General features: G+C 72.2%; 56 protein-coding genes and 1 tRNA gene (2 of these 57 cut by a window edge). 42 read left to right on the top strand and 15 right to left on the bottom strand.

Annotated features, from left to right (window positions below; translation table 11 throughout):
* Positions 1–1,477, top strand: the 3' portion of a protein-coding gene (locus ACZ52R_RS18465) for a glycoside hydrolase family 18 protein (RefSeq protein ID WP_465753745.1). 92 nt of this gene lie to the left of the window's left edge; 1,477 of the gene's 1,569 nt are visible here — the last part of the coding sequence; its start codon lies off the left edge, out of view; it ends in the stop codon at positions 1,475–1,477.
* A 173-nt stretch (positions 1,478–1,650) separates the two neighbouring features.
* Positions 1,651–3,048, top strand: coding sequence for a glycosyltransferase 87 family protein (locus ACZ52R_RS18460; RefSeq protein ID WP_465753744.1), 1,398 nt, complete (start codon positions 1,651–1,653; stop codon positions 3,046–3,048).
* A 113-nt stretch (positions 3,049–3,161) separates the two neighbouring features.
* Here the strand turns inward: ACZ52R_RS18460 and ACZ52R_RS18455 are convergent, their stop codons facing one another.
* Entirely contained in the window at positions 3,162–3,578 is a 417-nt protein-coding gene (locus tag ACZ52R_RS18455) for an SsgA family sporulation/cell division regulator (RefSeq protein WP_350634093.1), read from the bottom strand.
* Positions 3,579–4,042: 464 nt separating this feature from the next.
* On the opposite strand from ACZ52R_RS18455, the gene ACZ52R_RS18450 reads away from it, so the two are divergent.
* Positions 4,043–5,554 (top strand): RDD family protein, encoded by a 1,512-nt coding sequence (locus tag ACZ52R_RS18450; protein WP_465753743.1) that lies wholly within the window; start codon positions 4,043–4,045, stop codon positions 5,552–5,554.
* Positions 5,555–5,673: 119 nt separating this feature from the next.
* On the top strand, positions 5,674–6,438 hold the full coding sequence (locus tag ACZ52R_RS18445) for an RDD family protein (RefSeq protein WP_465620371.1): 765 nt from the start codon (positions 5,674–5,676) through the stop codon (positions 6,436–6,438).
* Positions 6,439–6,474: 36 nt separating this feature from the next.
* Here ACZ52R_RS18445 and ACZ52R_RS18440 read toward each other — a convergent pair whose 3' ends face one another.
* Complete coding sequence (locus ACZ52R_RS18440) at positions 6,475–6,831, bottom strand: hypothetical protein (protein ID WP_465753742.1); 357 nt, start codon at positions 6,829–6,831, stop codon at positions 6,475–6,477.
* Positions 6,832–7,077: 246 nt separating this feature from the next.
* Here ACZ52R_RS18440 and ACZ52R_RS18435 point away from each other — a divergent pair, with 246 nt between their 5' ends.
* The 4 genes from ACZ52R_RS18435 to mycP all read left to right on the top strand — a co-directional run bounded on the left by ACZ52R_RS18435 (position 7,078) and on the right by mycP (position 11,183).
* Positions 7,078–7,779 (top strand): endonuclease V, encoded by a 702-nt coding sequence (locus ACZ52R_RS18435; protein WP_465620375.1) that lies wholly within the window; start codon positions 7,078–7,080, stop codon positions 7,777–7,779.
* 95 nt (positions 7,780–7,874) lie between these two features.
* Positions 7,875–8,351: a type VII secretion target gene (locus ACZ52R_RS18430; RefSeq protein ID WP_360496845.1), complete on the top strand. Its 477-nt coding sequence runs from the start codon at positions 7,875–7,877 to the stop codon at positions 8,349–8,351.
* Between the two features lie 38 nt (positions 8,352–8,389).
* On the top strand, positions 8,390–9,841 hold the full coding sequence (locus tag ACZ52R_RS18425; RefSeq protein ID WP_465753741.1) for a WXG100 family type VII secretion target: 1,452 nt from the start codon (positions 8,390–8,392) through the stop codon (positions 9,839–9,841).
* 202 nt (positions 9,842–10,043) lie between these two features.
* A complete protein-coding gene (gene mycP, locus ACZ52R_RS18420; protein ID WP_465753740.1) occupies positions 10,044–11,183 on the top strand; it encodes a type VII secretion-associated serine protease mycosin in 1,140 nt (379 codons plus the stop codon).
* Between the two features lie 175 nt (positions 11,184–11,358).
* Here the strand turns inward: mycP and ACZ52R_RS18415 are convergent, their stop codons facing one another.
* The gene (locus ACZ52R_RS18415; RefSeq protein ID WP_465753739.1) at positions 11,359–12,045 is read right to left on the bottom strand and encodes an NAD(P)-dependent oxidoreductase; all 687 of its coding nucleotides are present in this window, start codon (positions 12,043–12,045) and stop codon (positions 11,359–11,361) included.
* Positions 12,046–12,190: 145 nt separating this feature from the next.
* Between ACZ52R_RS18415 and ACZ52R_RS18410 the strand changes: the two genes are divergently transcribed.
* Entirely contained in the window at positions 12,191–12,595 is a 405-nt protein-coding gene (locus ACZ52R_RS18410; RefSeq protein WP_465753738.1) for a winged helix-turn-helix transcriptional regulator, read from the top strand.
* An 89-nt stretch (positions 12,596–12,684) separates the two neighbouring features.
* The gene (locus ACZ52R_RS18405) at positions 12,685–13,290 is read left to right on the top strand and encodes a DinB family protein (protein WP_465753737.1); all 606 of its coding nucleotides are present in this window, start codon (positions 12,685–12,687) and stop codon (positions 13,288–13,290) included.
* Between the two features lie 30 nt (positions 13,291–13,320).
* Here ACZ52R_RS18405 and ACZ52R_RS18400 read toward each other — a convergent pair whose 3' ends face one another.
* Positions 13,321–13,761, bottom strand: a complete 441-nt coding sequence (locus ACZ52R_RS18400; protein WP_360496864.1) for an RNA polymerase sigma factor — start codon at positions 13,759–13,761, stop codon at positions 13,321–13,323.
* A gap of 672 nt (positions 13,762–14,433) precedes the next feature.
* Positions 14,434–15,102 (bottom strand): hypothetical protein, encoded by a 669-nt coding sequence (locus tag ACZ52R_RS18395; RefSeq protein WP_465753736.1) that lies wholly within the window; start codon positions 15,100–15,102, stop codon positions 14,434–14,436.
* Between the two features lie 256 nt (positions 15,103–15,358).
* On the opposite strand from ACZ52R_RS18395, the gene ACZ52R_RS18390 reads away from it, so the two are divergent.
* Entirely contained in the window at positions 15,359–16,363 is a 1,005-nt protein-coding gene (locus ACZ52R_RS18390; protein ID WP_465753735.1) for a hypothetical protein, read from the top strand.
* Between the two features lie 69 nt (positions 16,364–16,432).
* Here ACZ52R_RS18390 and ACZ52R_RS18385 read toward each other — a convergent pair whose 3' ends face one another.
* The gene (locus tag ACZ52R_RS18385; protein WP_465620388.1) at positions 16,433–17,023 is read right to left on the bottom strand and encodes an isochorismatase family protein; all 591 of its coding nucleotides are present in this window, start codon (positions 17,021–17,023) and stop codon (positions 16,433–16,435) included.
* A gap of 309 nt (positions 17,024–17,332) precedes the next feature.
* The gene (locus tag ACZ52R_RS18380) at positions 17,333–18,667 is read right to left on the bottom strand and encodes a nicotinate phosphoribosyltransferase (protein WP_465620390.1); all 1,335 of its coding nucleotides are present in this window, start codon (positions 18,665–18,667) and stop codon (positions 17,333–17,335) included.
* A 217-nt stretch (positions 18,668–18,884) separates the two neighbouring features.
* On the opposite strand from ACZ52R_RS18380, the gene clpS reads away from it, so the two are divergent.
* The 7 genes from clpS (at position 18,885) to ACZ52R_RS18345 (ending at position 23,937) form a co-directional block, all read left to right on the top strand.
* Positions 18,885–19,178 (top strand): ATP-dependent Clp protease adapter ClpS, encoded by a 294-nt coding sequence (gene clpS, locus ACZ52R_RS18375; RefSeq protein WP_360253397.1) that lies wholly within the window; start codon positions 18,885–18,887, stop codon positions 19,176–19,178.
* A gap of 106 nt (positions 19,179–19,284) precedes the next feature.
* Positions 19,285–19,857 carry a DUF2017 domain-containing protein gene (locus tag ACZ52R_RS18370; RefSeq protein ID WP_465663520.1) on the top strand — a complete coding sequence of 191 codons (573 nt, stop codon included), beginning with the start codon at positions 19,285–19,287 and terminating at the stop codon, positions 19,855–19,857.
* A 352-nt stretch (positions 19,858–20,209) separates the two neighbouring features.
* Entirely contained in the window at positions 20,210–21,646 is a 1,437-nt protein-coding gene (locus tag ACZ52R_RS18365; protein WP_465663519.1) for an amino acid permease, read from the top strand.
* Positions 21,647–21,770: 124 nt separating this feature from the next.
* A complete protein-coding gene (locus tag ACZ52R_RS18360; RefSeq protein ID WP_360496883.1) occupies positions 21,771–22,202 on the top strand; it encodes a M67 family metallopeptidase in 432 nt (143 codons plus the stop codon).
* A 139-nt stretch (positions 22,203–22,341) separates the two neighbouring features.
* The gene (locus ACZ52R_RS18355; protein WP_317621128.1) at positions 22,342–22,461 is read left to right on the top strand and encodes a putative leader peptide; all 120 of its coding nucleotides are present in this window, start codon (positions 22,342–22,344) and stop codon (positions 22,459–22,461) included.
* A gap of 121 nt (positions 22,462–22,582) precedes the next feature.
* Positions 22,583–22,861 (top strand): MoaD/ThiS family protein, encoded by a 279-nt coding sequence (locus ACZ52R_RS18350; protein ID WP_360496886.1) that lies wholly within the window; start codon positions 22,583–22,585, stop codon positions 22,859–22,861.
* A gap of 107 nt (positions 22,862–22,968) precedes the next feature.
* A complete protein-coding gene (locus ACZ52R_RS18345; RefSeq protein WP_465753734.1) occupies positions 22,969–23,937 on the top strand; it encodes a PLP-dependent cysteine synthase family protein in 969 nt (322 codons plus the stop codon).
* A 30-nt stretch (positions 23,938–23,967) separates the two neighbouring features.
* Here the strand turns inward: ACZ52R_RS18345 and ACZ52R_RS18340 are convergent, their stop codons facing one another.
* Entirely contained in the window at positions 23,968–24,426 is a 459-nt protein-coding gene (locus tag ACZ52R_RS18340) for a type II toxin-antitoxin system PemK/MazF family toxin (RefSeq protein WP_465620399.1), read from the bottom strand.
* A gap of 226 nt (positions 24,427–24,652) precedes the next feature.
* On the opposite strand from ACZ52R_RS18340, the gene ACZ52R_RS18335 reads away from it, so the two are divergent.
* Both ACZ52R_RS18335 and ACZ52R_RS18330 read left to right on the top strand, forming a co-directional pair.
* On the top strand, positions 24,653–24,844 hold the full coding sequence (locus tag ACZ52R_RS18335) for a MerR family transcriptional regulator (RefSeq protein ID WP_360496892.1): 192 nt from the start codon (positions 24,653–24,655) through the stop codon (positions 24,842–24,844).
* A 232-nt stretch (positions 24,845–25,076) separates the two neighbouring features.
* Complete coding sequence (locus tag ACZ52R_RS18330; RefSeq protein ID WP_465753733.1) at positions 25,077–25,823, top strand: MBL fold metallo-hydrolase; 747 nt, start codon at positions 25,077–25,079, stop codon at positions 25,821–25,823.
* Positions 25,824–25,908: 85 nt separating this feature from the next.
* Here ACZ52R_RS18330 and ACZ52R_RS18325 read toward each other — a convergent pair whose 3' ends face one another.
* Complete coding sequence (locus ACZ52R_RS18325) at positions 25,909–26,823, bottom strand: branched-chain amino acid transaminase (protein WP_465753732.1); 915 nt, start codon at positions 26,821–26,823, stop codon at positions 25,909–25,911.
* Positions 26,824–27,022: 199 nt separating this feature from the next.
* Between ACZ52R_RS18325 and ACZ52R_RS18320 the strand changes: the two genes are divergently transcribed.
* Positions 27,023–28,036, top strand: coding sequence for a helix-turn-helix transcriptional regulator (locus ACZ52R_RS18320; protein WP_465753731.1), 1,014 nt, complete (start codon positions 27,023–27,025; stop codon positions 28,034–28,036).
* Positions 28,037–28,222: 186 nt separating this feature from the next.
* Here the strand turns inward: ACZ52R_RS18320 and ACZ52R_RS18315 are convergent, their stop codons facing one another.
* Positions 28,223–29,494 (bottom strand): PTS transporter subunit EIIC, encoded by a 1,272-nt coding sequence (locus tag ACZ52R_RS18315; RefSeq protein WP_360496904.1) that lies wholly within the window; start codon positions 29,492–29,494, stop codon positions 28,223–28,225.
* Between the two features lie 481 nt (positions 29,495–29,975).
* Entirely contained in the window at positions 29,976–31,277 is a 1,302-nt protein-coding gene (locus ACZ52R_RS18310) for a PTS transporter subunit EIIC (protein WP_465620408.1), read from the bottom strand.
* Between the two features lie 402 nt (positions 31,278–31,679).
* Between ACZ52R_RS18310 and ACZ52R_RS18305 the strand changes: the two genes are divergently transcribed.
* The 4 genes from ACZ52R_RS18305 (at position 31,680) to rdgB (ending at position 34,033) form a co-directional block, all read left to right on the top strand.
* A complete protein-coding gene (locus tag ACZ52R_RS18305; RefSeq protein ID WP_030284095.1) occupies positions 31,680–31,913 on the top strand; it encodes a PTS sugar transporter subunit IIB in 234 nt (77 codons plus the stop codon).
* A gap of 197 nt (positions 31,914–32,110) precedes the next feature.
* A complete protein-coding gene (gene rph, locus ACZ52R_RS18300) occupies positions 32,111–32,836 on the top strand; it encodes a ribonuclease PH (RefSeq protein ID WP_360496911.1) in 726 nt (241 codons plus the stop codon).
* 170 nt (positions 32,837–33,006) lie between these two features.
* Positions 33,007–33,396 (top strand): hypothetical protein, encoded by a 390-nt coding sequence (locus tag ACZ52R_RS18295; RefSeq protein WP_360496914.1) that lies wholly within the window; start codon positions 33,007–33,009, stop codon positions 33,394–33,396.
* A 31-nt stretch (positions 33,397–33,427) separates the two neighbouring features.
* Positions 33,428–34,033: an RdgB/HAM1 family non-canonical purine NTP pyrophosphatase gene (rdgB, locus tag ACZ52R_RS18290; protein WP_465753730.1), complete on the top strand. Its 606-nt coding sequence runs from the start codon at positions 33,428–33,430 to the stop codon at positions 34,031–34,033.
* Positions 34,034–34,112: 79 nt separating this feature from the next.
* On the opposite strand, the gene ACZ52R_RS18285 is transcribed toward rdgB, so the two are convergent.
* Positions 34,113–34,196: transfer RNA gene (locus ACZ52R_RS18285), tRNA-Leu, on the bottom strand.
* A 392-nt stretch (positions 34,197–34,588) separates the two neighbouring features.
* On the opposite strand from ACZ52R_RS18285, the gene ACZ52R_RS18280 reads away from it, so the two are divergent.
* Positions 34,589–36,913, top strand: coding sequence for a chitinase C-terminal domain-containing protein (locus ACZ52R_RS18280; RefSeq protein ID WP_465753750.1), 2,325 nt, complete (start codon positions 34,589–34,591; stop codon positions 36,911–36,913).
* 94 nt (positions 36,914–37,007) lie between these two features.
* On the opposite strand, the gene bcp is transcribed toward ACZ52R_RS18280, so the two are convergent.
* Positions 37,008–37,481: a thioredoxin-dependent thiol peroxidase gene (gene bcp, locus ACZ52R_RS18275; RefSeq protein WP_360496920.1), complete on the bottom strand. Its 474-nt coding sequence runs from the start codon at positions 37,479–37,481 to the stop codon at positions 37,008–37,010.
* A 173-nt stretch (positions 37,482–37,654) separates the two neighbouring features.
* On the opposite strand from bcp, the gene ACZ52R_RS18270 reads away from it, so the two are divergent.
* The 3 genes from ACZ52R_RS18270 (at position 37,655) to ACZ52R_RS18260 (ending at position 38,869) form a co-directional block, all read left to right on the top strand.
* Positions 37,655–37,996: a DUF3618 domain-containing protein gene (locus ACZ52R_RS18270; RefSeq protein WP_465620413.1), complete on the top strand. Its 342-nt coding sequence runs from the start codon at positions 37,655–37,657 to the stop codon at positions 37,994–37,996.
* Between the two features lie 233 nt (positions 37,997–38,229).
* Positions 38,230–38,532 (top strand): GroES family chaperonin, encoded by a 303-nt coding sequence (locus tag ACZ52R_RS18265; RefSeq protein ID WP_049655715.1) that lies wholly within the window; start codon positions 38,230–38,232, stop codon positions 38,530–38,532.
* A 16-nt stretch (positions 38,533–38,548) separates the two neighbouring features.
* Positions 38,549–38,869: a hypothetical protein gene (locus ACZ52R_RS18260; protein WP_465753729.1), complete on the top strand. Its 321-nt coding sequence runs from the start codon at positions 38,549–38,551 to the stop codon at positions 38,867–38,869.
* A gap of 58 nt (positions 38,870–38,927) precedes the next feature.
* Here the strand turns inward: ACZ52R_RS18260 and ACZ52R_RS18255 are convergent, their stop codons facing one another.
* Complete coding sequence (locus ACZ52R_RS18255) at positions 38,928–39,647, bottom strand: SDR family oxidoreductase (protein ID WP_465753728.1); 720 nt, start codon at positions 39,645–39,647, stop codon at positions 38,928–38,930.
* Positions 39,648–39,823: 176 nt separating this feature from the next.
* Here ACZ52R_RS18255 and ACZ52R_RS18250 point away from each other — a divergent pair, with 176 nt between their 5' ends.
* Positions 39,824–40,735: a LysR family transcriptional regulator gene (locus ACZ52R_RS18250; protein ID WP_465753727.1), complete on the top strand. Its 912-nt coding sequence runs from the start codon at positions 39,824–39,826 to the stop codon at positions 40,733–40,735.
* Entirely contained in the window at positions 40,732–41,913 is a 1,182-nt protein-coding gene (locus tag ACZ52R_RS18245) for a winged helix DNA-binding domain-containing protein (RefSeq protein WP_465753726.1), read from the top strand. The genes ACZ52R_RS18250 and ACZ52R_RS18245 overlap by 4 nt, the downstream gene beginning before the upstream one ends.
* 27 nt (positions 41,914–41,940) lie before the next feature.
* On the opposite strand, the gene ACZ52R_RS18240 is transcribed toward ACZ52R_RS18245, so the two are convergent.
* Positions 41,941–44,295 (bottom strand): transglycosylase domain-containing protein, encoded by a 2,355-nt coding sequence (locus ACZ52R_RS18240; protein ID WP_465753725.1) that lies wholly within the window; start codon positions 44,293–44,295, stop codon positions 41,941–41,943.
* A gap of 290 nt (positions 44,296–44,585) precedes the next feature.
* Between ACZ52R_RS18240 and ACZ52R_RS18235 the strand changes: the two genes are divergently transcribed.
* From ACZ52R_RS18235 to ACZ52R_RS18185, 11 genes are all read left to right on the top strand, one after another.
* The gene (locus ACZ52R_RS18235) at positions 44,586–45,467 is read left to right on the top strand and encodes an ABC transporter permease (RefSeq protein ID WP_465663514.1); all 882 of its coding nucleotides are present in this window, start codon (positions 44,586–44,588) and stop codon (positions 45,465–45,467) included.
* The gene (locus ACZ52R_RS18230) at positions 45,460–46,380 is read left to right on the top strand and encodes an ABC transporter permease (RefSeq protein WP_465620423.1); all 921 of its coding nucleotides are present in this window, start codon (positions 45,460–45,462) and stop codon (positions 46,378–46,380) included. Before ACZ52R_RS18235 ends, ACZ52R_RS18230 begins: the two co-directional genes overlap by 8 nt.
* A 70-nt stretch (positions 46,381–46,450) precedes the next feature.
* Positions 46,451–47,419, top strand: coding sequence for an ABC transporter ATP-binding protein (locus ACZ52R_RS18225; protein ID WP_465753724.1), 969 nt, complete (start codon positions 46,451–46,453; stop codon positions 47,417–47,419).
* 235 nt (positions 47,420–47,654) lie between these two features.
* Positions 47,655–48,563, top strand: a complete 909-nt coding sequence (locus tag ACZ52R_RS18220; protein ID WP_465753723.1) for a hypothetical protein — start codon at positions 47,655–47,657, stop codon at positions 48,561–48,563.
* Between the two features lie 31 nt (positions 48,564–48,594).
* Positions 48,595–48,990 (top strand): hypothetical protein, encoded by a 396-nt coding sequence (locus ACZ52R_RS18215; protein WP_465663512.1) that lies wholly within the window; start codon positions 48,595–48,597, stop codon positions 48,988–48,990.
* A complete protein-coding gene (locus tag ACZ52R_RS18210) occupies positions 48,987–50,282 on the top strand; it encodes a DUF445 domain-containing protein (protein ID WP_465753722.1) in 1,296 nt (431 codons plus the stop codon). The genes ACZ52R_RS18215 and ACZ52R_RS18210 overlap by 4 nt, the downstream gene beginning before the upstream one ends.
* A 116-nt stretch (positions 50,283–50,398) precedes the next feature.
* Positions 50,399–51,463 carry an adenosine deaminase gene (locus ACZ52R_RS18205; RefSeq protein WP_465663544.1) on the top strand — a complete coding sequence of 355 codons (1,065 nt, stop codon included), beginning with the start codon at positions 50,399–50,401 and terminating at the stop codon, positions 51,461–51,463.
* Between the two features lie 184 nt (positions 51,464–51,647).
* Positions 51,648–52,223 (top strand): toxin-antitoxin system HicB family antitoxin, encoded by a 576-nt coding sequence (locus ACZ52R_RS18200; RefSeq protein ID WP_465663510.1) that lies wholly within the window; start codon positions 51,648–51,650, stop codon positions 52,221–52,223.
* Between the two features lie 119 nt (positions 52,224–52,342).
* Positions 52,343–53,182 carry a DUF4097 family beta strand repeat-containing protein gene (locus ACZ52R_RS18195; protein ID WP_465620452.1) on the top strand — a complete coding sequence of 280 codons (840 nt, stop codon included), beginning with the start codon at positions 52,343–52,345 and terminating at the stop codon, positions 53,180–53,182.
* The gene (locus ACZ52R_RS18190) at positions 53,182–54,108 is read left to right on the top strand and encodes an ATP-binding cassette domain-containing protein (RefSeq protein ID WP_465620454.1); all 927 of its coding nucleotides are present in this window, start codon (positions 53,182–53,184) and stop codon (positions 54,106–54,108) included. Before ACZ52R_RS18195 ends, ACZ52R_RS18190 begins: the two co-directional genes overlap by 1 nt.
* A protein-coding gene (locus ACZ52R_RS18185; protein WP_465620456.1) for an ABC transporter permease crosses the window boundary here: on the top strand, positions 54,105–54,379 show its 5' portion. The gene runs 532 nt beyond the window's last position; the window shows 275 of its 807 coding nt (coding positions 1–275); it begins with the start codon at positions 54,105–54,107; the stop codon falls past the right edge of the window. Before ACZ52R_RS18190 ends, ACZ52R_RS18185 begins: the two co-directional genes overlap by 4 nt.

Raw genomic sequence — 54,379 nt, 5'->3', positions numbered from 1 at the left:
CGTGGGCGGGACGGTCGTCCTCGCCTCCTCGGCCAGCGCGGCCTCGCTCGGCGCCGTCTACAGCCGCACCAGCACCTGGGACGCCGGCTACACCGGCCAGTACCTGGTCACCAACCCGGACAGCAGCCCGATCGAGGACTGGACGCTCAGCTTCGACCTGCCGGCCGGAGCGAAGATCGACTCGCTCTGGAACGCCACCTACACCGCCGAGGGGCAGCACGTCACGGTCAGGCCGGAGGCCTGGAGCAAGCGGCTGGAGCCCGGCAAGAGCGTGGTGGTCGGCTTCGTCGCCCAGGGCGCGGGCGCAGCGCAGGCCGAGCCGGCCAACTGCCTGATCAACAAGGCCTCCTGCAAGGCGGGCGACGGGACCGCGCCCACCCCCTCGGGGCGTCCGACCGCCACTGCCACTGCCACTGCCTCTCCGACGACTCCTCCGACCGCGACCGCGACCGCGACCGCCAAGCCCAGTCCCACCGCCACGGCGAAGCCGACCACCCCGGCGCCGACCCCCACCCCGACCGCCACCCCCACGGCGACCGGTGTGCCCGTTCCGCCAGTCGGCGCCGGCTTCGCCCCGTACGTGGACACCTCGCTCTACCCGCCGTACGACCTGGCGGCCACCGCCAAGGCGAGCGGCGTGAAGACCTTCAACCTCGCCTTCGTGGTCTCCGGTGGCGGCTGCGTGCCCAAGTGGGGCGGCGTCAGCGACCTGTCCGCCGACGCGGTGGCCGCCCAGATCGGCGCGCTGCGGGCGACCGGCGGCGACGTCCGGATCTCCTTCGGCGGCGCCAACGGCAGCGAGCTCGCCCTCGCCTGCGGCTCCACCGCCGACCTCACGGCCGCGTACCGGAAGGTCGTGGACGCGTACGGCGCCACCAAGCTGGACTTCGACGTCGAGGGCGGCGCGATCGCCGACACCGCCGCCAACACCCGGCGCGCCCAGGCCGTCGCCCAGCTGCAGAAGAACGCCGCCGCCGAGGGCAAGGCCCTCGACGTCTCCTTCACCCTGCCCGCGCTGCCCTCCGGCCTGACCCAGGAGGGCGTCAACCTGGTCGCCGATGCCAAGGCCAACGGCGTCGCGATCGGCGCCGTCAACATCATGGCGATGGACTTCGGCGACGGCGTCGCCCCCAACCCGCAGGGCCGGATGGGCACGTACGCGATCGCCGCGGCCACCGCCACCCAGGCCCAGGTCAAGAGCGTGCTGGGGCTGGACGACGCGGCCGCCTGGCGCAAGGTCGCGGTCACCCCGATGATCGGCGTCAACGACGTGGCCAGCGAGGTCTTCACCGTCGCCGACGCCAAGCAGCTCGCCGACTTCGCCACGGCCAAGCACCTCGCCTGGCTGGCCATGTGGTCCGGCACCCGGGACAAGGCCTGCGAGGGCGGCGCCAAGGCCTACGCCGACGCCACCTGCAGCAGCGTCGTCCGGCAGCCGCTGGACTTCACCCGGGCCCTGGGGGCGTACACGGGCTGAGGCCTCTCCGAGGCCGGGACGCCGTTCGCCCGTGCCCTGCCCGTGAGCTGCCCGCGGGCAGGGCTCGGGCGGCCGGCGCCCTGCTGTCACACTGTGTAGTCGAACGTGTCCGGCCCCGTTCGGGAGGCATCCGGTATCGTCGCTGGTTGGCCGAGCGGTGGACGGAGTGAGCAGTGACAGCGGTGCAAGACGAGCGCAGCCCGGTGCGGACCGCACCCGATCCCTCGCCCGCCCCGCTGTCGGACCGGCTGCGCCGGACGCTCGGTGCTCCCGTCCAGGCCGTGCGGGAGGCCCCCCGCCGTCCGCTGCTGGCCGCCTCCGCGCTGGCGCTGCTGTCCCTGGTCGTGTACGCAGTGGTGCGCCACTTCGTCCACACCTCGATGGTGGACATGATCGTCTACCGGGCCGAGGGCGCCGCCGTCGCCAACGGCACCGACCTGTACGGGCTGCGCGTCACCGAGTGGAACCTGCCCGCGACCTACCCCCCGTTCGCGGCGATGCTGTTCGTGCCGACCACCTGGTTCCCGGTTTCCTTCCTCCGGGTCGCGATCACTCTCGGCAACCTCGGGCTGCTCGCCCTGCTGACCCACCTGTCGTTCAAGCTGGTCGGCTGGCCGCGCCGTGAGCTGCGGCCGATCGGCGTGATCCTGGTGACCGGCCTCGGGGTCTGGCTCGAGCCCGTCTTCACCACGCTCCGCTACGGTCAGATCAACCTCGCGCTCGCCTGCCTGATCCTCTGGGATCTCACCCGTCCGGCTGAACGCCGCAGCAAGGGCGTGGCGATCGGCATCGCCGCCGGCATCAAGCTCACCCCCGGCCTGTTCGCCGTCTACCTGCTGATCACCGGCCGGATCCGGGCCGCCTTCGTGGCCGGCCTGACCTTCCTCGGCACCTTCCTGCTCGGCGCCCTCGTCCTGCCCGACGCGACCTGGGGCTTCTGGACCAAGTACCTCTACGACTCCTCCCGGGTCGGCAAGACCCAGATCGTCGACAACCAGTCGCTGCGCGGCGCCTTCGCCCGCCTGCTGCACACCGCCGAGCCCGGCACCGTCGCCACCCTCGGGGCCGGCCTGGTCGCGCTGGCCGGCCTCGCCGTCGCCGCCTGGGCCGCCCGCAGCGGCCGCTGGCTGCCCCGGGCCGAGGCCTGGGGCGTCTGCTGCGCGGCCGTCACCGCCGTGCTGATCTCGCCGATCAGCTGGACCCACCACTGGGTCTGGTGCGTACCGCTGCTCGCCCTGCTCGCCGCCGAGGCCTCCGTCGAGCACGCCCGCCCGGCGGGCGTCCGCCGACTGCGCTGGCGGGCCGTCTTCTGGGCCACGCTGGTCGCCTTCCTCTCGTTCGCCATGTGGGCGGCGAAGCCGCTCGGCCCGGCCGTCCTCCACATGTCACCGTGGCGCCAGCTGCCGACCTCGGTCTACCCGTGGGTCGGACTCTGCTTCCTGCTCGCCGCCGCGATCCGGATCAGGGCGCGGCGACGTTCCGCCGGCGCTCCGCCAGTCCGGCTGCCCGGACAGCGCGACGGCGGCCCGGACGCCGCCCGCGGCCGTCAGCAGGCCCCCGCGGCCCGCTGAGCCGGCGGGGGCGCCGCTCCTGCTCCCTCGCGTGCTCCGTCGTGTGCCCCCTCGATCGGGCACGTGCCGGTGCACACCGCGACGCACGCTGTGGTGCGCGCTGTGACGCACGCCTAGGCGAGCAGCTCGGCGAGCGAGCCGTCCAGGTCCAGCGCGGCCAGCTCGCTGCCCGGCGGCACCAGCCGGTGCGCCCGCTCCAGCCAGGCCGCGACGGCCGGCAGCGGCGCCTCCAGCAGCGCGTCCCCGGCGGGCGAGCTCAGCGCCAGGCAGAGCACGCTGCGCCGGCCCGAGCGGGTCGGCCAGATCCGCACGTCGCCCTGGCCGCACGGGCGGAAGGTGCCCTCGACCAGCAGCTCGCGGGCGAACACCCAGGTCACCGGGGAGCCGGTGTCCAGGTGGAAGGTGATGTAGACCGCGTACGGGTCGTGGCTGCCGTAGGACAGCCGCGCCGGGACGGGGACGCTGTGCTCCGGCGAGAGCACCAGGTTGAGTTCCAGCTCGTGCTCGACGACGCTGACGGGGCGTTCCATGATCGTCTTCCTCTCCGCCTTCGGGGCGTGCCCGGTTCCGGGCCCTGTGACCTTTGAGAGGGCGGTCCGCACCGGCTCTTACACACGTTTCCGGGATTTCTTCGGGAAGTTCGGCGAGGGGTGGTGAACGGGCGGTTGCATGGCGCGCGCATGCTGCTCGCGCGCCTGGTTCCCTAGCGCGAGCGGCCCTCAGCTGTCCGGGGATTCGCGAACTTCCCGTCGCGACTTCGGCGAGGTACTACCCTTTGTGACTGTCCGACGACTGTCCGCCGATCGGTGGCGCCCCCATGCCCGCCGAGCGCCGACCGTGGGCCGGGTTGTGCGCGCGGGCGGACACGTCGCAGTCGAACCACGCCGATCCACCGGCCGCCCCGCGGCCTACGTCGCCGTCCCTCGTCCTTCCTCGCCTCTTCCTTGCCCCCATTCCTTGCCCTCATCAGGACCTGCCAGGAAAGAAGACCCCCATGACGGACCGCTCCTTCGCCGACGGCGACCCGGCCGTCGCACCCGAGCCGGGCTACTACCCCGACCCCTCCATCCCCGGCTTCGTCCGGTACTGGGGCGGCTCGGCCTGGGTGCCCGGCACCAGCCGACCCTCGCCCGCCGAGGGCGAGGTGCTGGAGCCGCCCCGGTACGCGACCCGCCGGCCCAACCAGGCCGGGCCGCCGGCGCGGGCGGTGCCGCCGCCGGTGGTTCCGGTGGCCGCGGTTCCGGCGGCCGTGCCGATGTCGGTGCCGGTGCCGGTGTCGGCGCCTGCGGCGGAGGGGCGGACACCTGCGGGCGGGGGCGACACCGGGCCGGTGTACTTCGACCAGACCTCGGGCGGGGCGTCCTTCGTGCTCGGGCCGCGGGTGGCGGAGGTGATCGGCGGGCCGGTGTTCCGGACCGTCGGGCCGACGGCAGGGGGCATCGACGAGCCGGTGGTCGGTACGGCGCCCGAGGCGGTGGCCGCGGCCGAGGCGATGCCCGGGGAGTCGGGATGGCAGGCCGATCCGCGGGCGCAACGGGGACTGATGGACACCGGCGATGCGCCGCGCTGGGTCTCCTGGGGGGTGCTTCCGGGGGCGTCCGAGGAGGAAGAGGGGCGCGCGGAACCGGAGCGCGCTTCTGTTGGCGTGGAACTGGCCGCCGCCGTCGCGCCCGCCACGGCGGCGGTGGTGCGGGCGGCCCCGACGCCATTCGTCGAGGCCTCGGGCGCGGTGCCGGTGGTGGTCGCGCCGGCGGTCACGGCGTCGGTGATCGAGGAAGCGATGGCGGGCACGGGCGCGGGCACGCGCTCGGGCTCGGGCGCGGCCTCGGAGCAGGCGATCTCGGTGTCGGGCCCGGCCGCGCCCACTGCGTCCGTCGTGTCCGCTGTGTCCATTGGGCCTGTTGCGTCCACGCGGCCGGTCGCGGCCGCCACAGTCGCCCCCACCACTCCGCTGCCCGCCGTGCGGCCGGCCCGGCAGGCCGCCGCCCGTCGTCGCTCCGCGGCCCCCGCCGCCGTGCCGGCCGGGCTGGGACGCCGACTGGCGGCCCGGGCAGTGGACACCGCCGTGCTGCTGGTGGTCGCCGTCGCAGCCGGCATCCCACTCGGCAACTCGGTGTCCGAGCACCTCCGGCAGAAGCTCGACCAGGCCCGGATGGCCAGCGCCCTCACCCGCCGTCAGGTCCAGGTCTGGCTGGTGGACGACGTGGTGCTGGGCAAGATCGCCGTGCTGATCGGCATCCTGCTCTTCGTCAGCCTGCTCCACGAGGTGCTGCCGATCGCCCGTACCGGCCAGACCTTCGGCAAGAGGCTGGCCCGGATCCGCGTGGTGGACGCCGCCGCCCCCGCCGCCAAGACCCGGCTGAGCCTCGGCCGCTCGCTGCTCCGGTGGGCCGTCCGACAGGTGGGCGTGGTGCTGCTGCTCGGCCTGGTCTGGCCGGTGTTCGACCGTCCGGCGAGGCGCGGGTGGCAGGACCGAGCGGCCCGGACCCGGGTGGTGCGGGCCTGAGACGGTGGGCTCCGCAGCTGAGGTGGTGGGCCCTGCAGCCCTCGGCCCTTCCGTGCCCGAGGCAGCAAAACGGACGAAATATCCCGAACCCCAAGAATGTGCGATGTTCTACTCGGGGCATGAGCACCCACGACCCCTCAGGCTCCCAGCCGGAGGGGGGCGGCAAGCCCTCCTTCGACAAGCAGTCCCCGCAGCCGGGCGGCGGCACGCCGGAAGGCGAGCCGTCGGGCCCGACCCCGTCCGAGGGCCCGTCGGAAGGCACGTCGGAAGGCCCGCCCGACGGTGCGGCCGGCGGCCCCGGCGCGTACCAGGGCACCTACGGAGGAACCACGTACGGCGGACCGGCCCACGGTCAGAACCCGCACGGCCAGAACCCGTACGGCCCGCCCCCGTCCGGCTACGGCACCGGCTACGGCCCCGGCGCATACGGGACCCCCGGCGCCGGACCGGTCCCCGGCATGCCGCCGCTCGGCACCTGGCCCAAGCGGATCGGCGCCCGGCTGATCGACTACCTCATCGTTCAAGCCATCGCCGTGCTCGTGGTGGCGCCCTTCGTCGACCTCAGCGAACGCAACGGCTCGGCCGAGGCCTTCTGGCTCGCCTGCGGCATCTACCTCATCTACGACGCCCTGATGCTCAGCCACGACGGCCAGACCCTCGGCAAGAAGGCGATGAACATCCGAGTCGCCATGCTCATCGACGGCAACACCCCCACCCAGTCCGCCGCCTGGACCCGCTCGGCGGTCTTCATCCTCCCGGCCGTACTCTGCTGCGCCGCGCTCTGGTGGGTCATCGACGGGATCTTCGGCGTCTTCGACAAGCCGTATCGGCAGTGCGTGCACGACAAGGCCGCGAAAACCGTGGTGGTCACCACGAACGTCTGAGCGGCGGCACGGAACGCGCCCGCGCCCGGCGGCGGATCACTGCTGCCGGGCGTACGCGCGTTCGGCGGCGGCGGGAAGGGTGGCAGGGGCGGCCGGGGAGGCCGGGGTGGCGGGGGTGGCCGGGGTTGCAGCGGACGCCGGGGTGGCGGGGGTGGCCGGGGTTGCAGCGGACGCCGGGGTGGCGTGGGAGGTCCCGGCCGGGCCCGGCTTCGCGGCGGTGGCCGAAGCGGACAGCGAGAGCACCGTCACCACGGTGCCGAGCGCCAGCGAGAACACCACCAGCACCGCGACCGCCAGGACGCCCGAGGCGCCCGAGACAGCCAGCAGCGCCACCGTGGCGGCGACGACAGTGAACGAGCCGAGGCAGGCCTGGGCAGCGGAGGGACGCGGCATGGCGGGGGTCCTTCGCACGTCGGAGGAAACGGGCGGGAATGGTGCCGGTTCCAGAAGTCCTACCCGGCAAGGCAGTTCGCTACCTCCAGGCTAATCCACCGGCCCGGGGGCACAGGGGGCGCACGGGCTCACCCCAGGGTCGTCCGCCCCGGTCTGTACGGTGAAGCGGAACCTGTCGACACCACACGCCACTACGCACCACCACGCGCCGCAGCGCACCATCACCACTCACCGGGGGAACCGACCGTGCCCATTCCCGCCGACTGGCCCACCACCGAGGCCGAGGCGCTCGCCGAACAACAGCGACTGCGCCCCCTCGTCCAGGCCCACGACGACCAGGAGCCCCCCAGCGGACTGATCGCCGGCGTGGACGTCGCCTACGACGACGACCGCGACCTCGTCGTCGCCGCCGCCGTCCTGCTCGACCAGGACACCCTGGACGTCGTCGAACAGGCCACCGCCGTCGGCCGGATCGCCTTCCCCTACGTCCCCGGACTGCTCGCCTTCCGCGAACTGCCCGCCGTCCTCGACGCGCTGGCCGCCCTCACCCACACCCCCGACACCGTCGTCTGCGACGGCTACGGCCTCGCCCACCCCCGCCGCCTCGGCCTCGCCAGCCACCTCGGCGTCCTCACCGGCCTGCGCACCCTCGGCGTCGCCAAAACCCCCTTCACCTTCGACCACCACGAACCCGACGCACCCCGCGGCTCCTGGACCCCGCTCACCGACCCCACCACCGGCGAAGAAGTCGGCCGCGCCGTCCGCACCCGACCCGGAGTCAAACCCGTCTTCGTCTCCGTCGGCCACCGCATCGGCCTCGACACCGCCGTCCGCACCACCCTCGACCTCGCCCACCGCTACCGCCTCCCCGAAACCACCCGACACGCGGACTCCCTGTGCCGCCGCGCCCTCGCCGAAGCCCAGCGCAGCGGGACGACCGCGAACTGACCAAGCCCCGGGCGGGATTCGGGCCCCGTGTGTTAGACATGAGACACCGGGGCCCGGCCCCGACCGCCAGGGACGGACGCACGGGGGGCGCCGAGATGGGATCAGGCACGGGGACAGGCAAGGGGACGGGTACCGGTACCGGTACCGGATCCACCGGCGGAGCCGGACAGGGCTACCGCGTCGAAACCGAACAACTCCGCACCTTCGCCGGCCAAGTACGGCTCCTGCTCGCCGACTTCCAGAAACACGCCGACGGCACCGCCACACACGGACGCAGCGGCGTCGGCAAGAACACCTTCGGCACCTTCGCCGAAGCCACCGAGATCCACGACCGCTACAGCACCATGCGGGACGCGCTGCGCGACGTCCTCAACCAGCTCCAAGAAGCCGTGAACGAAGCCCAGCAGAAGGCCGACCTCACCGCCACCACGTACGAGGAACACGACCAGCACACCGCGCAGAAACTCAAACTCGGCGGCGACGGCTGGTCCGTCGAACAACCCTCCACAACCAGCCAGGCCGCGTACGAGAAGAACCTCACCCCGTCCAACCGCGGCAACGCCACCATCTGACCGCCGCCCGCCCGGACACGAACGGAGGCGAACCGCCCGTGGTCTACACCGACTTCACCAAATACAGCCACGCCCAACTCCGCGCCATGGCACAGGCTCTCGACCCCGGCACGGTCATGGCCGCCGGCGACCCCTGGCGCACCGCCGCCGACACCCTCAAACAGATCCGCCTCACCCTCACCAAAGCCAGCACCGAAGCCGCCACCACCTGGGAAGGCACCACCAGCGACGCCTTCCACACCCGCATGCTCAACCTGGCCGCCAGCATCAACAACGCCGCCGCCTACGCCAACGACGCGGCCAACATCCTCCACAACGTCTCCGAGGCCATGGCCAAGGCCAAACGCGACATGCCCGAAGAACCCGGCAACTGGGACAAGTTCAAGGACACCGTCGGCGACGGCGTCTCCGCCGTCTTCAGCGACAGCGACGACGAACACATCCCCATCGCCGACCGCAAAAAGGCCGAAGCCGCCACCATCATGCAAACCCTCGCCATGCACTACCGCATCGCGACCCCGGCCCTGAAGGCTCCGCCGCCCTATGACCCTAAGAAGCCACCGGTGACTCCCGGCGGACGGGACGACTTTTCCGATCAGACCGCCGGCGACCCGAGTGCATTCGCCGCAGTGGGCGGTGTGATGACCGGCATGGGCGTCGGCAATCTCAATTCGGTTGGAGGATCCTTCGGCAAGTCCATGGATGCCCCGGCTGAGCCTCGGAACCGCAGCGGGAGCAGGGGCGGTGTGGTTGCTCCGAAGCCGTCGACCACCTCACGAAACGCGTCGATTCCATCGGAGCCCGGGATCGCGGGCGGAACGGCAAAGGCTGCAGGGAAGCCCGAGGCGGCCAATTTCGGTGCGGGAACCGCGGTCGACGGTGTGAACACCATTTCGAAGCCGACGGCGGGCGGGCCGTCGCCCGTCGGGGTGACGGGCACGCCGACCCCGACCGGATCCGGACCGCAGACCGGTGCCAGCCCCACTTGGCTTGGCCCCAGCCGGGGAGAACCGGAACCCGGCCTGTTTGGCGGTGGAGGGCAGAAGCAGGAATTCGTCGAGCGAGGGATTGCCAGCCGGGGTGACCATCCGATAGGCCCGGGAGCAGTCCGTGGCGGCTCGGCACGCGCCGCTGAGGGTATCCACGGGGGCAGCCCCGGCATGGCAGGCCCCGAAAACGGCCGAACGGGTGGCACCGTGGTCGGGGCAGGCGAGCGAGCTGTGCCAGGAGGCAAGGCGTCTGCGGGCGAAGCGATGCCGGGCGGCAAGCGGGCCTTCACCGAGGGCGGGTCTGGTCTGGGACAGCGCGGCAGGCTTCGGGCGGAGTCGGCGGCCACGTCTGGAGGTTCCTCAAGCTCGGCGCTTCCGCTCGGAGGGGGGCATGGGCGGGGCAAGGACAAGGAGAAGGACCGCAAGCGGCCGGACTACCTGGTGGAGGACGAGGAGACCTGGGCGTCAGACGAGCCCGCCAATCCTGACGTGGTGAAATGACCCTGGTCCTCAGGAGACCAGGTGATTCGATCAGGGCCTTCGTGGTTCGTGGACCACGGGGCCGTCGCTGTGCTGAGTGGGGTGACCGGCCTTGGGAGACTGGCAGCTTCGGCGTGGGGTGACTGCGCTGATGGCGGGAGGTTTGGTTGCCGCGATCAGCGCTGGCCCGGCTTGTGCGGACAGTACCCGTGATGCGCAGTGGGTGCTGACCAACTACGACGCTGGAAGCGCGTTGTGGCCGGTGTCGCAAGGCAGCGGCATCACGGTAGCTGTGATCGACAGCGGTGTTATGAATAGTCATCAGGACCTGATCGGCCAAGTGCTCGCTGGTGCCGACTTCACCGGCGAGGGCAGTGACGGCACGATCGACAAGGACGGCCACGGGACCGGCATGGCGAGCCTCATCGCCGGGCATGGCCACGGTGACAACGCCGGGATCATGGGACTGGCTCCGAAGGCCAAGATTCTTCCGGTCCGGGTGAGCTGGAGCACCGATGGTGCCGTGGCGCAGAGTGGGCTGGCGAAGGGCATCCGGTTCGCCGTAGACCACGGCGCCAAGGTGGTCAACATGTCGATCGGCGGCTACTCGGGAACCGACCAGGAGACCAGGGCGGCCGTCAAGTACGCCATCGACCACGATGTGGTCCTCGTCGCGTCGAACGGAAACAGCGGGCAGGAGGCGGCGCCTGTCGAGTATCCGGCCGCGTTTCCGGGCGTGGTGGCGGTGGGCGCGGTGAATCGGCAGGGGCGTTTGTGGGAGAAGTCCACGTACGGACCGGAGACCACTCTTGCAGGACCCGGCGCAGAGATCTACCGGGCGAGTGCCAAGTCCTCGACAGGCTACGGGGTTGCCAACGGCACCTCCGATTCCACTGCCTACGTTTCCGCCACTGCCGCGCTCATTCGCTCCAAGTACCCCAACCTGTCGGCCGGGCAGGTCATCAATCGGATGATCAAGTCGGCTACCCCTCCCGCCGATGGGACGGTGGTGCCCAACAACCATTACGGGTACGGGATCCTCGCGCCTGCGAAGGCTCTGGAGGCGAATCCTGCTGTGGACAACGGGCCTCTGGGGAACCCGTTGGTGAATCGGCCGGAGTCGCGGGGCGCGCCGCCGGCGGATGATCCGACGGATGAGGCTTCGGATGCGGCTGTCGCGCCTGGGGCGGATGGTGGGGGGAGTAGCGGGAACGGGATGGGGCTTGTCGTGGGGGCGGCGGCCGGTGGGGTGGTGCTCGTGGTGGGTGTGGTGGTTGCGCTGGTGGTGCGGGTTCGGCGGCGGAGGCGGGTGGCGGCCGGCGGGGGGTACCAGCAGCCTCCGTTTGGCGGGACGTATCAGTGAGTGCTCAGCCATTCCTCCCGTAGGGCGGCCATGTGGAGGACGTCCCAGTAGCGGTTGTCCCAGGGGGGCCTCGCGGGCGCGGTCTTCGAGGGTGAAGCCGGATTTGCGTAGGTGTGGGCGGGCCGGCGGTCGTGCGGCTCAGGATGGCCGGGGGGTTCCGGTTCGTCCACGCGTTTCATTCGGCGACGGCGATCTGTTCCCGGTGGTGTGTGGGGGTGGTGAGTTCGTCGACGATGGCGGTGGCGAGGTCGGCCTGGGCGATGCGGGGGCCGAGGACGTGGGGGCCGCCGACGCGGTAGCGGCCGGTGCGGGGGGCAGTGCGGTCGAGGTCCATCGGCGGGGTGACGACGACCCAGTCGAGGGTGGTGGGGGAGGCGTGGAGGAGGTCGTGGGCGGCGCTGTGGCCGAGCGAGAAGGCGCGGTAGGCGTCGGGGAAGTCGGGGTCGTCGTGGATGGCGGTGCCGGGGGTGGTCTGCAGGGTGGTGGCGACGCCGACGTGGACGAGGCGTCGCACGCCGGCTTGGCCGAGGCCGGTGACCAGGGCGGTGGTGGCGGCACGGTAGAAGTCGGTGGAGGGGGTGTCGGGGGTGTAGATGCTGCTGACGGCGGCGGCGTGACCGGGGGCGGTGGTGGCGATGGCGGCGGGGTCGGTGACGTCGCAGCGCAGGAGGGTGACGCCGTCGCGGTCGAGGTCGGTGTGGCGTTCGGGGTGGCGGACGGCGGCGGTGACGGTGAGTCCGCGCCGGAGGGCCTCGGCGATGACGGCGCGGCCGACCTGGCCGCCCGCGCCGTAGACGATGACGTCCGTGGTGTGCTGGGCGTCCTTCGGGGCGGTGGCGTCGGTGGTGTCGTTGCTGGTCATGGCGGTCTTCCGTCCGTTGGGGCGGGCGTTGTCGCCCGCCGGTGTGGTGACGGTAGACCGGGGGGTGCCGGTTACTTCAACGGTACCGGGGCGGTACTGGGGGGACGTCGGGTGATGCCGGGGCGGCGGCGGGTACGGTCGGGGTATGACTGGGGGTACGGCAGTGAGTGTGGAGCAGGGTGGCGCCGCGGTGCCGTTGACGGCGGACTTCTTCCCGGACTGCCCGGTGCCGGCCGTGCCGGTGTTGGGCAGCCGGAAGTGGGCGTGGAAGATCATGCGCTGCCTGGAGGGCGGTCCGCGCCGCTTCTCGGAGTTGCGGGTGCCGTTGGTGGGGATCACCGCCAAGGTGTTGGCGGAGTCGCTGCGTTCGATGGAGCAGGACGGTGTGGTGGACCGCACCGAGTACGGCGGGAATCCGCCGCGGGTCGAGTACGCGCTCACGTCGTTGGGCCGGACGTTGCTGGGGCCGATGGACGCGGTGTGCGCGTGGAGCCGTGAGCACCTGGGCGGTCTGCTGGCGGCGCGGGTGGAGTACGAGCGGAAGCGCTGAGCGGGGCCCGACGGGGCTGGCAGTATTTCGGCGGCCGCTGGCGTTCCTGCCGCTGGTGGGGTGCTTGCGGTGGCGGCCATGCTGGGCCCATGAGCACTTCTGAGAACGCCCCGGACACCGCGAACGCCACGGACGCCACGAACGCCTCCGGCGCCGCCGCCGGGGAGATCGTCCCCGACACCAAGGACTGGACCTGGGTGCTCGAACGCCCGTGCTCCGACTGTGGGTTGGACACGCCGAAGGTGGTGCCCGCGGATGTCGCCGGGATGATCAGGGCCAATGCGGAGGGCTGGCTGGCGGTGCTGGCCGGGGACGAGGACGGGCTGCGCCGTCGGCCGGAGCCGGGTGTCTGGTCGGACCTGGAGTACGCGTGCCACGTCCGGGACGTCTTCCGGCTGTTCCACGTCCGGTTGAACCTCATGCTCGACCGGGACGACCCGCTGTTCGCGAACTGGGACCAGGACGAGACGGCCGTCGCCGAGCGTTACGGGGAGCAGCTGCCGCGGGTGGTGGCGGGGGAGCTGGCGGAGGCTGCGGAGACGCTGGCCGCGGCCTTCGAACGGGTGGCCGGCGAGCAGTGGCTGCGGACCGGGAGCCGCTCCGACGGGGCGCGGTTCACGGTCGAGTCGTTCTCCCGGTACCTGATCCACGACCCGGTGCACCACCTGTGCGACGTGACGGGCGAGCGGGTCTGAGACCCTCCGAGGGTCGCGCGGGGCGCGAGGTCACCAGCCGGAGGCCTCGCGCAGCATGGTGCGGCGCAGTCGTCCGGCGACGCTGGCGGCGTCGGTGCCGATGACGTCGGCGATCTCGGGGGCGGCGAGGCCGACGACGTAGTGCAGGATCGCCAGGTCGTCCTCGGCGGGGTGGCGGTCCGGGTCCGGCGACTCCCGCCGGGTGTGCTGGGCGACGGTGCCGCGCAGGATCTCCCAGGCGTGCGCGGTCGGGTTGGAGCTGCCCATCAACTCGCGCCAGTGCACCGCGATTTCGGCGAAGGCCTGTTGGACGGCGGTGGCCGCGTCGCTGCGCTCGGTCAGCCACACCCGGGCGTAGCTGAGGTACCGGGGGCGGTGGAGTTCGCAGAATGCGGTGAACTCCAGAGGTACGTCCTCCGGCTCGCCGGGCCCCGGGGGTGGCTCGGCGGAAGTCGTGTGACGGTTGGTCATCTCGTCTTCTCGGAAAGGGAGATGGGTCTTTGGCGGTCGATCATCTGTGCTCACTCTACGGTAGGCCCTCGGTGCGCTGGGTGACCAATCCGATGGAATGCCCGGAACCCGCCGCCGCCCGGCCGGTTCCGGTGACGACCGGGTGCGGAGCGGTGGTGGAGCGGCCGGGCGGCGGACCGGCGCGGGGCCGGCGGGGCGGTGCCGCGCAGTGGCGGGGGAGGCGTAGGTGCGAGCGCGTCGCAGCTGGTCAGAGGGTATAGGACGGCCATGACTGCAAGGCAGTTGATGTGCCACCGTAGGGCTTGTGACGGCTGACGTCCACGCCCCCGGCGCGAACCCGCGCCCGCACAACCACCCGCGCAACCGCGCTCACGATTACCGCGGCGATCAACGCGCCGAGGGGTGCGGACAGGGACGAGGGCGTCACCACGACCGCCCGTACGACCACACGCATGGCCGCATCCGGGGCCGCGTCCGGGGCCGTGGTCGGGGGCGGGGTCGCTGATCCGGGTGGTCCTGCGGTTGCCGGTCGCCCCCGTGCACATCGACCACGCCCCGGCGGCCGGAAGCTGGCTTCGGCGGCCGGGGCGAAGCGGACGGGCGAAGCGGGCGGCCGAAGCGGACGAGTGGTGCGGTCGCCCGCCGGGAGCTCGTCCGTCGGGAGGCTGTCCGTCAGGAGGTCGTCCCGGCCTCCGACGGGGAGAGCCGGTCGGGGGCGGTGTCCCGTTCGAGCTGGGCGGGGAAGGACTCGACGGCCCGTCGCCGGGCGGCCTGCGCGGCCGTGGCGGCTGCGGCCGCAGCCGCCGCAGCTGCTCCGGCGGCGGCCTCCTCGCGCTCGCACCGGTGTGCCGCACCGACGGCGTGCGCCCCGGTCGCGTGCGCCCCGGAGGCGTGCGAGCCAGGGCCGTGCGCCCCGGCCGCGTGCACCGCCGGAGTGTGTCCGCCGGTGGTGCCGTGTCCGCCGGTGGTGCCGTGTCCTCCGGGAGGCCGTCCCGTCGCGGCTCGTCGGCGTCGGCCGACCGCGGCCCGGGCGGCGTGTTCCTCGGCCGCCTGTCTGGCGGCCAGGTAGGCCTGTACCGCCGCCATGCCGTAGACCGGCTGGATGAGCTGGTGGCCTTTGAAGAACGGTCTGGCCGGGGCGAATCCGGCGGCGACGACCAGGTCGCGGATCTCTGCTATCTCGGCTTCACTGCGGGCGGTGAAGCGGACCTCCCAGCCCTTCTTGTACGTATGGCCCTTTTCGCCGCTCCGGCGGGCGGGGTCCGGGCGGCGGACGTATCCGGGCAGGCGGCCGAGGCGGAGCTGGGCCGCGCGGAGGCCGGCGGTCTCGTCACGTGACATGACGTAAGCCTAGGCAATCCTTGGGGTGGGATTGACGCCCGGAGGGTCCCTCGCCGTATGCCCTTGGTCACTCTGGGTCAGGCGACCAGGTCGGCGATCGTTTTCAATCAGATATGACAACTGTATGGGCGTCAATTACTCCAAATGAGTGAGGGTATGAGGACTTTAGTGCGGGCTGGTCCCGGTTTCGCGACGGTTGCGTAACAGTGCGTCAGGCTCCCGGTCGCGGGTCGCGGCGGTTGGGGATGGTGTCGGCATGAGCTACCGGATTCCCTCGCCTCCGCTGTCGCTGGAGGAGCTGGCGAAGCGTCAGCAGAACGTCGTCACCGCGAGTCAGCTGCGCGCCCGGGGCGTGCCGGCTCGTGTCGTCACCGAGCACTGCCGCCGGGGCGGCCCCTGGCGGCGGCTGCTGCCCAGGGTCTACCTGCTGCAGTCCGACGAGCCCACCCCGGAGCAGCGGATCTGGGCCGCGCTGCTGTACGCGGCGCAGAACGGTCGCGAGGAGGGCCGCCGCGAGGGCGCGGTGATCACCGGGGCGGCCGCGCTGGCGCTGTACGGCTTCGCGGCCGTGCCCCGACTGCCCGCGGTGACCGGGGTGGACGTCCTGGTGCCCCGCCAGCGTCGGCTGAAGGACGTCGGCGAGGTGCGGATCCGGCGCACCGAACGGGAGTTGGTGGCCCGCTCGGTGCACGGCCTGGCCTGTGCGCCGGTGGCCCGGGCGGTCGCGGACGCGCTCGGCGAGTGGACGGCGGACCCGGGGGCTCCGGCGCCGGTGCGCGCGGTGCTGCGGGAAGCCGTCTCCCGTGGCGAGAACGGCTGCACGGTACGCGAGTTGGCCGCCGAGCTGATCGAGTCCGGGCTGACCGACGAGCCCCGGGTGCGTGCCGCGCTGGACGAACTCCTCGCCGCCGAGCGGGACTCGGTGCTGGAGCGGGTCGGTCACCTGGTGGACGAGTGGCTGCTGCCGGTCCCGCTGAACGCCCCCGAGCTGCGGATGCGCCGCGGCACGTACATCGCCGTCCCGGACCTCTACTGGCCGGAGCGCGGCGTCGCGGTGGAGGTGGACTCGGACCTGCGCTGCGTCAGCGAGGGCGAGGCGGCCTGGGTGCGCGGCGGCCAGCACCGGATGGAGTACCTGGGCATCCGCGTGGTGTACGTCTCCGGGGCCCGGCTGGCCGCCGACCCGGACGCGGTCGGCGGCGAGCTGCGCGAGGCCCATCGGGTCGGCGGCACGGACGTGGTGGAGCTTCTGGTGGTCTGAACCTCCCGGTGTCCTCCCGGTGCCGTCGGCGCGGCATCACGGGGCATCACGGGGCGTCAGGCGGGGGCGCTAGGAACGGACCACCGGTGTGCCGACCAGCTCGACCCCGGCCGCCCGCAGCTCCTCCAGCGCGGCGGCGGTGGTCTCCGCGGCCACCCCGGCGGTGAGGTCCAGCAGGACGCGGGTGGCGAAGCCCGCCCGGGCGGCGTCCAGCGCGGTCGCCCGGACGCAGTGGTCGGTGGCGATGCCCACCACGTCGACCTCGTCGACCTGCCGCTCGCGCAGCCACTCCACCGGACCGCGGTTGTTCTCGTCCAGCCCCTCGAAGCCGCTGTACGCCGCCGAGTGGGCGCCCTTCTCGAAGACCGCCTCGACCGCGCCGGAGATCACGGCGGGCGCGAAGTTCGGGTGGAAGCCCACGCCCTCGGTGCCGGCCACGCAGTGCGGCGGCCAGCTGTCGACGTAGTCCGGCTCGGTGGAGAAGTGCGCACCCGGGTCGATGTGGTGGTCGCGGGTGGCGAGGATGTGCTGGTAGCCGGGGGAGGATTCGGCGATCAGGTCGGTGATGGCGGCGGCCACCTCGGCGCCGCCGGTGACGGCCAGGCTGCCGCCCTCGCAGAAGTCGTTCTGAACGTCGACGACGATCAGTGCCCGGTGCATGGCTCGCATCCTCGGATGTCGGGGGCCCGCGGGAGGCGGCGCCCCGGTGGGGGAGCCCTCGGGAGTACTCGGCCCGGCGGTGCGGGGCTCGGGGGTTCTCGGGGAGCTCCGGGGAACTCTACGGCTGACTCTAGGGAGTGCCGCGCGGGGGCGGAAGTCCCGGGGCCGGCCCGGTGGCCGGACCCGGGGCCTCCGCGTGGCGACCGACTGACGACGGGCCGGGTCGGCGGACCGCGTCGGCCGGTGGGTCGTACGGGTCAGTGGGTCGGGTCGGGTCAGTGGGTCGTACGGTTCGGTGGGTCGTACGGGTCAGTGGGTCGGGTCGGTCGGCAGGACCAGCTCGGTCGGCAGCACCGGGTCGCCCTTGGAGAGCTGGGTGGCCGACAGGGGCAGCGCGGCCCGGGCGCGGATGTGCCGTTCGCGGGCGGCGCTCAGCGGCTCCCGGCCGACCGTCTCGCCGGCCCGGACCAGCGGCACCTGCACGAGGTGCGGCCGCAGCTCGTCCGGGACGGGCCCGGTGCCGACCACCTCGGCCTCGGCCACACCGTCGGCGTCGGGCCGGCGGGCGGCCCACTTGCGGCCGCCGATGCTGGTCTTGCCGCCCGCCGCGCGCTTGGCCACCGGCACCAGCGGCCCGCCGTCGGTCCCGGCCCGGGCGACCAGCTTGTAGACCATGGCGCAGGTCGGGTGCCCGCTGCCGGTGACCAGACTGGTGCCGACGCCGTAGCCGTCCACCGGGGCGGCGGCCAGGGCGGCGATCGCGTACTCGTCCAGGTCCGAGGTGACGATGATCCGGGTCTTCTCGGCGCCCAGTTCGTCCAGCTGGCGGCGGACCCGGTGGGCCAGCAGGGTGAGGTCGCCGGAGTCGATCCGGACGGCGCCCAGCTCGGGGCCGGCCACCTCGACCGCAGTGCGCACGGCCTCGCGCAGGTCGAAGGTGTCGACCAGCAGCGTGGTGCCCTTGCCCATCGAGGCGATCTGGGCGCGGAAGGCGTCCCGCTCGCTGTCGTGCACCAGGGTGAAGGCGTGCGCGGCGGTGCCGGTGGTCGGGATGCCGTGGGTGAAGCCGGCCTCCAGGTCGGAGGTGGCGGCGAACCCGGCCACGTACGCGGCCCGGGCGGCGGCGACGGCGGCCTGCTCGTGGGCCCGGCGGGCGCCCATCTCGATCACCGGGCGGCCGCCGGCGGCGGCGGTCATCCGGGAGGCGGCGGCCGCGATCGCCGAGTCGTGGTTGAGGATCGACAGGATCACCGTCTCCAGGATCACCGCTTCGGCGAAGCTGCCCTCGACGGTGAGCAGCGGCGAGCCGGGGAAGTAGACCTCGCCCTCGGGGTAGCCCTGGATGTCCCCGCGGAAGCGGTAGTCGGCGAGGAAGCGCAGGGTGTCCTCGTCGACCACGCCCTGGCCGGCCAGCCAGTCGAGCTGGGCGGTGGAGAAGCGGAAGTTCTCGACGGCGTCGAGCACCCGGCCGGTGCCGGCCATGACGCCGTAGCGGCGGCCGCCGGGCAGGCGACGGGTGAACACCTCGAAGACGGAGTGGCGGTGCGCGGCCCCGCTGCGCAGGGCGGCCTGCAGCATGGTGAGCTCGTAGCGGTCGGTGAGTAGCGCGGTCGAGCCGGCCGCGCGCACTGAAGTGGCGTCCATGCGGATGATGCTACTACCACTTAGCGTCAGAGTGACGATTTCTCGGAGTGATTCGTCGGCGGGCCCCCCGGGCGCCCGGGATCCGGTGCCGAGGGTCGGCCCCGACGCGCCCTTCGGCTCGGGCCGGTGGGCCGGGTCGGAATCGCCCGGGTGTCCCCCGGATGGCAGCATGGGGCTTGAGGAGTAACGGACGAGTGTGCAGCGAGGAGGACCCGGCGTGAGTGTCGCGCCCGCGGAGATCGAGCGCCCTGAGGTCGAAGGGCTGCCGGTGGCAGAGCCGGACACGCCCTGGGTGACCATCGTGCACAACGACGCGGTCAACCTGATGAGCTACGTCCAGTACGTCTTCCAGGCCTACTTCGGCTATCCGAAGGACAAGGCCCGGAAGCTGATGATGGACGTCCACACCAAGGGGCGGGCGGTGGTCTCCAGCGGTTCCCGCGAGGAGATGGAGCGCGACGTCCAGGCGATGCACGGCTACGGCCTCTGGGCGACGCTGCAGCACGACTGACGCCGCAGCATCACCGGCGCTGCGGCACGACCGGCGCTGCGGCGCGACTGGAGCCGGACCGCCGGCCGGATGACCGAAGACGACGAAGACGGGCTGACCGATACAGATGGCTGGGTTGTTCGAGAGCACCGGCGGTGGCGGCGCGACGATCGCGCTGGACGAGTGGGAGGCCTCCATCCTCCGCTCGCTGGAAGTGCAGTTGCTGGAGCTGATCGGCCCCGGCCCGGGCGGGGAGGGCGGTGACCCGCTGGCCGCGCTGTTCGCCGAGGGGCCGACCGAGGCGCCCGCCGACCCGGTGCTGGCCCGGTTCTTCCCGGACGCCTACGGGGACCCGGAGAAGCCGGACGACGACGAGGCCACGGCCGCGTCCGGGGAGTTCCGCCGCTTCACCGAGCTGGACCTGCGGGCCCGCAAGCGGGACGACGCGCTGTTCGTCATCCGGGCGCTGGACGGCCTCGGCGGCGACGGGGTGCTCAAGCTGGGCACCCCCGACTGCCCGCGCTGGCTGGGTGCGCTGAACGACCTGCGGCTGGCCCTCGGCGTCCGGCTGGAGGTCACCGAGGGCGAGGAGGAGGGCCTCTACGCGCTGCCGGACGGCGACGAGCGCAAGCCGCTGGTGATGGCGTACCTGTGGCTGGGGGCGCTGCAGGAGTCGCTGCTGGAGGCGATGGCCGACTGAGCGGCGTCGGCCGGGCGAACGGGCCGGGCCGCGTGGGGTAGGGCCGAGTGGGCAGGGCCCGGTCGGGTGAGCAGAGTCCCGGACAAGTGAACAGGGCCTGAACTCAAGGCAATTCCTGCGTGAACGTGGAGCGGCTCGGTCCGCTCCCGTTCGCGCTTCCGGGGCAAGCCTGCCCGGTTTCGGGCAAGCCCAGGCGGTTTCGTCCAGCATGTGGACGATTCGCTGGGTCCTTTCCATGCAAAATAGGACAAACCCTGACAGGTCATGCTCAAATATCGCTCAGATGGGCACCGCTGTCCGGACGTCGCGTGGTACGACTTCTCCACCCCCGAGACGACCAGGACGGTGCATCATGGCCGAGAAGTTGTCCGACCATGTGGTCGAGACCAAGCCGGACGAGGAGGGCTACGAGCGGGGACTCGGCAGCCGCCAGATCCAGATGATCGCGATCGGCGGAGCGATCGGCACCGGCCTCTTCCTCGGCGCCGGCACCGCGATCTCCAAGTCCGGCCCGAGCCTGATCCTCTCCTACGCCATCGCCGGCCTGGTGATCTTCGTGATCATGCGCGCCCTCGGTGAACTCCTCACCTACCGTCCGGTCTCCGGCAGCTTCGCCGAGTACGCGCGGGAGTTCCTCGGCCCCTTCGCCGGCTACGTGACCGGCTGGACGTACTGGCTGTTCTGGGTCGTCACCGGCATGGCCGAGACCACCGCCGCCGCCGTGTACGTGAAGTTCTGGGCACCCGGCATACCCCAGTGGACCAGCGCGCTGACCTTCCTGGTCGTCCTCTACGCGGCCAACCTGATCTCGGTGAAGCTGTTCGGCGAGATCGAGTTCTGGTTCTCCATGGTCAAGGTCACCGCCATCATCGGCATGATCCTGATCGGCGTCGGGGTGCTCACCCTCGGCTTCAGCAAGGCCGGTGACACCGCGTCGATCACCCACCTGTGGCAGGACGGCGGCTTCTTCCCCAAGGGCATCGGCTCCACCGTGATGACCCTTCAGATCGTCATGTTCGCCTACCTGGGCGTCGAACTCGTCGGCGTCACCGCGGGCGAGAGCGAGAACCCCGAGAAGACCCTCCCGCGCGCCATCAACACCCTGCCCTGGCGCATCGCGCTGTTCTACATCGGCGCCCTGGTCGTCATCCTCTCGCTCGTGCCGTGGACCGAATTCCAGCCCGGCGTCAGCCCGTTCGTCGCCGCCTTCGGCAAGATCGGCATCCCGGCGGCGGCCGGCATCATCAACTTCGTGGTGCTCACCGCCGCGCTCTCCTCCTGCAACTCCGGGATGTACTCCACCGGCCGCATGCTGCGCGACCTCGCCCTGCGCGGACAGGCCCCCGGGCAGCTCACCAAGCTCAACTCCCGCCGCACCCCGGCCTTCGCGATCACCGTCTCCAGCCTGCTGATGGGCATCGGCGTGGTGCTCAACTACCTCGTCCCGGCACGGGCGTTCGAGTACATCACCTCGGTCGCCACGGTCTGCGGCCTGTGGACCTGGGCGATGATCCTGATCTCCCAGATCCGCTACCGGAAGGCCTGGAAGGCCGGCCACCTGCCCGCACCCTCCTTCAAGGCGCCCGGCGGCGCCTGGGTCAGCTGGGCCGCGCTCGCCTTCCTCGCCCTGGTCGTGGTGCTGATCGGCCTGGACGAGGACAACCGGATCTCGCTCTACGTCTTCCCGGGCTGGGCGCTGCTGTTGGTGATCGGCTACCGCTTCCTCCAGCGCCGCAACCCGCAGGCCGTCGACAATCCGCAGGCCGTCGACAACCCGCAGGCCGGCTGAACCCGCCCCTCGTACGGGCACCGGAACCGCCCCGCGGACACCCGTTGACCGCGCCTCGGACGCCCGGTGCCCGGGCCTCGGACGCCCCGGCGGACAGCCGCCGGGGCGTGGCTATCCTGACCGCATGCTGACCATCACCCGAGAACTCCGCGACCGGATCGTGGCCCACGCCCGCGCCGACCACCCGGACGAGGCCTGTGGCGTGGTCGCCGGGCCGGCCGGCAGCGGACGGCCCGAGCGGTTCATCCCGATGCTCAACGCCGCCCGCTCGCCCACCTTCTACGAGTTCGACTCGGGCGACCTGTTCAAGCTCTACCGCGAGATGGACGACCGCGACGAGGAGCCGGTGATCGTCTACCACTCGCACACCGCCACCGAGGCCTACCCCTCGCGCACCGACGTGAGCTACGCCTCCGAGCCGTTCGCCCACTACGTCCTGGTCTCCACCGCCGACGGCAACGGCGAGGGCGACCCCTACCAGTTCCGCTCGTTCCGCATCGTGGACGGCGAGATCACAGAGGAAGACGTCCAGGTCGTCGAGGCCTACCAGGCCTGACCGGCACCCACCCGGACGCGGCCCGCCGACCCCTCGCGAACGGTCGGCGGGCCCCTGTCGTCTCAGCACTGGGAACGGGAACATCCGGATCCCGAGACGGGCATGTCTAAGCGGGCCCGGGAATCTATACGATGAGCCCATGCGTTCCGTCGATGTGAGCAACCAGGCCCCGGGCACCCGCCTCGTGGCGCGCCTGCACATCGACCTGTGCCGGCACGCCGGCGCGATCTGTCCAGGCACGCCCGCGCGCTCGCGCTGAGAGCCGCCGCACCCCCACCCGGGCCCGCCGCTCCCGCGGCGGCGCCGAGCCCCGGGCACCCGTCCGCCCTGCCGCGCCCGCTGCGGCCCACCCACTCCACGACTCGCACAGGAGCGCACCCATGGCCATCGAGGTCCGCATCCCGACCATCCTCCGCACCTACACCGACGGCGCCAAGGCCGTCGAGGGCAACGGCAGCAACCTCGGGGAACTCTTCACCGACCTCGACGCCCGCCACCCGGGCATCGCCGCCCGCCTGCTGGACGGCGGCGAGCTGCGCCGCTTCGTCAACGTCTACCTGAACGACGAGGACGTCCGCTTCCTGGAGGGCATCTCCACCGCCCTCGCCGACGGCGACAGCGTCACCATCCTGCCCGCCGTGGCCGGCGGCGCCCGCTGATCCCGGTTACCCCGCCGACCTCCCGGTTCCCCCGCCACCGGCGGGGGAACCACCCCTCGTGACCCTCACCGCCGTGTGACCCTCACCGCCGTGGCCGGAGGCCTCCCTTGCGTTACGACAGTCCGCTCGAAGCCGTCGGCAACACCCCGCTGGTCCGCCTGCCGCGGCTGTCCGCCGCCGTCCCCGGCAACACCGAGGGCCTGGTCACCCTCTGGGCCAAGCTGGAGGACCGCAACCCGACCGGCTCGATCAAGGACCGTCCGGCGCTGCACATGATCGAGCGCGCCGAGGCCGGCGGCCGGCTCACCCCGGGCTGCACCATCCTCGAGCCCACCAGCGGCAACACCGGCATCTCGCTCGCCATGGCCGCCAAGCTCAAGGGCTACCGGATGGTCTGCGTGATGCCCGAGAACACCAGCGAGGAACGGCGCGAACTGCTCCGCATGTGGGGCGCCGAGATCATCCCCTCCCCGGCCGCCGGCGGCTCCAACACCGCCGTCCGGATCGCCAAGGAGATCGCCGCCGAGCACCCCGACTGGGTGATGCTCTACCAGTACGGCAACCCCGACAACGCGGGCGCCCACTACACCGGCACCGGCCCCGAGATCCTCGCCGACCTGCCGACCGTCACCCACTTCGTGGCCGGCCTCGGCACCACCGGCACCCTGATGGGCGTCGGCCGCTACCTGCGCGAGAAGGTCCCCGGCGTGAAGATCGTCGCCGCCGAACCGCGCTACGACGACCTGGTGTACGGGCTGCGCAACCTCGACGAGGGCTTCGTCCCCGAGCTGTACGACGCCGAGGTGCTCACCACCCGCTTCTCGGTCGGCTCCGCCGACGCCGTCCGCCGCACCCGCGAACTCCTGCAGCAGGAGGGCATCTTCGCGGGCGTCTCCACCGGCGCCATCCTGCACGCGGCGATCGGTGTCGGCCGCAAGGCCGCGGCCGCGGGGGAGCGCGCGGACATCGTCTTCGTGGTCGCCGACGGCGGCTGGAAGTACCTGTCCACCGGCATCTACACCGCCGAGTCCACCGAGGCGGCGGTCGAGGCGCTGCAGGGCCAGCTCTGGGCGTAGCCCGCTCGCGGGCCCGCCTCGGGGCAGGCCCTAGTTCAGCACCTGCTGCGCCCGGGCCCACACCTGCCGGTCCACCGTGCCGGCCCGGCGGCGGAAGGCCGACAGTGGCACCTCGCGCAGCTCGTCGGTCTCCAGCCAGCTGACCCGGCCCTGCCGGTCGCCCACCGAACCGGGCGGCAGCGGCAGTACGCCCGGGCGCTCGGCGTGGTGCTTGCTGGTGATCTTCGCGACGGTGGCGGTCCGGGCGTTCACCCGCAGCACCAGGCACGGGCGGTCCTTCGACCCGGGGCCGTCCTCGAACGGCACCTCCGCCCACCAGATCTCCTGCGGCTCCGGGCGGGCCCTGGTGCTCGGGCGCGGACGCGGGCCGGTCGGCCCCGCCGGGCGCGGGGCCGGGCGGGTGCGCCGTGCCATCAGCGCCACGACCGCCGCTACCAGCGCGACGCCGGCCACCGCCAGGACGACCCAGGTACCAGTCATGCCGTTCATGCGGCGAACCGTACCGGGCCGGGGGCGGACGCCACCACCGTGTCGGCTGTGACAGTTGAGTATTTGTCCGCGCGTTGCTCCCGGTTCGTCACGAAACCGCCACTGTGCCCGTTCCGCGCCGTACGTCCGGCTCGCGCCCGGACAGGCTGCGTCACGAACGTCCGCCCCCGCCCCCCCGGAGGTGCCTCGTGAGTGAGCGCAGCGAGCGAACAACCGGACGGTGCGCATGAGCCGTAGCGCCGAACCGTGGTCCTACGCCGAGATCGCCCGCCACATCAACGTCCAGCCCGAGACCGTCCGCAACTACCGGCGGCACGGTCTGCTGCCCGACCCGGACGTGACCGACGCCAACGGCCACCCCCGCTGGTACCCCGACACCATCCGCGCCTGGGCCCGCAACCGCCCCCGGCACCGCTGATCCCCACCCACACCCCCGCCCCTGCCCCCATCGCCGCTCCCGCCCCCGGTCCCGTCCCCGGCGTTCTGGTGATTCCAGCCACAGCCCGGCACGGGGACGGGGGCAAAGTGCCGCTCCACCCTTACCCTCGACACACCAACGCAGTGCTACCGGCCGGTCCACCGGCCCGGCCTGCCGTTTTCCATGCCGTTTTCCAACAGCAGCCAGGACGTGTCGGGGTGGAGGGGCTCGGATGAAACTGACCGTGGTGGGGTGCTCGGGGAGCTTCCCGTCCGCCGACTCGCCCTGCTCCAGTTACCTGGTCGAGGCGGAGGGCTACCGCGTCGTCCTCGACCTCGGCAACGGAGCCCTCGGCGCCCTGCAGAAGTACACCGGCCTCTACGACGTCGACGCCGTCCTGCTCAGCCACCTGCACGCCGACCACTGCGTCGACCTGTGCGCCTACTGGGTGGCCCGCAACTACCGCGCCGAGGGCTGTCCCGAACTGCTCCCCGTGTACGGCCCGGCCGGCACCGCCGAGCGGCTCGCCCGCGCCTACGACATGCCGGAGAACCCGGGCATGAAGGAGGTCTTCGAGTTCCGCACCCTCACCCCCGGCAGCTTCGACCTCGGCCCGTTCCGGATCGACGTCGCCCAGGTCAACCACCCCGTCGACGCCTTCGCCTTCCGCCTCGAACACGGCGGCCGCTCGCTCGTCTACAGCGGTGACACCGGCGAGAGCGCCGAACTCGTCGAACTCGCGCGCGACACCGACCTCTTCCTCTGCGAGGCCGCGTACATCGACGGCCGCGACACCTACCAGGCCGTCCACCTCAACGGCCGCGAAGCCGGCGAGCACGCCACCGCCGCCGGTGCCCGCCGGCTCGTCCTCACCCACATCCCCCCGTGGACCGACGCCGAGCACAACCGCCGCGACGCGGCCGCCGCCTACGCCGGCCCGGTCGACATCGCCCGCGCCGGCGCGGTGTACGAGATCTGACCGGGCCGCCCCGCCCCGCCGGGGCCCGTCCGGTGCCGGGGCCCGTTCGCTGCCGGGACCCGTACGGTGTCGCGGCCGACCCCGGTCAGAGCACCGGCGTCAGCCAGTGCCGGTAGCGCGGGTCGGCGCCCGTCACGGCCGCCTGGTACGCCTCCCGCAACCGGACGGTGACCGGGCCGGGAGACTCGGGGAGCGCACGGTCGTCCAGGGCACGGACCGGGATGACGCCCGCCGCCGTGCCGCAGACGAAGAGCTCGTCCGCCGCGTAGAGATCCGAGCGCAGCAGGCCCTCGACACGGACCTCCACCCCCAGGTCGCGGGCCAGGGTCAGCACCGTGTCCTGGGTGATGCCCTCCAGAGCGCCCGCGCTCGACGGAGGCGTGCGCAGCACCCCGTCCCGCACGGTGAACACGTTCTCCCCGGTGCACTCGCTCACCGTGCCGTCCGGACCGAGCAGCAGCGCCTCGTCGTAGCCCGCGTCATTGGCCTCCCGACGGGCGAGCACCGAGTTCAGGTACGGGCCGGTGGCCTTCGCCGCGGGCGGCACCGCGTTCGGGTCGTTCCGCCGCCAGCTGCTCGTCTTCAACGTGATCCCGCCGTCCGCGGGCGGGAGTTGGCCCAGCCACTCCCAGCTCGCGATCGACACGGTGACCGGCGACGCCCGCATGTCGATGCCCATCGAGCCGTACCCGAGGAACGCGAAGTGCCGCAGGTAGCACTCCCGGTGGCCGTTGGCCCGCACCAGGTCCACCGTCGCCTTCGTCAAGTCGGCGAGATCGTACGGGAGTTCCATCCGGATCATCCGGGCACTGCGGTCCAGCCGGCGCAGGTGCTCGGACAGCCGGAACACCGCCGGACCGTCCGCCGTGGCGAACACCCGGGTGCCCTCCAACACCCCCGTGCCGTAGTGCAGGCCGTGCGTGAGGACGTGCACCCGGGCCTCCCGCCAGGGCACCAGGGAGCCGTCCAACCAGATCGTCGAAGCTTCGGGAAGAGCCATGCCGCACATCCTGCGCGCCACCGCACCGCAGGTCAGCCCACCCGGGCCGACCGGAACCGGCCATGACCGGGAGCGGAAGACCCGTCCCGCAACGCGGACTCCGCCGGGGCCGCCCGCGCCGCGGACGACGGCGACCGCGCCGTCTCGCGGAGCGGAAACCCCCGACCGGCCCCGCCCCACCCGCACTAGGCTGCGCCCGATGGAGAGCACCACCGGCACCGACGCCACCCGGCTCTACGCCCGCCTGCTCGCCGAACCCGGCCACCCGCCCGAGGCACTCGGCCTCGACTGGGACGCCCCCCGGCTCGCCGCCGCCACCACAGAACTGCACACCCTCGGGCTGCTCCAGCCGGCCGCCGCCCCCGACACGGCCCCCACCGGCACCGCCGTCTCGGTCGACACCGCCGTCCGCCAGCTCCTGCTCGACGCCGACACCCAGGTCACCGCCCTCGTCGCCGCCCTGCGTCACGCCCGCGACTCCGTCGACCGGCTGCACACCGGCTACCTGCCCGTCCAACAGCGCCACCGCACCGGAACCGGTAGCGGAACCGGCACCGGCCTCGAACTCGTCCGCGGCGCCGACCGGATCGCCGCCCTGCTCGAGGACGCCGCCCGCGGCGCCCGCACCGAAGCCCTCTCCCTGCGCCCCGGCCAGGGACTCTCCGGACCCGCCCTGGCCGGCAAACTCGCCCGCGAACGCCTCGCCCTCGCCCACGGCGCCGCCCTGCGCACCATCTACCCGGCCGCCGCGCTGCGCCGCCCGGCCGTGCTGGCGCACGTGCGGGAGCTGACCGGGGCCGGGGCCAGGATCAGGGCGGCGCACTCGCTGCCGCTCTGGCTGATCGTGGTGGACGCCCGGCTGGCGATCCTGCCGGCGCCCGGTTCGGGACCGGGCGGGGACGCTCCGGCCGCCGAGGCGGCGGTGGTGGTCCGCGAGCCGGCGCTGGTCGAACTGGTGGCGGAGCTGTTCGAGTACTTCTGGTCGGCGGCCTGGACGCCGCCGGAGCTCGGACCGGAGGAACGCGAGATGACCGATCGTCAACGCGCCGTGCTGCGACTGCTGGCGGCCGGGCTGACGGACGCGGCGATCGCCCGGAAGCTGGAGGTGTCGGAGCGCACGGTGCGCCGGCTGGTCGCCGAACTGACTGCCGGCCTGGGCGCGGAGAGCCGCTTCCAGGCCGGCGTGCACGCGGCCCGGCGCGGGTGGATCTAGGGCCGGCTCAGGGGGGCGTGAGGCACGAGGCGTTCACCGCCTCAGTTGACCAGGGCTTCCGTCGGTTCGTCCGCCGCCCTTTCCACGCGCTGGAACGCCAGGGCGTCCGGGTGCGCGAAGGGCCCCGCCCCGCCGCCGGGGGAGCGGCGGCGGGGCGGGGCCCTTCGGACGGGAGGGACGCGGGCGTCAGGCCTTGGTGACGTCCTCGATCTCGTCGTCGTCCTCGCGACCGGGGGTCTTGAGGTTGAACTTGGTGATCGCGAAGCGGAACAGGAAGTAGTACAGCGCCGCGAAGACCAGGCCGATCGGGATGATCAGCCAGGGCTTGGTGGCCAGGTTCCAGTTGAGCCCGTAGTCGATCAGGCCGGCCGAGAAGCCGAAGCCGTCGTGCACGCCCAGGCTCCAGGTGATGGCCATCGAGAGGCCGGTGAGCAGCGCGTGGATCAGGTAGAGCACCGGGGCGATGAACATGAACGAGAACTCGATCGGCTCGGTGACACCGGTCACGAAGCTGGTCAGCGCGACCGAGATCATCATGCCGAGCACGGCCTTGCGGCGCTCGGGGCGCGCGGTGTGGGCGATCGCCAGGGCGGCGGCCGGCAGGCCGAACATCATGATCGGGAAGAAGCCCGACATGAACTGGCCGGCGGTCGGGTCGTTGTGGAAGAAGCGCGGGATGTCGCCGGTCCAGGTGTGGCCGGAGGCGTCGGTGAAGCTGCCGACCTGCTGCTGGAAGAAGGTGTTCAGGAACTGGTGCATGCCGACCGGGATCAGCGCGCGGTTGGCGACACCGTAGATGCCGGAGCCGGCGGCGCCGAGACCGGTCAGCCAGTCGCTGGCGTGGGTCAGGCCGGTGCCGATCGGGCCCCAGGCCAGACCCATGACGACGCCGAGCAGGGTGCCGACGAAGGCCATGATGATCGGCACGAGGCGGCGGCCGTTGAAGAAGCCGAGCCAGTCGACGAGCTTCTTGCGGTGGTACTTCTGCCAGATCACGGCGCTGAGCAGGCCGACGACGATGCCGCCGAAGACGCCCGGGTTCTGCGGCTTTCCGGCCGGCAGTGCCGCGGTGACGGTGCCGTCCATCGGGAAGACGGTCAGCACGTTGTGGAAGACCAGGTAGCCGACCAGGGCGGCCAGCGCGGTGGAACCGTCCGCCTTCTTGGCGAAGCCGATCGCGACACCGACGCAGAACAGCAGCGGCAGGTTGCTGAACACGGCGTCACCGGCGGTGGCGAAGACCTCGGCGACCTTTCCCCAGCCGAGTCCGTCCTTGCCGAAGACGTCGGGCTGGCCGAGCCGGAGCAGGATACCGGCGGCCGGGAGGACGGCGACCGGCAGCTGGAGGCTGCGGCCGATCTTCTGCAGGCCCTGGAGGACGTTCTGGCCGAACTTCTTGGCGGGGCTTGGCGCGGCCGGAGCCGTGGCGGGCGCCGGTGCCTGCGCAGACTGACTCATGGGGGTGGGTTCCTAACGGCATGGCGGTCGGTCGGGGGATGGGCACAGGGGGCCAACCGCGAACTGGTCTACACCACGGGTGGTGTAGACCAGTTTCTAGCACGGGTGGAGAAGGCGGGGAACCCGGAAAGCGCCGTCGCGGGGAAGCGCTATGAAATCGAAACCTAGTCGGGGAACGGCGATCTTGATTACGTGTGCGATGGGGATTTTGGCTATTTGCGCAACAAAAAGAGCCCGCCGCCGCCGGGGTCGCGGTGGCGGGAGCTGAGAGTGACCGCGGTGTCGCAGATCCGCCTGACCGGGGCTTCCCGCCGTCGTGGTCGGTCGCCGCCGAGGAGCGCTTCGTCGGTGGCCGTATCGCGGCCGAATTGCCTTTCGAACGTCAGCCGGGCAGGGAAACAAGTCCTTTCCCGAAATGCCGAAGGCCCCCGGACCGGCGGGTCCGGAGGCCATTGCGGGATGCTGCCCGGGGCGCTCTGTTTCAGGCTTTGGTGACGTCCTCGACCTCGTCCTCGTCCTCGCGCCCCGGTGTTTTCAGGTCGAATTTGACGATGATGAACCGGAAGAGCGCGTAGTACACGACGGCGAAGCAGAGGCCGATGACGATGATCAGCCACGGCTTGGTGGCCAGCCCCCAGTTGATCACGTAGTCGATCAGGCCGGCCGAGAAGCTGAATCCGTCGTGCACCCCGAGCCCCCACGTCACCGCCATCGAGGCGCCGGTCAGCAGGGCGTGCACCGCGTACAGGGCCGGGGCGATGTAGGCGAAGGAGTACTCGATCGGCTCGGTGACACCGGTGACGAAGGACGTCAGGCCGACCGAGAGCATCAGGCCGTAGATCTCCTTGCGGCGGTGCAGCTTGGCCGAGTGCGCGATCGCGAGCGCGGCGGCGGGCAGCGCGAACATCATGATGGGGAAGAAGCCGGACAGGAACTGTCCGGCCGTCGGGTCGCCCGCCAGGAAGCGTGGGATGTCGCCGTGCACCATCGCGCCGTCGGCCTTGGTGAAGTCGCCGAACTGGAACCAGACGAAGGTGTTCAGCAGCTGGTGCATGCCGATCAGCAGTAGCGCGCGGTTGCACACGCCGAAGATGCCGGAGCCGCCCGCGCCCAGGTCGGCGAGGTCCTGCGAGAAGTCGTTGAGGCCGCGGCCGATCGGCGGCCAGATCCAGAGCGCGAGGACGGCGATCACCAGGCCCACCAGGGCGGTGATCATCGGCACGAGGCGGCGGCCGTTGAAGAAGCCGAGCCAGTCCACCAGCTTGGTGCGGTGGAACCGGACCCAGAGCCAGGCCGACAGCAGGCCGATCAGGATGCCGCCCAGCACCCCCGGATTCTGGTACGTCGCGGCCGCGATCTTCGCCGACGAGTAGTCCACGCACTGGCCCGTCCAGGCGTCCGGGACCGGGACCGTCCCGCCCTTGCAGTGCTCCGGGAAGGCGTGCAGGACCCTGAAGTAGACCAGGAAGCCGACCACGGCGGCGAGCGCGGTCGAGCCGTCCGCCTTCTTCGCCATGCCGATCGCGACGCCGACGCAGAACAGCATCGGCAGGCCGAAGGAGGAGTCGAGCAGTGCGCCGCCGGCGGCGGCGAAGACCCTGGCGACGTTGTCCCAGCCCAGGCCGTCCTTGCCGAACACGTCGGGCTGGCCGAGCCGGTTCAGGATGCCCGCCGCCGGGAGCACGGCCACCGGCAGCTGCAGCGAACGGCCCATCTTCTGGAGGCCGCCGTAGAAGGAGTGCCACCACGTCGTCTGCGGGGCTGTGGCGCCTGCCGAACTCATCCTTCGCCTTCCGGGAGCAGTTGCCGGCCAGTGGCCCCCTGCGGGACCCTCGGGCGGGGCTCAGGAACGCCCGGGGCCGGTTCTGCGTTCATCGGAGTACACATATATTGGTGTAGACCACCATCGGACGCAGGTCGCACTCCGGGACTCCGGCCCCGCTGATCGTCATCCTCGGGCGGCGATCGGGAGCCTGCCCGCCGGAGTGGGCCAAAAGTGTCCTAACGTGGCAAACCGGACCTGCGCGGGTGATGCTGGTCGCGCTGCCCGGCAGCACGACCGCAGCTGAACCCGCGTCAGCCGCACGGACCTCGCCGCCCCGCGGCCGAGGGACAACCCCCACAGCACAGCGCACGACGGCACCCGGCAGAGCGGCCGGCGAGCCGAGACAGAGGGAGAAATCAGATGGCCAGCAAGGCTGAGAAGATCGTCGCCGGTCTGGGCGGAATCGACAACATCGAAGAGGTCGAAGGCTGCATCACCCGCCTGCGCACCGAGGTCAAGGACGCCGCCCTGGTCGACGAGGCCGCCCTCAAGGCCGCCGGCGCCCACGGCGTCGTCAAGATGGGCACCGCGATCCAGGTCGTCATCGGCACCGACGCCGACCCGATCGCCGCCGACATCGAAGACATGATGTGAGCTGAACCACCCGGGCCCACCCACCGAGCCGCGAGGCTCACCCACCGAGCCACCCAGGCTCACCCACCGAGCCACCCGGGCCCACCCGCCCGGCCCGCCACCCCACCCGAGGGAACGGCGGGCCGCGGCGCACCCGGACAGCGGGCCCCGGCGCACCGACACGGCCCCGCCACCCGAAGCCACTACGCTCAGTGCCTATGTCACGCATCGACGGCCGCACCCCCGAACAGCTCCGCCCCATCACCATCGAACGGGGCTGGAGCAAGCACGCCGAAGGCTCCGTCCTCATCTCCTACGGCGACACCAAGGTGCTGTGCACCGCCAGCGTCACCGAGGGCGTCCCCCGCTGGCGCAAGGGCAGCGGCGAAGGCTGGGTCACCGCCGAGTACTCCATGCTCCCGCGCGCCACCAACACCCGCGGCGACCGCGAAGCCGTCAAGGGCCGCATCGGCGGCCGCACCCACGAGATCAGCCGGCTCATCGGCCGCTCGCTGCGCGCCGTCGTCGACCACCGCGCCCTCGCCGAGAACACCATCGTCCTCGACTGCGACGTCCTCCAGGCCGACGGCGGCACCCGCACCGCCGCCATCACCGGCGCCTACGTCGCCCTCGTCGACGCCGTCGCCTGGGCCCGCGACAAGAAGCTCCTGCGCGCCAAGGGCCAGCCCATCACCGGCGGCGTCAGCGCCGTCAGCGTCGGCATCATCGACGGCGTCCCCATGCTCGACCTCCAGTACGAGGAGGACGTGCGCGCCGAAACCGACATGAACATCGTCTGCACCTCCGACGGCCGCTTCGTCGAGGTCCAGGGCACCGCCGAAGGCGCGCCGTTCGACCGCGCCCTGCTCGACCAGCTGCTCGACCTCGGCAGCCTCGGCTGCGCGGAACTCGACCAGATCCAGCGCAAGGCCCTCGAAGGCTGAACCGGCGCGGGCCCCACAACCGTGATCCAGGTCGGACGCCCCGCCGCCCGGCCTGCTGTACAGGCCGGGCCCGGAGACCGTACGGTTCCCGCAGCACCCCCGCTGCGGGAACCGCGCACCCCCCGGCGCGCGTCCCACACCACGGAACCCGCGCCCCACAGGAGGACCGGATGCCGTCCAGCATCGCCCGCCCCGCCGCCCTCGCCGTGGCCGGACTGATCGCGATCCTCCCGCTCAGCATGGTGAGCTGCTCCGCCGCACAGAAGGCCATCGACTGCGGCAACACCGCCGTGAAGATCACCGGCGACATCGCCGACGTCACCAAGGCCTACGACAACGCCAGCAACGACTCGGCCGCCGCCGGGAAGGCGCTGCAGAAGCTCAAGACCGACCTCGACCAGGTCGGGAAGAACTCCAAGAACACCGACGTCGCCAAGGCCGTCACCGACCTGCAGAAGCAGGTCGACAACGTGCAGCGGGCCGCCGACAAGAACCAGGTCCCCGACCTCAAGCCGCTCGGCGACGCGGCCGGCAACCTCACCTCGGTCTGCACCGGCTGACGGCCCCTCGACGCCGGATAGGGTGGGCGATATGTCCACCCGCCTGATCCTCGCCACCCGCAACCAGCACAAGGTCGCCGAGCTCCGCGCCATCCTCACCGGCGCCGGCCTCGACGTCGAACTCGTCGGCGCCGACGCCTACCCCGAGATCCCGGACGTCCCCGAAACCGGCGTCACCTTCGCCGAGAACGCCCTGCTCAAGGCCCACGCCCTGGCCCGCGCCACCGGCCTGCCCGCCGTCGCCGACGACTCCGGCCTCTGCGTGGACGTTCTCAACGGCGCACCCGGCATCTTCTCCGCCCGCTGGTCCGGCAAGCACGGCGACGACCGCGCCAACCTCGACCTGCTGCTCGCCCAACTCTCCGACATCGCCGAGCCGCACCGGGGCGCCCACTTCTTCTGCGCCGCCGCCCTCGCCCTCCCCGACGGCACCGAACGCGTCGTCGAAGGCCGCCTCCTCGGCACCCTCCGCACCACCCCGGCCGGCGACGGCGGCTTCGGCTACGACCCGATCCTCCAGCCCCTCGGCGAAACCCGCACCTGCGCCGAGCTCACGGCGGACGAGAAGAACGCCATCAGTCACCGCGGCCAGGCCTTCCGCGCCCTCGCGCCGGTGGTCAAGGACCTCATCGGCTGACGCGCCGTCCGCGGAACGCCGAAGGCCCTCCCTGAGATGCTTCTCGGGGAGGGCCTTCGAACCTTAGGTGTAAGGCTAGTGCGGCCTGAGGGATTCGAACCCTCACGGGGTTTCCCCCACCGGATCCTAAGTCCGGCGCGTCTGCCTGCTCCGCCAAGGCCGCATGGCCTCCAGTCTAGGGCTTCACTTCCGGTGGGAACAGCGAGATTCAGCGCGGCGCCGTGCGCCTGTTCCTGTTCCGTTCGCGGCGCGCATCCGTGACGGAGCGGCAGTTCGGGCACTTCGGACACCGGGGCCGGTGGATGTTTGGCTGCTGATTACCAATTGGTACAGACCTATTGACCTATGTGGTTCAGACCACATAGCTTCTGCGCCAATTGGAATCCCCCACGTGCGTGCTCTCCCACAGGCGCGCGCCGACACTCTCTCCCGGAGGACCGAGTGTTGATCCGAAGCACTGCCGAACGGCGTCCCACCGCCGTTCGGCGACGTAGGAGTCCGGCGGGCCGGGCTGGTGCGGCCTCGTTGGCGGCGGCGTCGCTGGCCGGGCTGCTGATGGCGACGCTGGGTGCGGCGCCCTCGCAGGCGGCGGCGGCCGTCGACAACGCGGCCTGTCGGCCGGACGGGCTGTACCAGACCCCGGGGGTGGACGTCCCGTACTGTTCCGTCTACGACACCGGCGGGCGCGAGAAGATGGGCGCGGACCACCAGCGCCGCATCATCGGCTACTTCACCGGCTGGCGCACCGGCAAGAACGGCGATCAGCCCTACCTGGTGAGCGACATTCCCTGGGACAAGGTCACCCATCTCAACTACGCCTTCGGGCACGTCGGCGGCGACAACAAGCTGTCCGTCGGCGCGGACGGCCCGACCAGCGAGGCGACCGGGATCTCCTTCCCGGGAGTGCCCGGGGCCGAGCTGGATCCGACGTTGCCGTACAAGGGCCATTTCAATCTGCTGACGAAGTTCAAGAAGCAGTACCCGAACGTCAAGACGCTGATCTCGGTCGGCGGTTGGACCGAGACGGGCGGCTACTTCGGGGACGACGGCAAGCGGGTGAACTCCGGCGGATTCTACTCGATGACCGTCAACCCGGACGGCAGCGTGAACCAGGCGGGCATCGACACCTTCGCGGCCTCGTCGGTCGACTTCATCCGCACGTACGGTTTCAACGGTGTCGACATCGACTACGAGTACCCGACCTCGATGAAGGACGCCGGGAACCCGCTGGACTGGCAGCTCGCCAACTCCAAGCGGGGTTCGCTGGCCAAGGGTTACGCGGCGCTGATGAAGACGTTGCGGGAGAGCCTGGACAAGGCCGGTGCCGCCGACGGCAGGCACTACCTGCTGTCGGTCGCGGCCCCGTCGTCCGGCTATCTGCTGCGCGGCATGGAGACCTTCCAGGTGGCGCAGTACCTGGACTACGTCAACATCATGTCGTACGACCTGCACGGCGCCTGGAACAAGTACGTCGGTCCGAACGCCTCGTTGTTCGACGACGGCAAGGACGGCGAGTTGGCGGCCGCCAACGTGTACGGCACCGGGCAGTACGGCGGCATCGGCTATCTGAACGCCGACTGGTCGTACCACTACTTCCGCGGCGCGATGCCCGGTGGCCGGATCAACGTCGGCCTGCCGTACTACACCCGCGGGTTCAAGAACGTGCAGGGCGGCACCAACGGCCTCTGGGGTACGGCGTCCGCGACGACCTGTCCGGTCGGGGCCGGTCTGACCTCCTGCGGGGACGGCGCGGTCGGCATCGACAACATCTGGAACGACAAGGACGACGCGGGCAAGGAGTCCCCGGCCGGGTCGAACCCGATGTGGCACGCGAAGAACCTCGAGAAGGGCATCCTGCCCGACTACCTCGCCAAGTACGGGGTGACGGACACCGCGCTGCAGGGCACCTACGCCCGCAACTACAGCTCCGCCCTGGTGGCGCCGTGGCTGTGGAACGACACCAAGAAGGTGTTCCTCTCCACCGAGGACGAGCAGTCGGTGGGCGCCAAGGCGGACTACATCGTCAACCAGGGCGCCGGCGGCGCGATGATCTGGGAGCTCGCGGGCGACTACAAGTGGGACGCCGCCGCGAACGGCGGCAAGGGCGAGTACGTGCCCGGTTCGACGTTGACCTCGCTGATGTACGACAAGTTCAAGTCGGCGGCCCCGTACGGCGCGACCCGTTCGACGGTCGCGCTGCCGCAGCAGACCCTGCCGGTCGACGTGTCGTTCACCAACTTCGCGCTGGGCGACTCGAACTACCCGATCAACCCGAAGCTGCACATCGTCAACAACTCGACGCTGACCCTGCCGGGCGGCACCGAGTTCCAGTTCGACTACGGCAACTCGGCGCCGGGCAATGCCAAGGACCAGTCCGGGTTCGGGCTGCAGGTCATCCGGCAGGACAATCCGGGCCCGGGCAACGTGGGCGGTCTGAAGGGCACCTACAACCGGGTGTCGGTCAAGCTGCCGGGCTGGCAGTCGCTGGCGCCGGGCGCCTCGGTCGACATGGACTTCGTCTACTACCTGCCGGTGTCCACGCCGTCGAACTGGACGGTGAACGTGGGCGGCACGCTGTACGGGATCAAGGGCGACCTGACCCGGGGCGCGACCGACGGCGGTACGACCCCGCCGACCACGCCTCCCAGCACGCCGCCGACGACCCCGCCGACCACGCCTCCGACCACTCCGCCCACGACGCCGCCGACCACGCCGGCCGGTTGCGCGGGTGCGCCGGGCTGGGACGCGGGCACCACCTACGCGACGCCCACCAAGGTGTCCTGGAAGGGCCACTACTACCAGAACAAGTGGTGGACCAAGGGCGACGACCCCGCGGCCAGTGGCGCGTGGGGAGTCTGGAGCGACCTCGGGGCCTGCTGAGCTGACAGCGGCCCGTCGAGGTGAGGGACGGCGGTGGCGGCGCACCCGGTCGGGGGGTGTGCCGCCACCGCTTCGCCGTGTCGGGGCGGGCTGGTCAGGCCTCGATCTTGAGGTCGCGCAGCAGCTTGGCGACGTGGCCGGTGGCCTTGACGTTGTAGAGCGCGCGCTCGACCTTGCCCTGCTCGTCGACGATGATCGTGGAGCGGATCACGCCCAGGTAGGTGCGCCCGTAGTTCTGCTTCTCGCCGTAGGCGCCGTACGCCTCCAGGACCTTGTTGTCCGGGTCGGAGAGCAGGGTGACCTTGAGGTTCTCGGTCTCGCGGAACTTGCCGAGCTTCTCCGGCTGGTCCGGCGAGATGCCGATGACGTCGTAGCCGGCGCCCGCGAAGACCTCCAGGTTGTCGGTGAAGTCGCAGGCCTGCTTGGTGCATCCCGGGGTGAGCGCCTTGGGATAGAAGTAGACGACGACCTTGCGGCCCGCGTGGTCGGCGAGGGACACCTGGTTGCCGTCGGCGTCGGACAGGCTGAAGGCGGGCGCGGTGTCGCCGGGCTGGAGACGCTCAGTCATGGGTGGACTCTCCTGGTGCGTGCTGCTGTGACGGGCGGTCGTACCACGGCAAACCTACCTCCGATGGTGGGTGGGGCCGCGCGGCCGTGCGCGGCAGCTGACACACTGGGTCAGTCGCACAGATCGCAACGGATCGCACAGATCAACATCGGCAAGTGAATGGGGTGGCCCGAGTGGGCGAGGCGAGCACGCAGGACAAGTCGGCGCGGACGACCGCCCAGATCGAGGCGGACATCGAGAGCACGCGCGGCCGGCTGGCGGAGACCCTGGACGAGCTGGCCGTACGCGTTCACCCGAGCACGATCTCCGCCCAGGTCAAGGCCAGGGCGGCGGCCGCCGTCGAGGAGAAGGCCGGCCGGGCGTACGTCGCCGCCAGCGGCATGGTGGACAAGGTCAAGGCGCAGTTCGTGGACGAGAAGGGGCAGCCGCGGCGGGAGCGGATCGTTCCGGCCGCGCTGGTCGGCGTGGGCCTGGTGCTGCTGGTCGCCTCGTCGCGCAAGCGCCGCAAGGGCTGACGCGGGAACACGCGTACGCGGGAAGCGCGGGAAGCGCGGGTACGCGAGCACGCGGGTACGCGGTTGAGGGCCGGGTGCGGTGCGCGCCCGGCCTTCCGTATGCCGGGCCAGCGTCACGCTCCGCGCCCGGGAGCGGTACCTTCGGGACCGTGAGTACGAACGACGAGACCCGCTCCGACCACCCGCACGATGCCGTCCGGCACGACCGGCTGGGCGAGAAGCTGCCGATCCGGATGCTGCACGACCGCGTGCTGGTGCGCATCGAGGGCGGCGAGGGCGAGCGCCGCTCGACCGGCGGCATCCTGATCCCGGCGACCGCGGAGCTGAGCAAGAGGTGCACGTGGGCGGAGGCTGTCGCCGTCGGCCAGAGCGTGCGCTCGGTGGAGCCGGGCGACCGGGTGCTGTACGACCCGGAGGACAAGCTGGAGGTCGAGGTCCGGGGCGCCACCTACGTGCTGCTGCGCGAGCGTGACCTGCACGCGGTGGCCGCGACCCGCTTCGGTGACACGGAGGGTTCGACGGGGCTGTACCTGTGAGCGTCGGGCTGTACCTGTGAGCGCGGAGCGCCTGCGGTACTTCTTCGAGGCCGGGGTGGTCGGCACCGCCCTGTGGCCGGACGACGTGGACAGCCCGTACGGCTACCCGGCCGAGCTCGACCGCCTGCCGATCAGTACCGCGCTCGCGGCCGAGCTGGACGGGCTGTCCTCCCGGTTCCAGTCCTCGCTGGACTGGGACGACCCGGGCGGTCCGTCGCCGTGGTCGCGGGACGAGGAGATCCGCTTCGACGCCGCCGCCCGGGCCGCCCTGGAGGCGCTGCGCCGGGAGCTCGGCCCGGGGTGGACGGTCGTGGACGGGCTCCGGCCGGTCCGGTGAGCGGTCGCCGGCCGGGGGGTTTCGGGTCGGCCGGGGGGTGAGGGTCACCCGGGGGCGTTCAGGCCAGCAGGGTGCCGCCGTCCACGGTGACGACGGTGCCGGTGGCGAAGTGCTGCCGCATCAGGTAGACGTACGCCTCGGCGGCGTCCTCGGGGTCGCCGATCCGGCCGAGGGGGAGGCCGGCGGCCGTCGCGGCGTAGAGCTGTTCGCGGTCGGTGTCGGGCAGGCCGGACCAGAGCGGGGTGCGGATCATGCCGGCCCGGACGGCGTTGACCCGGATCGGCGCGAGTTCGACGGCCAGGGCCCGGACCAGGGACTCGATCGCGCCGCAGATGCCGGCGGCGACGCTCCAGCCCGGTCCGGGCCGCAGGCCGGCGGTGCCGGAGGTGAGGGTGATCGAGCCGCCGGGGCGCAGCCGGGGGGTGGCGGCGCGGACGGCGTCGAGGGCGCCGAAGTAGCGCAGGGTGAAGAAGCGGCGGGCGGCGTCGAGGTCGAGGTCGTCGAGGGGCATGAGGGCGAGTGGTTCGCCGGCGGTGAAGACCAGGTGGTCGATGGGGCCGAGGCGGTCGAAGAGGGCGGCGACCTGGGTGCTGTCGGTGAGGTCGGCGATCTCGGCGGTGGTTCCGGTGGGGAGGGTGGCGAGGGCGCGTTCGGCGCTGTCGGTCCGGCTGGAGGCGACGATGACCCGGGCGCCCTGGCGGGCGGCGAGGTCGGCGGTGGCGAGGCCGATGCCGGAGGTGCCGCCGAGGACGACGATGCGCTGGTCGGTGAGGGTCATGGTGGTGCCTTTCGGGCTTCGGGGGTGCTTCGGGGTGCCGGCGCGGTTCCGGAGGAGCGCGGTTGGGGGAAGGTGCTTCGATCCTGTGTCGCGCGGGTCGGTGTCGTCCAAGACTTGTTCCGTCCGCTGTCATACCCTCGGGGTATCAGCGGAGGTCGGAAGCGGGAGGGCGGGCGATGGACGTCGATCTGCGGAAGCTGCGGTACTTCGTCGCGGTGGCGCGGCAGCTGCATTTCGGGCGGGCGGCGGCCGAGTTGCACATCGCGCAGCCGGTACTCTCCCGGCAGATCCGGGCGTTGGAGGCGGAGTTGGGTGCCCAGCTGTTCCGACGGGATCGGCGGTCGACCGAACTGACGTGTGCGGGGCGGCAGTTGCTGGAGGATGCGCCGCAGTTGCTGGCGGCGGCGGAGGCGTTGCGGCGCCGGGTGGGGCGGTCGGCGGACGACCGGGCGCGGTTCGTGGTGGGGTTCATGCCGGGGATCACGGTGACGGCCGTCGCGCGGGCGATGTGCGGGCGGCATGCGGGGTTGGCGGTGGAGGTGGTCCGGACGTCCTGGCGGGACCAGGCGCAGGTGGTGCTGGACGGCCGGGTGGACGTGTCCTTCGTGCGCTTGCCGGTGGACCAGCGGGGTCTGGCGTTGCGCCCGTTGTTCGCGGAGCCGCGGGTGGCGGTGCTGCCGGCGGGGCACCAGTTGGCGGGTGAACGGTCGGTGGTGATGGCCGAGTTGGGCGGCGAGCGGCTGCTGCAGGATCCGGATGCGGTGCCGGAGTGGCGGGATCTGCCGGTGCCGGGCGGGCGGCGGCCGGAGCGGGCCCGACCGAGTGCGGACACCGTCGAGGAGAAGCTGGAGTACGTGGCGGCGCACGAGGGCATGGTGGTGCTGCCGTTGTCGGTGGCGGCGTTCTACACGCGCTCGGACGTGGTGCACGTGCCGGTCTCCGACATCGCGCCCAACCGGGTCTGCCTGGCTTGGGCGGCGGGGCGGACGTCGCCGTTGCTCGTGGAGTTCGCGGAGCTCGCGGCGGAACTGGCGGCGGGTGGCGCGGAGCCCGAACTGTCGGCGGTCGGGGCTAGGGTCCGGGTATGACGAGGCGTGTGCCGGTGATCGGTGATGGTGAGCGTCGGGCCCGACTGGGGCGGCGGCAGTTGCTGGCGCCCTCGGTGCGGGCGGCGCGGGTGGAGGACGTGGCCGACGCGGTGGTCGGGCTGCACGCGACGGACGCGGCCACGGTGTACCTGTCGGCGTGCGCGCGGCTGGCCGAGCCCTCGGCGGCGGCGGTGGAGCGGACGCTGTACGAGGACGTCTCGCTGGTGAAGCTGCTGTCGATGCGGCGGACGATCTTCGCGGTGACGGAGGGCTTCGCCCCGTACGTGAGTTCGGCGGCGGCGCGGGCGATCGCGGCCAAGGAGCGGGCGACGCTGCTCAAGCACCTGCGGGACCACGCCGAGGGCTGGGACGAGGGGCGGCTGGCCGCGACCGAGCGGGAGGTGCTGGCCGCGCTGGCGGTGCGCGGCGAGGCGACGACCAAGGAACTCGGCGATGACGTCCCGCAGTTGCGCGAGACGATGCTGATGTCGGCGGGCAAGGCGTACGAGGCGAAGCAGAGCGTGGGCAGTCGGCTGCTGCGGCTGCTGGCCTCGGACGGGCACGTGCGGCGCTGTCGTCCGCGCGGTTCGTGGCTGAGCAGCAGCTACCCGTGGGCGCTGGTGCCGCAGTGGCCGGAGGTGCCGGTGCGGGAGGCGAAGGCGGAGGTGGTGCGCCGCTGGCTGGCCGCGTACGGTCCGGCGACGGTCGAGGACGTGAAGTGGTGGACGGGGTGGACGTTGGGGGACGTCCGCAGGGCGCTGGCGGACGTCGGCGCGCAGGACGCGGAGGTGTCGGGCGGCGTGGCCGGGCTGGTGCTGCCGGGCGATGACGCGCCGGTGGCGGAGCCGGAGCCGTGGGCGGCGCTGCTGCCCGCGCTGGATCCGGCGGTGATGGGCTGGCGCGGGCGGGACTGGTACCTGCGGCCGGAGGACGTGCCGGCGCTGTTCGATCGGGCGGGCAACGCCGGGCCGACGGTGTGGTGGTGCGGTGAGGTGGTGGGCGGCTGGGCGCAGCGTGCCGACGGCGAGGTGGTGTGGCGGCTGTTCCGGGACGTCGGGGCGGAGGCCGGGCGGGCGGTCGCGGCGGAGGCGGAGCGGTTGGCGGGGTGGCTGGGGGAGGTGCGGGTGACGCCGCGGTTCCGGACGTCGGTGGAGAAGGAGTTGGCGGCGGGGCGGTAGTGCCCGGTCCGGTGGTCCGGTCGGCGCCTACGGTGTCGGGGTGGCCGCCGGCCGGGTGGCGGGGCCGCCGGTGGCGGTGGGCGGGTCGGTGGGCCGGGGCGGCGGGGTCTGGGTGGGTCGGGCGGTGGGGCTGGGCTGTTCCTGGCTGGCGGTGGGCTTGGGCTTGGGGGGCTGCGGGCTGGGGGTGGTCGGGTCGGGGGCGGGGCCGGTGGCGGCTGGGGGTCCGCTGGGGACGTGGGTGGGGGCTGTGACGAGCCCGGGGATGGTGGCGCTGGGCGCTGCGGTGGGGCCGGGGCCGGAGCCGTGGGTGAAGGTGGGGCCGGTGTTGGGGGAGGTGCTGCCGGTGGCGGTGGGCCAGGTGTCGGTGCCGGGGTTGTCGTGGCCGGTCTGCAGGTCGAACTGCTGGGTGGGGGTGCCGTCGAGGGCGGCGGTCATGTAGGCGGTCCAGATCTTGGTGGGGATGGCGCCGCCGTTGATGCGGGTGAGTCCGGCGGTGCCGGCCAGGGGTTCCTTGGCGTGGGTCTTCGGGTTTTCCCGGAACAGGCCGATGGTGGTGGTGAGTTCGGGGGTGTAGCCGGCGAACCAGGCGGAGAGGTTGGCGTCGGTGGTGCCGGTCTTGCCGGCGGCGGGGCGGCCGAGGTCGAGGGCGGCGGCGCCGGTGCCGCGGGGGCTGACGACGTCGCGCAGGACGTCGGTGACGGCGTCGGCGATGGCGCGGCCGATGGCGTCGGTGGGGTTGTGCTCGGGGGTCTTGGGGACGTCGATGGCGCCGCCGGGGTTGCTGCGTTCGAGTTTGAGGACGGACCACGGGGTTTGGGCCTGGCCGTGGTTGGCGAGGGTGGCGTAGGCGCCGGCGAGGTCGAGGGCGCTGGGGGTGGCGGTGCCGAGGGTCATCGAGGTGTTGGCCGGGTCCATGCCGCGGACGCTGTCGGGGATGCCGAGTTTGACCGCGGTCTCCCGGACGCGGGCGAGCCCGGCGTCCACGCCTTCCTGCGCGTACACGGAGTTGACGGACTTCACCATGGCGTAGCGCAGGCTGATGCTGCCGTAGTCGACGTTGTCCTCGTTGGGCGGCGCGTACGGGGTGGGGCCGCCGGTGACGGGGCGTTCGCTGGTGCCGTCGTAGTGGGACTCGGTGGTGATCGGGCGGCCGTCGAGGGTGTGCTGGGCGAGCAGGCCGGCGGTGAGGTCGATCGGTTTGAAGGTGGAGCCGATCTGGTTGTCCTGGCGCAGTGCGTCGTTGTAGGGCTGCTTGGCGTAGTCGGGTCCGCCGTAGACGGCGACGACGCGGCCGGTGGCGGGTTCGACGGAGGCGCCGGAGACCCGGACGTCGGTGTCGGTGGTGGGGCGGGCCCTGGGGTCGAGTTCGTCGGTGAGTTCGGTCTGGACGGCCTTGACGAGGGCGTCCTGCTTGGGCTTGTCGAAGGTGGTGGTGATGCGCCAGCCGCCGGCCTTGAGGGTGGCGGCGTCGATGGTGCCGGAGGAGATCAGGTAGTCGTCGGCGACGCCGACGAGGTAGCCGGCCTGGCCGGAGAGGCCGGTGGCGGGCTGGGGGTCGATCGGGTCGGGGAAGGTGGCGGCGGCGCGGTCGGCGGTGGTGAGGAAGCCGAGCTGGACCATGCCGTCGAGGGTGTAGTTCCAGCGCGCGATGGCCTTCTCGCGGTTGGCGGGGGTGGCGGTCTTGACGTCGTAGAGGCTGGGGGCCTGCAGCAGGGAGGCGAGGTAGGCGCTCTGGGTGAGGGTGAGTTCGGAGACGTCGACGCCGTAGTAGGCATGGGCGGCGCTCTGGATGCCGTAGGCGCCGCGGCCGTAGTAGCTGCTGTTGAGGTAGCCGGCGAGGATGTCCTTCTTGTCGCGCTGCTGGTCGACCTTGAGGGCGATGAGGAGTTCGCGGCCCTTGCGTTCGATGGTCTGGCTCTGGGTCAGGTAGTAGTTCTTGACGTACTGCTGGGTGATGGTGGAGCCGCCCTGCATGCCTTTGCCGGTCAGGGTGTTCCAGCCGGCCCGGACCATGCCTTTCAGGTCGATGCCGCGGTTCTGGTAGAAGGTGCGGTCCTCGGCGGAGACGGCGGCCTGCTGGGTCTGCAGCGGGATCTGGTCGATGGTGACGTCGGTGCGGTTGACGGCGCCGGTGTGGGCGATCTCGGTGGTGCCGTCGGCGTAGAGGTAGATGTTGTTCTGGGCGACGGCGTGGGCGTTGGGGTCGGGCACCGGGACGATGACGTAGAGCACGGCGAAGCTGCCGACGGCGAGCAGGAACAGCGTGGTGAGCGTGCCGAGGGTGACTCGCCAGGTGGGCAGGGCTCGGCGCCAGAGCGGGAGGGCGCGGCGGGCCTCGCGGCGGGCGGCCCGTCTGGCCTGGCGTCGGGTGCTCAAGGTCATGCCGCGATTATGTGCTATTTGACGTCCGATCAGCGGCGGGTGGGGGGCTGACGTGCGCTGTTGTGTGCTTCGAACGCCGTCCGGGCGCACGGTGCCGTGAGGTGTCGAAAATCGGGTGCGGGCGGTGGGGGTCGGAGGTACGGTGAAAGATGCGAACTTCATAGCGCACCCACTTCGGCAGCTCCGCCCGCCTGGCCCGGCACCCCCGGGTACGGCCGATCGGAGCCGCTGGGGCGTGTGTGGACGCGTGCGGGCAGCTCTCTGCCCGCATTTGTCGACAAGGAGACAATATGCTGAACGCTGCTCCCGCTGAGGCACGACCCCCCGCTGAGGCACGACCCCCCGATCCCACGGCGGCTCTCGCCGCCTCCCTCGGGCTGTACGCGGCCGTCGCCCGCGGCGCCTTCCGCCGCCACTCCACCTACCGGGCCGCCACCTTCGCCGGCATCGTCACGAACACCGTCTTCGGCTGCATCCTCGCCTACACCTTCGTCGCGCTCTGGCAGGCCCGCCCCGGCCTCGGCGGCTACGGCCCGGACCAGGCCGTCACCTTCATCTGGGTCTGCCAGGCCCTGATGCCCACCACCGCGATCTTCGGGGGCGGGTTCGAGAACGACGTCCAGACGCGCTTCCGCAGCGGCGACATCGCCGTGGACCTCTACCGGCCCGTCGACTTCCAGGGCTGGTGGCTGGCCGGAGACCTCGGCCGGGCCGGCTACCAGCTGCTGGTCCGCGGCGGCGTGCCGCTGCTGGCCGGTGCGCTGCTCTTCCACTTCCGGCTGCCCGAACGGCCCCTGACCTGGTTGGTCTTCCTGCTCGCCGTGCTGCTCGCCGAGATCGTCAGCTTCGGGCTGCGGTTCCTGGTCGCGCTCACCGGCTTCTGGCTGCACGACTCCGACGGGGTGCGCTCGGTGGCCCTGGTGGTGGCGATGTTCCTCTCCGGGATGCTGCTGCCGCTCACGCTCTTTCCCGGGTGGCTCGGCGAACTCGCCCGGGTGCTCCCCTGGTCGGCGCTGGCCCAGGTGCCCGCCGATCTGTTCCTGGAGCATGCGACTGGCGCGGCCGCGCTCGGTCCGCTCGGCTTCCAGCTCGGCTGGGCCGCGGTGCTGCTGGCCGCCGGGCGCGGCGTGCAGGCGCTCGCGACCCGGAAGGTGGTGGTCCAGGGTGGCTGACCCCGGCCCCGCGCCCGCCCCCTCGGGCCGCCGGCGCACCGGCGCCGACCGTTCCGGCCCCGGGCGCACCCGTACCAGCGCCGAGCGCATCCGCTCCGGTGCGGCCCGAGCCCGCTGGGCCGTGCGCTCCTGGTGGCTGTGCGCCGCCATGTGGACCCGTTCGACCATGGCCTACCGGGCCTCGTTCGCGATGATGCTCACGGCCAACCTGGTGATCGCCTTCCTCGACTTCGCCGTGATCATCCTGATGTTCCGGCACACCGACACGCTCGGCGGCTGGAACCTGCCCGAACTCGGCTTCCTCTACGGCACCTCCGGGTTCGCGCTCGGCATGGCCAACCTGCTGGTCGGCAGCATCGACGCGCTCGGTGACCGCATCCGCACCGGGACCCTGGACGTGATGCTGATCCGGCCCGCCCCGGCCCTGGGCCAGCTCTGCGCCGAACGCTTCTCGCTGCGCCGGATCGGCCGCCCGGTCCAGTCGGCGGCGGTGCTGGCCTGGTCGCTCGCCGCGCTGGACGTGACCTGGACCTGGGACAGGGTCCTGCTGGTGCCCGTCCTGCTGCTCTGCGGCACGGCCATCTTCTGCGCGCTCTGGGTGGGCTTCGCCTGCCTGCAGTTCTGGTGGGGCGAGGCCGAGGAGCTCCAGAACTCCGTCACCTACGGCGGCGGCCTGATGCTCCAGTACCCGCCGACGGTCTTCGCCAAGGACCTCGTGCTCGGCGTCGTCTTCGGCGTCCCACTGGCCTTCGTCAACTGGCTGCCCGCCCTGCGCATCCTCGACCGGCCCGACCCGCTCGGCCTGCCCACCGCCTTCCAGTACGCCTCCCCGGTCGCCGCCGCCCTCTGCGTTGCCGCCGCCGGCCTCGCCTGGCGCGCCGGGCTGCGCGCCTACCGCGGCACCGGCAGCTGAACCCCCCGTCTGCACCCCGTCCGTCTGTACCCCCTCCGTCTGGATCCCCCGTCGCCCTTAAGGAGCTTCCATGGCACTGATCGAACTCGAGGACGTCCACCGCAGTTTCACCGTACGGGCCCGCGCCGGCCGGTTCAGCCGCACCAAGCGCGAGGTGCGCGCGGTCGACGGACTCAGCTTCACCGTCGACGCCGGCGAGTGCGTCGGCTACATCGGGCCCAACGGCGCCGGCAAGTCCACCACCATCAAGATGCTCACCGGCATCCTCGTCCCCAGCTCCGGACGGCTGCGCGTCGCCGGGGTCGACCCGGCCCGCCAACGCGTCGCCCTGGCCCGCCGGATCGGCGTCGTCTTCGGGCAGCGCACCACCCTCTGGTGGGACCTCCCGCTGCGCGACTCCTTCGAACTCGCCTGCCGCATCTACCGCATCCCCGACCGGCGGTACCGCGAGAACCTCGACCGCTGTGTCGAACTGCTCGACCTGGGCGGCCTGCTGGACACCCCGGTCCGCCAGCTCTCGCTCGGTCAGCGGATGCGCGGCGACCTCGCCGCCGCGCTGCTGCACGACCCGCAGGTGCTCTACCTGGACGAGCCGACCATCGGCCTGGACGTCGTCAGCAAGGGCAGGGTGCGCGAGTTCCTGCGCGAGGTCAACCGCGACCGGGGCACCAGGGGCACCACCGTGCTGCTCACCACCCACGACCTGACCGACATCGAGCAGCTCTGCGGCCGCGTCATGGTGATCGACCATGGCCGGGTGGTGTACGACGGCGGGCTGGAGGGCCTGCACGCCACCGGGCGCAGCGAGCGGACACTGGTGGTGGACCTCGCCGAGGCCCGGTCCCCGATCGAGGTGGCCGGGGCCCGGGTGGTCAAGATCGAGGGGCCGCGCCAGTGGCTGACCTTCCCGGCGCAGCAGAGCGCCGCGCCGATCGTGGCGGCGGTCGCGGAGCGGTACCCGCTGGTGGACCTGTCGGTGCGCGAGCCGGCCATCGAGGACGTGATCGCCCGGATGTACGCGGAGGTCGCGATCGGCTGAGCGGGGCCGTTCCCCGGGCGGCTTCCGGCCGCTCGTCGGGCAGCTCGTCGGGCGGGTGGCCCGTTCTCCCGCCTCCCCGGCTGTCTCCCGCCTCCCGGCCGCCGTGTGTCCGTACGGCGGCCGGGTGCCTGTTCTGGTCCCCGTCGCCGTGCGGGTGACGGTCGTGACCCCGGGCTTTCACGCCGAGTTGACCCTGCGTCGCACGCCGCGACCAGGACCGGAGGCCCACCGCCCGATGACCGTACCCGACGTGACCGTGGTGGTCGCGGTCTACAACACCATGCCGTACCTCACCGCCTGCCTGGACTCGCTGGTCGGGCAGTCCCTGGCGCCGGGGCGGGAGCCGGTGGGCTCCGCCGACTCCGCGCCGGCCTGGACGCCGGCCGACGCCGAGCTGTTCCGGTCGGACCTCATCCGGCGCCACGGGCTGCGCCGCGACGAGGAGTTGAAGGTCTTCTCGGACCAGCCGTTCACCCTGGAGGCCTGCCTGCGGGCGGGCCGGGTGTCCGTCCTCGCCGACTACGACTGCTACTTCCTGGTGCTGCGCGAGGACCTGGGCAACGCCACCGAGCGGGCCGGCGTGCTGGACCGGCTGCGTGGGATCGCCGCACTCCAGCAAGTGGCGGCCGAACTCGCCGAATCCGGCGAGGAGTTGGACGCCCTGCGGGCCCGCAGCTTCGGCTGGGACGTGCCGCGCCTGCTGCAGGGAGGATTCCTGCTGCTGGACGACGGGCTGCAGGAGCGGGTGTGCGCCGAAGTCGCCCGGCTGGTGGAGCGGTTCGGCGCCCGCGAGGTGTACCACCGGCTGCCGGTCGCCGCCCGGATGCGGCTCGAACTCGCCGCCGCCGGACGGCCGGAGGCGCTGCGCGACCAGATCCGGTACGAGGCCGCGCACGGCGATCCACCGGTGGTCGTGGACGGCCGGCGGCACTACGCGGGCTTCCCGGCGTTCCGGGACGCCCGGCTCGGGCTGCCGGACGAACTGTTCCTGCTGCGCGAGGAGCCGCTCGTGCAGGCGGTTCCGCCGCTGAACGCCGCCCAGCAGCTGTGGCGCGGCGTCGTCCCGGCGCAGGTGCGGCGCGGGCTGCGACGCCACCCGGCGTGGCGCCGGCTGGCCAACTCGGTGAACGGAGGACAGGGATGAGCCTGGACGTCTGCGTGGTCGGGCCGGGCATGTGGGCCTGCCACCGGCGGTGCAGTTCGCGCTGAAGGGCCGCCGGGTGACCGGCGCGGACATCCCGCCCGGCATGGTGGACAGCGTCAACCGGGGCGTGCCGCCGTTCCCCCGGGAGGAGGGCCCGGACGAGGCGCTCAGGCAGGTCGTCGACGAGGGCCTGCTCCGGGCCACCACCGCTGACACCACCGCCACCGCCGCCGGGGCCGGGCCTCGACCGGGTTGCTGGACGGGCGGTGGTGCACGGACCGGGCGCGGTGGGCGGTCGAGAGGGTACGGCGGATCGTGCCGGGCGGGGCGTGAGGGGGCTTGCAGGAGAGCGGGCCGCAGACCCGGGGCGCGTGATCGCGAGGCACGCCCCCGTCCGCGCCGGGCAACGGGCAGACTGGCGGGGTGAGTGACGATGCCTTCAGCGGGACCGGCCCCGGGGTCCGGTTCACCGCGGCCGACGAGCAGAAGAGACGCGGCGTCCGCCGGATGAAGACCATCGCGACCGGCCTGCTGGCCTTCGCGACCCTGGTCTTCGCCCTCTCCACCTGGGCCAAGGCGGCCGGCGCCGGGCCCTGGGCCGGGTACGTGGCGGCCGCCGCCGAGGCGGGCATGGTCGGCGCGATGGCCGACTGGTTCGCGGTGACCGCGCTGTTCCGTCGCCCCTTCGGCCTGCCGATCCCGCACACCGCGATCATCCCGACCAAGAAGGACGCCTTCGGCCGCTCGCTCGGCGACTTCGTCGGCGACAACTTCCTCTCCGGCCAGGTCGTGCGCGGGCGCCTCGCGGCGCTCGGCATCGGCCGCCGACTGGGGGAGTGGCTGGCCGCGCCGGGCAGCGCGGAGCGGGTCACCAAGGAGGCCTCGGCGGCGCTGCGCGGCCTGCTCGCGGTGCTCCGTGACGACGACGTGCGGGCGGTCGTCGCCGAGGCGGTGACCCGGCGGGCCGCCGCCACCTCGGTGGCCGAGCCGATGGGCCGGATGCTCGGCAAGGTGGTCGCCGACGGGGGCCACCACGGCGTGGTGGACCTGGTCGCCGTCCGGGCGCACGACTGGCTGACCGCCAACCACGAGGACGTGGTGCAGAAGGTCACCCAGAAGACCCCGGGCTGGACGCCCAGGTTCATCGACCACCAGGTCGGCGAGCGGGTCTACAAGGAGCTGCTGCGCTTCGTCACCGACATCCGGGACGACCCGAACCACCCGGCCCGCGGTGCGGTCGACAACTTCCTCGCCGACTTCGCGACCGAGCTGCAGACCGACCCGGAGACCATCGCCCGGGTCGAGCGGGCCAAGGGCGAGCTGCTGACCCGCCCCGAGGTGCAGGAGCTGATCAACTCCACCTGGGCGGCCGTGCGCACCCTGGTGATGGGCGCGGCCGAGGACGAGGACAGCGAACTGCGCCGGCGCATCCGCGAGGGCGTGCGCCGCTTCGGCGAGCGCCTGGCCACCGACCGCAAGCTGCAGGCCAAGGTGGACGGCTGGTTGCAGGACGCCGCACAGTACCTGGTCGACACCTACCGGGCCGAGATCACCTCGCTGATCTCCGAGACGGTGGCGGGCTGGGACGCCGACGAGGCCTCCCGCAAGATCGAGGCCAACGTCGGCCGCGACCTGCAGTTCATCCGGATCAACGGCACCGTGGTCGGCGCCCTGGCCGGGCTGCTGATCCACACCGCGGCGGTCGCGCTCGGCGGGTGATCGCCCGACCGGGCCCGCCGGCTTGGGCCTATCCTGGGCCGGTGTCCGCGATACGCGCGTAGAAGGCACGGAGAAGGAAGAAGGGAACCACCGTGGTCCAGCCGGACGGAAGTCGGATCGGAAACCCCACCGGGAGCACCGGTAGCACCGGAGGCCCGAGCGGCATCGAGGCGTTCATCGCCGGGATGCCCAAGGCGGAACTGCACGTCCACCACGTCGGCTCGGCCTCGCCGCGCGTCGTCGCCGAACTGGCCGCCCGCCACGCGGGGCAGTCCAAGGTGCCGACCGACCCGGCGGCGCTCGCCGAGTACTTCACCTTCACCGACTTCGCGCACTTCATCGACGTCTACCTGAGCGTCGTGGACCTGGTCCGCGACGCCGAGGACGTCCGGGCGCTCACCTACGGCGTGGCCGAGGACATGGCGCGCCAGAACATCCGGTACGCCGAGCTGACCATCACCCCGTACTCCTCGGTCCGGCGCGGCATCCCCGACGTCGCCTTCATGGAGGCGATCGAGGACGCCCGGCTGCACGCCGAGAAGGAACTCGGCGTCGTGCTGCGCTGGTGCTTCGACATCCCGGGCGAGGCCGGTCTGGAGTCGGCCGAGGTGACCGCCCGACTGGCCACCGAGCTGGCCCCCGAGGGCCTGGTCAGCTTCGGCCTGGGCGGCCCGGAGATCGGCGTGCCGCGCCCGCAGTTCAAGCCGTACTTCGACCGGGCACGGGCGGCCGGCCTGCGCAGCGTCCCGCACGCGGGCGAGACCACCGGGCCGGAGACGGTCTGGGACGCCATCCGGGTGCTGGGCGCCGAGCGCATCGGGCACGGCACCCAGGCGGTCAAGGACCCGGCGCTGGTCGACTACCTGGGCGAGCACCGGATCCCGTTGGAGGTCTGCCCGACCTCCAACATCGCCACCCGGGCCGTGGAGCGGATCGAGGACCACCCGATCAAGCAGATGGTGGACGCGGGCCTGCTGGTGACGGTCAACAGCGACGACCCGCCGATGTTCGGCACCGACCTCAACACCGAGTACGCGGTGGCGGCGCGGCTGCTGGGGCTGGACGAGTCCGGGGTGGCGGCGCTGGCCCGCAACGCGGTCGAGGCCTCCTTCCTGGACCAGGCGGGCAAGAAGCGGCTGGTCGGCGAGATCGACACCTACCTCGCGGGCTGGCAGCGCTGACGCCTTCCCCCGGATGACGCCTACCGCTGGCTGACGTCCCCCTCGTGGACCGCCCCGTCGACCCCTGGATCCGCCAGGTCGGCGGGGCGGTTTCCGTTGCGGCGCCGGACCCCTCCGCCCGATGGCGCCAAAGTGGCACCACTAATGCCTCGACATGGCACCATCACTGTGCCATGCTGAAGCCATGGACCTCACGCCGTACGTCGAAAACCTCCGGAACGAGCTCGCGGTGGCCGCCGCCGCCGGCGGGGACGAAGCCCGGGCGCTGGCCGACCGGCTGACGCTCCCGCTCGAGTCGGCCGTGCGGCTGACCCTGCTCAACGCGCTCTCGGCCGCCATGGGCGAGGTCACCCGCGACCTCGCTCCGGGCTCGGTGGACGTGCGCCTGCGCGGGCTCGACCCGGAGTTCGTGGTGACTGCTCCGCCGGGCTCCGACAGCTTCCACGGCGATGTGCCGGTCATGGCGCCACCTGTGGTGCCACCCGTGGTGCCGCCGATAGTGCCACCGATGGTGCCGCCGATGGTGCCGGAGTCGGAGGAGAGCGGCACGGCGCGGATCAACCTGCGCCTGCCCGCCAACCTCAAGGCCCGGGCGGAGGAGGCCGCCGGACAGGAGGGCCTCTCGCTCAACGCCTGGCTGGTCCGGGCCGTGGCCGGCGCACTGGACGGCGGCCGGCAGGCCGCCGGCGTGGCCGCCGACTCCGGTGCCCGCGCCCCGCGCACCCTCGGCGGCCAGGGCTTCACCGGCTGGGTCCACTGACGCTTCCACACCACCCGCACCCCCACAGCCTTCGCACCTCTCACAGCCTTCGCACCTTCGACGTCACCCCCGCTCCGACCAGCGGGAACACCCACACGAGCCAAGAGGACGGGACAGCCATGCCTACGTACGAGACCGACGGACCGATCTCCGCTGCCTTCGAGTTCGAGATCGGCGCGGTGTGGATCACCGCCGGCAAGCGCACCGACGCCGTCGTCGAAGTCCGGCCCGCCAACGCGGCCAGGGAGGCGGACGTCAAGGCCGCCGAGCTGACCCAGGTCGACTTCACCGGGGGTCGGCTCACCCTCAAGGGCCCCAAGCAGCGCACCGTCTTCTCCAGCAAGAAGGGCTCGATCGAGGTCCTGGTCGAGCTGCCGGCCGGCTCCCAGGTGCACGCCGACTCCCCGATGGCGGACTTCGTCGCCGAGGGCCCGCTCGGCGACTGCCGGCTGAAGACCTCCCTGGGCCGGATCCAGGTCGACCGGGCCGACAGCGTGCGACTCAAGACCGACATGGGGGACATCCGGCTCGGCGTGGTCGCCGGGGACGCCGAGGTGTCCGGCTCCGGCCGGATCGAGATCGGCACCGTCGGCGGCGTGCTGACGGTCAAGAACAGCAACGGCGACACCGAGATCGACGAGGTGGCCGGCGAGCTCACCGCCAACGCCTCCAACGGCCGGATCCACGTCGGCCGTGCCGGAGCGGGCGTGGACGCCAAGTCGGCCAACGGCCACCTCCGGGTCGGCCGGGTGGTCCGGGGCAAGGTCAGCCTGCAGACCGGCGTCGGGGACGTGGAGGTCGGCATCGCGGAGGGCACGGCGGCCTGGCTCGACGTGCACAGCAAGCTCGGCGGCGTCCGCAACTCCCTCGGCGAGGCGCAGGGCCCGGGCGACGCTCGGGAGACGGTCGAGGTCGTCGGCCGCACCCAGGTCGGCAACGTCGTCATCCGGCGGGCCTGATGGCCGCGATCTCGGCGATCGGACTCACCAAGTCCTACGAGGACAAGGCGGTGCTCAAGGGCATTGACCTGGAGATCCAGGCGGGCACCGTGTTCGCCCTGCTCGGGCCGAACGGGGCCGGCAAGACGACCACCGTGCAGATCCTCTCCACCCTCATCCCGGCCGACGCCGGGGTGGCCCGGGTGGCCGGGCACGACGTGGTCGACGAGGCCGACGGGGTGCGGAAGGCGATCGGGGTGACCGGCCAGTTCTCGGCGGTGGACAACCTGCTCACCGCCGAGGAGAACCTGATGCTGATGGCCGACCTCAACCACCTCCGCCGTCGGGAGGGGCGGAGGCGGGCCGAGGACCTGCTGCGGCGCTTCGAACTCACCGAGGCCGCCCGCAAGCCCGTCGCCACCTTCTCCGGTGGCATGCGGCGCAAGCTCGACCTGGCGATGACGCTGGTCGGCGACCCGAAGGTGATCTTCCTCGACGAGCCGACCACCGGACTCGATCCGCGCAGCCGGCGCACGATGTGGGAGATCATCCGGGGGCTGGTCGCCGACCACGGGGTGACGATCTTCCTCACCACCCAGTACCTGGATGAGGCGGACCAACTCGCCGACCGGATAGCCGTCCTGGACGGCGGCCGGATCGTCGCCGAGGGCACGGCCGAGGAGCTGAAGCGATTCGTCCCCGGCGGGCGGATCCGGCTCCGGTTCGCCGACGCCGGCCGACTGGGCGTCGCCGCCGAGCTGTTCGACTACGCCGCCGCCGACCGGGAGTCCCTGTCGCTGGACATCCCGGGGGATAACTCCGTCCTCACGGTGAAGGCCGTGCTGGACACCCTCGACAGCGCGGGCGTCCAGGCGGAGTCGCTGGTCGTCGAGACGGCCGACCTGGACGATGTGTTCCTCACGCTGACCGGGGAGGGCGTGCGATGAGCACGACGACGAGCACGAAGACGAGCGTGACGACGAGTACGAGGACGGGCTACGTGGTCAGCGACTCGCTGACCATGCTGCGGCGGAACCTGAAGCGCGCGCAGCGCTATCCGGCGATGACCTTCTCGGTCGTGCTGATGCCGGTGATGATGCTGCTGCTCTTCAACTACGCCTACGGGACCGCGCTGGGCGCCGGCATCGGGGGCGGCAGCTACATCGACTACGTGACGCCGGGGATCCTGCTGATGACGGCGACGGCGGGCTCGGTCGC

This window comes from Kitasatospora sp. NPDC034023, from assembly GCF_055575795.1.
Note: the sequence above shows the minus strand (reverse complement) of the source record. Positions and strands in the feature narration are given on the sequence as shown.

Excerpts from the sequence above, each read along its gene's own strand:
- ACZ52R_RS18385 (WP_465620388.1), bottom strand. The coding sequence starts at position 17,023 with ATGCACCGGGCACTGATCGTCGTCGACGTTCAGAACGACTTCTGCGAG.
- ACZ52R_RS18330 (WP_465753733.1), top strand. The coding sequence starts at position 25,077 with ATGAAACTGACCGTGGTGGGGTGCTCGGGGAGCTTCCCGTCCGCCGAC.
- ACZ52R_RS18335 (WP_360496892.1), top strand. The coding sequence starts at position 24,653 with ATGAGCCGTAGCGCCGAACCGTGGTCCTACGCCGAGATCGCCCGCCAC.
- ACZ52R_RS18245 (WP_465753726.1), top strand. The coding sequence starts at position 40,732 with ATGACGAGGCGTGTGCCGGTGATCGGTGATGGTGAGCGTCGGGCCCGA.
- ACZ52R_RS18265 (WP_049655715.1), top strand. The coding sequence starts at position 38,230 with ATGCTGCACGACCGCGTGCTGGTGCGCATCGAGGGCGGCGAGGGCGAG.
- ACZ52R_RS18320 (WP_465753731.1), top strand. The coding sequence starts at position 27,023 with ATGGAGAGCACCACCGGCACCGACGCCACCCGGCTCTACGCCCGCCTG.
- ACZ52R_RS18190 (WP_465620454.1), top strand. The coding sequence starts at position 53,182 with ATGGCCGCGATCTCGGCGATCGGACTCACCAAGTCCTACGAGGACAAG.
- ACZ52R_RS18325 (WP_465753732.1), bottom strand. The coding sequence starts at position 26,823 with ATGGCTCTTCCCGAAGCTTCGACGATCTGGTTGGACGGCTCCCTGGTG.
- ACZ52R_RS18310 (WP_465620408.1), bottom strand. The coding sequence starts at position 31,277 with ATGAGTTCGGCAGGCGCCACAGCCCCGCAGACGACGTGGTGGCACTCC.
- ACZ52R_RS18195 (WP_465620452.1), top strand. The coding sequence starts at position 52,343 with ATGCCTACGTACGAGACCGACGGACCGATCTCCGCTGCCTTCGAGTTC.
- ACZ52R_RS18305 (WP_030284095.1), top strand. The coding sequence starts at position 31,680 with ATGGCCAGCAAGGCTGAGAAGATCGTCGCCGGTCTGGGCGGAATCGAC.
- ACZ52R_RS18225 (WP_465753724.1), top strand. The coding sequence starts at position 46,451 with ATGGCACTGATCGAACTCGAGGACGTCCACCGCAGTTTCACCGTACGG.
- rdgB (WP_465753730.1), top strand. The coding sequence starts at position 33,428 with ATGTCCACCCGCCTGATCCTCGCCACCCGCAACCAGCACAAGGTCGCC.
- ACZ52R_RS18255 (WP_465753728.1), bottom strand. The coding sequence starts at position 39,647 with ATGACCCTCACCGACCAGCGCATCGTCGTCCTCGGCGGCACCTCCGGC.
- ACZ52R_RS18415 (WP_465753739.1), bottom strand. The coding sequence starts at position 12,045 with ATGACCAGCAACGACACCACCGACGCCACCGCCCCGAAGGACGCCCAG.
- ACZ52R_RS18410 (WP_465753738.1), top strand. The coding sequence starts at position 12,191 with ATGACTGGGGGTACGGCAGTGAGTGTGGAGCAGGGTGGCGCCGCGGTG.
- ACZ52R_RS18450 (WP_465753743.1), top strand. The coding sequence starts at position 4,043 with ATGACGGACCGCTCCTTCGCCGACGGCGACCCGGCCGTCGCACCCGAG.
- rph (WP_360496911.1), top strand. The coding sequence starts at position 32,111 with ATGTCACGCATCGACGGCCGCACCCCCGAACAGCTCCGCCCCATCACC.
- ACZ52R_RS18350 (WP_360496886.1), top strand. The coding sequence starts at position 22,583 with ATGGCCATCGAGGTCCGCATCCCGACCATCCTCCGCACCTACACCGAC.
- ACZ52R_RS18395 (WP_465753736.1), bottom strand. The coding sequence starts at position 15,102 with ATGTCACGTGACGAGACCGCCGGCCTCCGCGCGGCCCAGCTCCGCCTC.
- ACZ52R_RS18380 (WP_465620390.1), bottom strand. The coding sequence starts at position 18,667 with ATGGACGCCACTTCAGTGCGCGCGGCCGGCTCGACCGCGCTACTCACC.
- ACZ52R_RS18455 (WP_350634093.1), bottom strand. The coding sequence starts at position 3,578 with ATGGAACGCCCCGTCAGCGTCGTCGAGCACGAGCTGGAACTCAACCTG.
- bcp (WP_360496920.1), bottom strand. The coding sequence starts at position 37,481 with ATGACTGAGCGTCTCCAGCCCGGCGACACCGCGCCCGCCTTCAGCCTG.
- ACZ52R_RS18200 (WP_465663510.1), top strand. The coding sequence starts at position 51,648 with ATGGACCTCACGCCGTACGTCGAAAACCTCCGGAACGAGCTCGCGGTG.
- ACZ52R_RS18405 (WP_465753737.1), top strand. The coding sequence starts at position 12,685 with ATGAGCACTTCTGAGAACGCCCCGGACACCGCGAACGCCACGGACGCC.
- ACZ52R_RS18370 (WP_465663520.1), top strand. The coding sequence starts at position 19,285 with ATGGCTGGGTTGTTCGAGAGCACCGGCGGTGGCGGCGCGACGATCGCG.
- ACZ52R_RS18280 (WP_465753750.1), top strand. The coding sequence starts at position 34,589 with ATGGCGACGCTGGGTGCGGCGCCCTCGCAGGCGGCGGCGGCCGTCGAC.
- ACZ52R_RS18235 (WP_465663514.1), top strand. The coding sequence starts at position 44,586 with ATGCTGAACGCTGCTCCCGCTGAGGCACGACCCCCCGCTGAGGCACGA.
- ACZ52R_RS18355 (WP_317621128.1), top strand. The coding sequence starts at position 22,342 with ATGCGTTCCGTCGATGTGAGCAACCAGGCCCCGGGCACCCGCCTCGTG.
- ACZ52R_RS18390 (WP_465753735.1), top strand. The coding sequence starts at position 15,359 with ATGAGCTACCGGATTCCCTCGCCTCCGCTGTCGCTGGAGGAGCTGGCG.
- ACZ52R_RS18250 (WP_465753727.1), top strand. The coding sequence starts at position 39,824 with ATGGACGTCGATCTGCGGAAGCTGCGGTACTTCGTCGCGGTGGCGCGG.
- ACZ52R_RS18315 (WP_360496904.1), bottom strand. The coding sequence starts at position 29,494 with ATGAGTCAGTCTGCGCAGGCACCGGCGCCCGCCACGGCTCCGGCCGCG.
- ACZ52R_RS18430 (WP_360496845.1), top strand. The coding sequence starts at position 7,875 with ATGGGATCAGGCACGGGGACAGGCAAGGGGACGGGTACCGGTACCGGT.
- ACZ52R_RS18365 (WP_465663519.1), top strand. The coding sequence starts at position 20,210 with ATGGCCGAGAAGTTGTCCGACCATGTGGTCGAGACCAAGCCGGACGAG.
- ACZ52R_RS18400 (WP_360496864.1), bottom strand. The coding sequence starts at position 13,761 with ATGACCAACCGTCACACGACTTCCGCCGAGCCACCCCCGGGGCCCGGC.
- ACZ52R_RS18240 (WP_465753725.1), bottom strand. The coding sequence starts at position 44,295 with ATGACCTTGAGCACCCGACGCCAGGCCAGACGGGCCGCCCGCCGCGAG.
- ACZ52R_RS18445 (WP_465620371.1), top strand. The coding sequence starts at position 5,674 with ATGAGCACCCACGACCCCTCAGGCTCCCAGCCGGAGGGGGGCGGCAAG.
- ACZ52R_RS18295 (WP_360496914.1), top strand. The coding sequence starts at position 33,007 with ATGCCGTCCAGCATCGCCCGCCCCGCCGCCCTCGCCGTGGCCGGACTG.
- ACZ52R_RS18360 (WP_360496883.1), top strand. The coding sequence starts at position 21,771 with ATGCTGACCATCACCCGAGAACTCCGCGACCGGATCGTGGCCCACGCC.
- ACZ52R_RS18340 (WP_465620399.1), bottom strand. The coding sequence starts at position 24,426 with ATGAACGGCATGACTGGTACCTGGGTCGTCCTGGCGGTGGCCGGCGTC.
- ACZ52R_RS18220 (WP_465753723.1), top strand. The coding sequence starts at position 47,655 with ATGACCGTACCCGACGTGACCGTGGTGGTCGCGGTCTACAACACCATG.
- ACZ52R_RS18440 (WP_465753742.1), bottom strand. The coding sequence starts at position 6,831 with ATGCCGCGTCCCTCCGCTGCCCAGGCCTGCCTCGGCTCGTTCACTGTC.